At 71.8% G+C, this 53,895-nt stretch carries 46 protein-coding genes and 1 tRNA gene; 22 read left to right on the top strand and 25 right to left on the bottom strand.

Features of this window, described 5'->3' with window-relative positions; all coding sequences use genetic code 11:
* Window positions 1–187: 187 nt before the first annotated feature.
* Entirely contained in the window at window positions 188–445 is a 258-nt protein-coding gene (locus tag BU204_RS19915) for a phosphotransferase (RefSeq protein WP_233160420.1), read from the bottom strand.
* Here BU204_RS19915 and BU204_RS19910 point away from each other — a divergent pair.
* A complete protein-coding gene (locus BU204_RS19910) occupies window positions 432–671 on the top strand; it encodes a hypothetical protein (protein ID WP_143229606.1) in 240 nt (79 codons plus the stop codon). The two genes, BU204_RS19915 and BU204_RS19910, sit on opposite strands and share 14 nt — an antisense overlap.
* 445 nt (window positions 672–1,116) lie before the next feature.
* Here BU204_RS19910 and BU204_RS19905 read toward each other — a convergent pair.
* Window positions 1,117–1,193, bottom strand: a tRNA-Thr gene (locus BU204_RS19905).
* Between the two features lie 96 nt (window positions 1,194–1,289).
* Here BU204_RS19905 and BU204_RS19900 point away from each other — a divergent pair.
* Window positions 1,290–3,308, top strand: a complete 2,019-nt coding sequence (locus tag BU204_RS19900) for an ICP22 family protein (protein WP_233160419.1) — start codon at window positions 1,290–1,292, stop codon at window positions 3,306–3,308.
* A gap of 51 nt (window positions 3,309–3,359) precedes the next feature.
* The gene (locus BU204_RS19895; protein ID WP_233160418.1) at window positions 3,360–4,355 is read left to right on the top strand and encodes a methyltransferase; all 996 of its coding nucleotides are present in this window, start codon (window positions 3,360–3,362) and stop codon (window positions 4,353–4,355) included.
* A 10-nt stretch (window positions 4,356–4,365) separates the two neighbouring features.
* On the opposite strand, the gene BU204_RS19890 is transcribed toward BU204_RS19895, so the two are convergent.
* The 6 genes from BU204_RS19890 to BU204_RS19865 form a co-directional block, all read right to left on the bottom strand.
* Window positions 4,366–5,556, bottom strand: a complete 1,191-nt coding sequence (locus BU204_RS19890) for a DNA polymerase III subunit delta' (protein ID WP_075127213.1) — start codon at window positions 5,554–5,556, stop codon at window positions 4,366–4,368.
* Between the two features lie 4 nt (window positions 5,557–5,560).
* A complete protein-coding gene (locus tag BU204_RS19885; protein ID WP_408608023.1) occupies window positions 5,561–7,672 on the bottom strand; it encodes a bifunctional MFS transporter/dTMP kinase in 2,112 nt (703 codons plus the stop codon).
* Between the two features lie 185 nt (window positions 7,673–7,857).
* Entirely contained in the window at window positions 7,858–8,493 is a 636-nt protein-coding gene (locus tag BU204_RS19880; protein WP_075127212.1) for a hypothetical protein, read from the bottom strand.
* A gap of 149 nt (window positions 8,494–8,642) precedes the next feature.
* Window positions 8,643–11,462 carry a type I DNA topoisomerase gene (gene topA, locus BU204_RS19875; RefSeq protein ID WP_075127211.1) on the bottom strand — a complete coding sequence of 940 codons (2,820 nt, stop codon included), beginning with the start codon at window positions 11,460–11,462 and terminating at the stop codon, window positions 8,643–8,645.
* A gap of 135 nt (window positions 11,463–11,597) precedes the next feature.
* Window positions 11,598–12,197, bottom strand: a complete 600-nt coding sequence (locus BU204_RS19870; RefSeq protein ID WP_075127210.1) for a hypothetical protein — start codon at window positions 12,195–12,197, stop codon at window positions 11,598–11,600.
* 101 nt (window positions 12,198–12,298) lie between these two features.
* Entirely contained in the window at window positions 12,299–14,602 is a 2,304-nt protein-coding gene (locus BU204_RS19865) for a sodium-translocating pyrophosphatase (protein ID WP_075127209.1), read from the bottom strand.
* Between the two features lie 264 nt (window positions 14,603–14,866).
* Between BU204_RS19865 and BU204_RS19860 the strand changes: the two genes are divergently transcribed.
* Window positions 14,867–17,206, top strand: coding sequence for a DEAD/DEAH box helicase (locus tag BU204_RS19860; protein WP_075127208.1), 2,340 nt, complete (start codon window positions 14,867–14,869; stop codon window positions 17,204–17,206).
* Between the two features lie 640 nt (window positions 17,207–17,846).
* On the opposite strand, the gene BU204_RS19855 is transcribed toward BU204_RS19860, so the two are convergent.
* The 8 genes from BU204_RS19855 to ssd all read right to left on the bottom strand — a co-directional run bounded on the left by BU204_RS19855 (window position 17,847) and on the right by ssd (window position 24,443).
* A complete protein-coding gene (locus tag BU204_RS19855; RefSeq protein ID WP_198942927.1) occupies window positions 17,847–18,467 on the bottom strand; it encodes a bifunctional DNA primase/polymerase in 621 nt (206 codons plus the stop codon).
* A 208-nt stretch (window positions 18,468–18,675) separates the two neighbouring features.
* Window positions 18,676–19,074, bottom strand: a complete 399-nt coding sequence (locus BU204_RS19850) for an Rv3654c family TadE-like protein (protein ID WP_075127206.1) — start codon at window positions 19,072–19,074, stop codon at window positions 18,676–18,678.
* Window positions 19,071–19,397 (bottom strand): TadE family type IV pilus minor pilin, encoded by a 327-nt coding sequence (locus BU204_RS19845; RefSeq protein ID WP_233160417.1) that lies wholly within the window; start codon window positions 19,395–19,397, stop codon window positions 19,071–19,073. The genes BU204_RS19850 and BU204_RS19845 overlap by 4 nt, the downstream gene beginning before the upstream one ends.
* Window positions 19,398–19,448: 51 nt before the next feature.
* Entirely contained in the window at window positions 19,449–19,628 is a 180-nt protein-coding gene (locus BU204_RS19840; RefSeq protein ID WP_075127205.1) for a DUF4244 domain-containing protein, read from the bottom strand.
* A gap of 25 nt (window positions 19,629–19,653) precedes the next feature.
* Window positions 19,654–20,364, bottom strand: coding sequence for a type II secretion system F family protein (locus BU204_RS19835; protein WP_075127204.1), 711 nt, complete (start codon window positions 20,362–20,364; stop codon window positions 19,654–19,656).
* A gap of 470 nt (window positions 20,365–20,834) precedes the next feature.
* On the bottom strand, window positions 20,835–21,632 hold the full coding sequence (locus BU204_RS19830; protein ID WP_075127221.1) for a type II secretion system F family protein: 798 nt from the start codon (window positions 21,630–21,632) through the stop codon (window positions 20,835–20,837).
* Window positions 21,633–21,637: 5 nt separating this feature from the next.
* Window positions 21,638–22,789, bottom strand: coding sequence for a TadA family conjugal transfer-associated ATPase (locus BU204_RS19825; protein ID WP_075127203.1), 1,152 nt, complete (start codon window positions 22,787–22,789; stop codon window positions 21,638–21,640).
* A 562-nt stretch (window positions 22,790–23,351) separates the two neighbouring features.
* Entirely contained in the window at window positions 23,352–24,443 is a 1,092-nt protein-coding gene (ssd, locus tag BU204_RS19820) for a septum site-determining protein Ssd (RefSeq protein ID WP_233160416.1), read from the bottom strand.
* A 456-nt stretch (window positions 24,444–24,899) separates the two neighbouring features.
* On the opposite strand from ssd, the gene BU204_RS19815 reads away from it, so the two are divergent.
* The 6 genes from BU204_RS19815 to BU204_RS19790 all read left to right on the top strand — a co-directional run bounded on the left by BU204_RS19815 (window position 24,900) and on the right by BU204_RS19790 (window position 33,296).
* Entirely contained in the window at window positions 24,900–25,730 is an 831-nt protein-coding gene (locus BU204_RS19815; protein ID WP_075127202.1) for an HAD-IB family hydrolase, read from the top strand.
* Window positions 25,731–26,344: 614 nt separating this feature from the next.
* On the top strand, window positions 26,345–28,192 hold the full coding sequence (locus tag BU204_RS19810) for a glycoside hydrolase family 3 protein (protein ID WP_075127220.1): 1,848 nt from the start codon (window positions 26,345–26,347) through the stop codon (window positions 28,190–28,192).
* On the top strand, window positions 28,189–29,463 hold the full coding sequence (locus BU204_RS19805; RefSeq protein WP_075127219.1) for an exo-beta-N-acetylmuramidase NamZ family protein: 1,275 nt from the start codon (window positions 28,189–28,191) through the stop codon (window positions 29,461–29,463). The genes BU204_RS19810 and BU204_RS19805 overlap by 4 nt, the downstream gene beginning before the upstream one ends.
* A gap of 16 nt (window positions 29,464–29,479) precedes the next feature.
* Complete coding sequence (locus tag BU204_RS19800) at window positions 29,480–31,255, top strand: serine hydrolase domain-containing protein (protein ID WP_143229605.1); 1,776 nt, start codon at window positions 29,480–29,482, stop codon at window positions 31,253–31,255.
* A 177-nt stretch (window positions 31,256–31,432) separates the two neighbouring features.
* A complete protein-coding gene (locus tag BU204_RS19795) occupies window positions 31,433–32,350 on the top strand; it encodes a MurR/RpiR family transcriptional regulator (protein WP_075127201.1) in 918 nt (305 codons plus the stop codon).
* Window positions 32,351–32,369: 19 nt separating this feature from the next.
* Window positions 32,370–33,296, top strand: a complete 927-nt coding sequence (locus BU204_RS19790) for an N-acetylmuramic acid 6-phosphate etherase (RefSeq protein ID WP_075127200.1) — start codon at window positions 32,370–32,372, stop codon at window positions 33,294–33,296.
* 142 nt (window positions 33,297–33,438) lie between these two features.
* Here the strand turns inward: BU204_RS19790 and BU204_RS19785 are convergent, their stop codons facing one another.
* Window positions 33,439–34,182, bottom strand: a complete 744-nt coding sequence (locus BU204_RS19785; RefSeq protein ID WP_075127199.1) for an oxidoreductase — start codon at window positions 34,180–34,182, stop codon at window positions 33,439–33,441.
* Between the two features lie 142 nt (window positions 34,183–34,324).
* On the opposite strand from BU204_RS19785, the gene acs reads away from it, so the two are divergent.
* The 6 genes from acs (at window position 34,325) to BU204_RS19755 (ending at window position 41,319) form a co-directional block, all read left to right on the top strand.
* The gene (acs, locus tag BU204_RS19780) at window positions 34,325–36,313 is read left to right on the top strand and encodes an acetate--CoA ligase (RefSeq protein WP_075127198.1); all 1,989 of its coding nucleotides are present in this window, start codon (window positions 34,325–34,327) and stop codon (window positions 36,311–36,313) included.
* A gap of 10 nt (window positions 36,314–36,323) precedes the next feature.
* The gene (locus BU204_RS19775; protein WP_075127197.1) at window positions 36,324–37,031 is read left to right on the top strand and encodes a VIT1/CCC1 transporter family protein; all 708 of its coding nucleotides are present in this window, start codon (window positions 36,324–36,326) and stop codon (window positions 37,029–37,031) included.
* 55 nt (window positions 37,032–37,086) lie between these two features.
* A complete protein-coding gene (gene nhaA / locus BU204_RS19770) occupies window positions 37,087–38,280 on the top strand; it encodes a Na+/H+ antiporter NhaA (protein WP_075127196.1) in 1,194 nt (397 codons plus the stop codon).
* A gap of 41 nt (window positions 38,281–38,321) precedes the next feature.
* Window positions 38,322–38,837 (top strand): phage holin family protein, encoded by a 516-nt coding sequence (locus BU204_RS19765; RefSeq protein ID WP_075127195.1) that lies wholly within the window; start codon window positions 38,322–38,324, stop codon window positions 38,835–38,837.
* A gap of 27 nt (window positions 38,838–38,864) precedes the next feature.
* Window positions 38,865–39,806, top strand: a complete 942-nt coding sequence (locus tag BU204_RS19760; RefSeq protein WP_075127194.1) for an alpha/beta fold hydrolase — start codon at window positions 38,865–38,867, stop codon at window positions 39,804–39,806.
* 103 nt (window positions 39,807–39,909) lie between these two features.
* Window positions 39,910–41,319, top strand: a complete 1,410-nt coding sequence (locus BU204_RS19755) for an alpha/beta hydrolase (protein WP_075127193.1) — start codon at window positions 39,910–39,912, stop codon at window positions 41,317–41,319.
* A gap of 41 nt (window positions 41,320–41,360) precedes the next feature.
* Here BU204_RS19755 and BU204_RS19750 read toward each other — a convergent pair whose 3' ends face one another.
* Genes BU204_RS19750 through nth form a run of 4 tightly spaced genes read right to left on the bottom strand, consistent with a single transcriptional unit; the run spans window position 41,361 to window position 44,581 of the window.
* Window positions 41,361–42,545 carry a MarP family serine protease gene (locus BU204_RS19750; protein ID WP_075127192.1) on the bottom strand — a complete coding sequence of 395 codons (1,185 nt, stop codon included), beginning with the start codon at window positions 42,543–42,545 and terminating at the stop codon, window positions 41,361–41,363.
* A complete protein-coding gene (locus BU204_RS19745) occupies window positions 42,542–43,234 on the bottom strand; it encodes an NUDIX hydrolase (RefSeq protein WP_075127191.1) in 693 nt (230 codons plus the stop codon). The genes BU204_RS19750 and BU204_RS19745 overlap by 4 nt, the downstream gene beginning before the upstream one ends.
* 31 nt (window positions 43,235–43,265) lie before the next feature.
* Entirely contained in the window at window positions 43,266–43,865 is a 600-nt protein-coding gene (locus tag BU204_RS19740; protein ID WP_075127190.1) for a TlpA family protein disulfide reductase, read from the bottom strand.
* Window positions 43,862–44,581 carry an endonuclease III gene (gene nth / locus BU204_RS19735; RefSeq protein WP_083661449.1) on the bottom strand — a complete coding sequence of 240 codons (720 nt, stop codon included), beginning with the start codon at window positions 44,579–44,581 and terminating at the stop codon, window positions 43,862–43,864. The genes BU204_RS19740 and nth overlap by 4 nt, the downstream gene beginning before the upstream one ends.
* A gap of 221 nt (window positions 44,582–44,802) precedes the next feature.
* On the opposite strand from nth, the gene BU204_RS19730 reads away from it, so the two are divergent.
* The 4 genes from BU204_RS19730 (at window position 44,803) to dnaN (ending at window position 48,598) form a co-directional block, all read left to right on the top strand.
* Window positions 44,803–45,078, top strand: a complete 276-nt coding sequence (locus BU204_RS19730; protein ID WP_075127189.1) for a hypothetical protein — start codon at window positions 44,803–44,805, stop codon at window positions 45,076–45,078.
* Window positions 45,079–45,237: 159 nt separating this feature from the next.
* A complete protein-coding gene (locus BU204_RS19725) occupies window positions 45,238–45,912 on the top strand; it encodes a Crp/Fnr family transcriptional regulator (protein WP_075127188.1) in 675 nt (224 codons plus the stop codon).
* A gap of 282 nt (window positions 45,913–46,194) precedes the next feature.
* A complete protein-coding gene (locus BU204_RS19720) occupies window positions 46,195–47,433 on the top strand; it encodes an MFS transporter (RefSeq protein ID WP_083661448.1) in 1,239 nt (412 codons plus the stop codon).
* A 46-nt stretch (window positions 47,434–47,479) separates the two neighbouring features.
* Entirely contained in the window at window positions 47,480–48,598 is a 1,119-nt protein-coding gene (dnaN, locus tag BU204_RS19715; protein ID WP_075127187.1) for a DNA polymerase III subunit beta, read from the top strand.
* A 318-nt stretch (window positions 48,599–48,916) separates the two neighbouring features.
* On the opposite strand, the gene BU204_RS19710 is transcribed toward dnaN, so the two are convergent.
* Entirely contained in the window at window positions 48,917–49,774 is an 858-nt protein-coding gene (locus BU204_RS19710; RefSeq protein WP_075127186.1) for an LLM class flavin-dependent oxidoreductase, read from the bottom strand.
* A 105-nt stretch (window positions 49,775–49,879) separates the two neighbouring features.
* Between BU204_RS19710 and BU204_RS19705 the strand changes: the two genes are divergently transcribed.
* Complete coding sequence (locus BU204_RS19705) at window positions 49,880–50,452, top strand: TetR/AcrR family transcriptional regulator (RefSeq protein WP_075127185.1); 573 nt, start codon at window positions 49,880–49,882, stop codon at window positions 50,450–50,452.
* Here the strand turns inward: BU204_RS19705 and BU204_RS19700 are convergent.
* Entirely contained in the window at window positions 50,432–51,229 is a 798-nt protein-coding gene (locus BU204_RS19700) for an MBL fold metallo-hydrolase (protein ID WP_075127184.1), read from the bottom strand. The genes BU204_RS19705 and BU204_RS19700 overlap by 21 nt on opposite strands.
* Window positions 51,226–52,074 (bottom strand): NUDIX hydrolase, encoded by an 849-nt coding sequence (locus BU204_RS19695; RefSeq protein WP_233160421.1) that lies wholly within the window; start codon window positions 52,072–52,074, stop codon window positions 51,226–51,228. The genes BU204_RS19700 and BU204_RS19695 overlap by 4 nt, the downstream gene beginning before the upstream one ends.
* A gap of 57 nt (window positions 52,075–52,131) precedes the next feature.
* Between BU204_RS19695 and BU204_RS19690 the strand changes: the two genes are divergently transcribed.
* On the top strand, window positions 52,132–53,034 hold the full coding sequence (locus BU204_RS19690; protein ID WP_075127182.1) for a Gfo/Idh/MocA family protein: 903 nt from the start codon (window positions 52,132–52,134) through the stop codon (window positions 53,032–53,034).
* A 14-nt stretch (window positions 53,035–53,048) separates the two neighbouring features.
* Here the strand turns inward: BU204_RS19690 and BU204_RS19685 are convergent, their stop codons facing one another.
* Window positions 53,049–53,600, bottom strand: coding sequence for a hypothetical protein (locus BU204_RS19685; RefSeq protein ID WP_075127181.1), 552 nt, complete (start codon window positions 53,598–53,600; stop codon window positions 53,049–53,051).
* Window positions 53,601–53,895: the final 295 nt, after the last annotated feature.

Here is a 53,895-nt window from a genome sequence, read left to right as displayed (position 1 = left end):
ACCCTCGCCGCATACTGCGAACGAATTAACGACTCACGACACTAGGAGTGGAGCTGTCCAAGGAATCGAACCCTTGAACTGTTGATACGAGAGATAATCGTTACACGAAAGATATTTCCACCAGGCGTTCTCGCCCTCACTACTCGACCCCATATTCGTCATCACGGTTATGGATATGGAGACCGCACTAGGGTTCCTGCATCCGGGATCTGAGCACGTCGAATTCGCACCCCGGCATGTCCGGATCGAAGCCGTGCTGGATCAGCCAGCGTGACGCCACCAGACTGCGCAGTGACCACCAAGCGCGGATCACATCCCGGTCCGCGCCGGCGCCGTAGCCGGCAAGCAGGTCGTCCAGACGTTCCTCGTGCCCGAGCGTCAAGATGGCGAGGTCAAACATGGCATCGCCGGGGGCGGCCTCGGACCAGTCGATGACGCCGGTCACTTCGTTCGCCGACACGCAGCGTCGCGCGCTGGCTGTGGGCGACGACGACCTCAACCTCCTCCATGCGGCCATCCTGGCGGGCTTGGCCGCCGATGTCGCTGGATTTGCCGTGGCGGCCGTCGGTTCTGGTTGGCTTGCGGGTCTCGGACATCGCCGCTTCGCGCCGTTCTGGATTGGGGACACGCTCAGCGTGCTGGCCAGCACACTCGTGGCGGCGGACCGTTGACAGTGCCACTCGACCGCCGGACCGTTGCTGCGGACCGGATGTTCGGACTCTGGTCGTGCCGCGCAGGATCGTCGAGACGCTGCTGGCGGTCGACGGCGCAGTGTCCTCGAGGAGTAAGCCTGCGATCCGGCCGCCTCCAGTAGGTCGTCACGACCTCGACCTGAGAACAGCGGTATCGGTGTTGAAAACTCACCTTCGGTGGTGACGTAAAGGGTCACGCATACGCTTCCACTGGCGAGCGAAATGTGCAGTTTGCCAAGTGACTCGCAATTTTCCTTGGTGTTCTGTTCGACTGCGCATAAGCGCGCAGTACTTGCGGAGGATTCTCACCCCTGAGTGAGCCGCTGGGAAGCTTGGAGGTTGGCCATGGGCCAGCATGAGACGCGACTAGCCCCAGATCCGGCCCCATGAGAGGGGCAGATCTGGGGCTAACAGGCTCCTGACCTGGAGCCGCCTAAGGGAATCGAACCCTTGACCTGCTCATTACGAGTGAGCCGCTCTGGCCGACTGAGCTAAGGCGGCGATGCGGGTTCAGTGTAGCCGGTAGCTGTGGGGCGTCACCTTCGGGCACTGGGCTCGTTAGGTTGGTGGGGCTGGTCGGCGAGGGAGGACCTGGTGATGCGAGGACGCTCACGGGTGGCGGCAGCGCTGCCGGCGGTGGCTGTTGTGCTGCTGCTCTCGGCGGCTCCGGCACTGGCGCAACCGGGCACCACCTCCACACCTACTCCCGACCCCAGCTCGCCGCCCATGTCGGCGCCGGTGGGGGCTGTGCCGCCGGGGCGGGTGGTGGCGGACGCCGCCACGGGGTTGGGGCTTGTTCGGGTGCTGCCCAACAGTGCTCCGACCAGGACGATCACGCCCGGGGCCGAGGACAAGCTGCCGCGGCAGTCGACGCTCGAGTTGGGGTTCGGGATCGCCAGCGCGCAGGTCAACTCGGAGGCCTACCTCTCCTTCGAGCGCTCCGTGGCGCAGGCCGCGCCGGGTGGGCTCGCGGTGCAGGGTGCCTCGCCGCAAGGACCCGGGGCGCTGGCGCAGACCGCCCCGCCGGACAACCCCCAGCCGAAGCGCAACGGGCTGGCGCTGCCGGACAACCCCCTGGTGCGGGGCAGCGCCCTGCAGGGGCAGGTGCACGCGCGGTGGGACGAGAAGCTCGGACCCTGCGTCGGCACGATCTCGGACGCCTCCACCGAGGTCGCCAGCCTGTCGCTGGTCAACGCCATCCCCACGCTCCCGGACGTCGCCGACCTGACCGGGGTGCTCGACTCACCACGGCTCGACGCGCCGACCGACCAGGCGATCATCGACGGGCTCAAGCAGCTCGCGGGGCCGCTCAGCACGCTCGGTGGCGTGCTCTCCGGTGACGCCGCGCCGCGGCCCGACGGCAGTGGTTCGCTGGTGAGCCTGCCGCACACGCTCTCGGCGCGGTCGACGGTGCAGCTCGTGGACATCCCGGGGTCGGAGAACAAGGCGGTCCGGACGACGTCGACCCTGCGGGTGACGGCGCTGACGCTGCTCGCCGGTACTCCGTTCGAGATCCAGGTCCGGGTCGTCAGCCAGCCGACCCTGCAGGTCACCTCCACCGGCGATGCGACGACGTCCTCGATCGAGTACACCGCGCCCGTGCTGGAGGTGTGGCAGGGCGGGCGACCGCTCGGCGGGCTCGACGCGGCGCACCCCACCCTGGACATCCCGATCGGCATCCCGCTCACCGGGGTGCCCGGCGCGGAGAAGCTGCCGATCATCGGCGACGTGCTGGGCAACGGCCAGAAGGTCAGCGACGCCCTCACCGGCGGCCTGCGCAAGCTCGACCTCGGCGTGCTGCGGCTGGGTGTGGCCCAGTTGGACGAGAAGAGCTCGCCGATGACCGACCCGTTCAAGGGCTTCCAGCTCGGCGCCACGGCCCGGATGCTGGACCTGCAGGTGCTGCCCACCGCGGCGCTCGGGCTGCCGAACCTGCCCTCGGCGCTCGTGCAGGTGTCGCTGGGCGAGCAGATCGCGCGGGCGTACGCGCCGGCCGGCGGCGTGGTGTGCCGGGCGTCGGCCCAGCCCGCTCCCCCGCCGCCGCCGTCGCCGGAGCCGCAGGGCCGGGCGCCGCAGGGTCTCGCGTACACGACCCTTGCCTACAAAGCGGTGCCCATGTTCTGGACGGGGACCGCGATGCTGCTGATCGGCGTGGTCATGGTGGCGGCGGTCCCGACGCTGCGCCAGCCGCGGCCGGTAGGCGCCGCGTCGGCCGCGAGTGGTCTCGCCACCCAGGACGACGCCGACGACCAGGTAGAGGCGAACCTCGCCACGGCGCCCGCGCCCGAGGAGACCACCCCCGAGGAGACCACCCCCGAGGAAACAGCCTCCGAGGACACGGCACCAGAGGACACGGCGGAACCCGAGGACACAGAACCCGAGGACACAGAACCCGAGGACACGGCACGCGAGGACACGAGCGTGCACGAGCCGGACAGCGAGCCCGAGGACACGAGCGCGCAGGAGCCGGAGGGCAAGAGCCCGCACGAGCCGAACACCGAGCCCAAGGCCGAGAGCCCGCACGAGCCGGACGCGCAGCCCGAGGGCTACGACGACCAGGGCAAGCCGGACGAGAAGTCGGAGGGCGAGACCGGCGGCGACCCCGGCGAGCGGTAGCCACCCTGTGAATGGTCATCTCGCGAACAGTGCGATTTGTACCCTTGCTGAGTGAACTCGCTCACACCCTCGGTTCGCGAGCTGGCCGATCTGACCACGCCGATGGCCATTCGGGTCGCTGCCACGCTCGGCCTGGTGGAGCGAGCCGGCAGCGCGGGTGCGACGGCCGACCACCTCGCCGCCGAGACAGAGGCCTCGCCACCGGCATTGCGGCGACTCCTCGACCACCTGGTCACGGTCGGGGTCTTCGACCTCGACCCGGGTACGCGGCGTTACCGCGCCACCGAGTTGGGTGCGCAGCTGGGTGAGGACGCCCCGGAGGGAATCAAGCCCCTCCTCGACATGACCTGCGCCGGCGGCCGGGCCGAGCTCGCCTTCGTCGAGCTGCTGGGGACGGTCATGACAGGCACCCCCGCCTACGTGCTCCGGTACGGGCGCGACTTCTACAGCGACCTCGACGACCAACCCGCACTACGGCGCTCGTTCGACAGGCAGATGACCTGGCGGTTCCAGCGGCAGGCGCCGCAGATCGCGCGGCGGTTCGACTGGGGGCGCTTCGCCGACATCCTCGACGTCGGCGGCGGAGACGGAACCTTGCTCGAAGCGATTCTGGACATCCATCCCGACGTGCGTGGGCGGGTGTTGGACCTGGCTCCGACCGTCGCCGCGGCCCGCGCACGGTTCGCGTCTGCCGGGCTCGGCGGTCGGGCGGGTGTCGTGCCGGGCAGCTTCTTCGAGCCGCTGCCGGCGGGAGCTGACCTCTACCTCCTGTCGGACATCCTGCACAACTGGGACGACGACCGTGCCGGCGCGATCCTGGCCGGCAGCCGGCGGGCCGCGGGGCCGAACGGCACGGTCGTGGTGATCGAGGCAATGCTGGGACAGGGTGTCGACAGCGCCATGGACCTGTTCATGCTGATGTGCTTCGGCGGCAGCGAACGGACCGTCGACGAGCTCACCTCGTTGGCCGCCGGCTGCGGGCTGGTGCTCCGGTGGTCGGGACCGGTGGCCGAGGGGCGGACGGCCATGGAGTTCGGGGTCGCCTGACGCCGGTCGGTCAGCCGTGGTGGAGCGTGGTCAGCATCGCCTCGATGGCTATTCGCGGCTTGACGTTCAGCTCCAGCGCCTCGCGACAGGCGAGGACGGCCTCCAGGCGACGCAAGGTCGACTCGGGCGTCCACCTGGCCGCTGCCTCGCGGGCGTCGGCGGCGCGGTCGGGGTGGTTGAGGGCCGCCGGCGAGCCGCCGGCCGTGACCAGCACGTCGCGGTAGAAACCCGCCAGGTCCACCAGGGCGAGGTCGATCGCGTCCCGCTGGGTGCGGGTGGCCCTGGACTTCTGGCGGCGTTCGAGCTCCTTGATCGCCGCCGCGCTGCCCCGGGTGGCCGATGCCGTTCCCTTGCCCGTCCCGCCGTGGCCCATGGCCGTCTTCAGGGCCTCCTTCTCGGCCTCGTCGCGGCTGCCGCTCACCTCGACCGCGTCGGCCTCGGCGGACTTCACCAGGTCGTCGGCGCAGGTGAACACGTCGGAGAGGCGCTGGAGGCTCAGCGGGATGCGCAGCACTGACTCGCGGCGGTGGCGGGCCGCCTCGTCGGTGGCCAGGCGGCGAGCACGGCCGACGTGACCGCCGCAGACGGAGGCGGCCCACTCCGACATGTCGGTCGGGATGCCGTCCCGGGTGCGCAGCACCTCGGCGATGGCGGAGGCCGACGGGGTACGCAGGCCGAGGTGTCGACACCGGGAACGGATGGTCACCGGGACGTCCTCGGGGTGGTCCGAGGGTGCGCAGAGCAGGAACACGGTTCGCTCCGGCGGCTCCTCGACGGCCTTGAGCAGGGCGTTCGCCGCGCCTTCGGTCAGCCGGTCGGCATCGGTGATGATCACGACCTGCCAACGGGCCCCGGTCGGACGACGGGCCGAGATCTGCACCAGGGCACGCATCTCCGCCACCGAGATCGACAGGCCCTCGGGGACGACCACGTGCACGTCGGCGTGGGTGCCGGACATCGCCGTGCGGCAACCCGGGCAGGTGCCGCACCCCTCACCGGTCTCGCACTGCAACGCCGCGGCGAACGCCCGGGCCGCGACCGAACGCCCCGATCCGGGCGGCCCGGTGAACAACCAGGCGTGCGGCACGGCCGAGGCCGAACCGCTGAACGTGCCGTCCACCATCGACGCCGCCACCGCGGCAGACGCGGTCAGCACCTCTACCGCGTCCGGCTGACCGACCACCTGTGACCAGACACTCACAGGGTCAAGTCTCCACCTTCGACCCGGTGGTCGCGGGCACCGGGGCCAGGCTGTCGCTCGGGACCAGGCTTGCCAGCCGACGGCCGGCGAGCGCGGTCTGCACGGCGATCCGCACCCGCACAGCCACCTCTTCGGGTGTGCCGTCCGCGTCGACCACCACGTACCGGTCGGGGTCGGCGGCGGCCATCTCGGTGAGCACCCGCTGCACGTGCCAATGGTGCTCGGTCGAGCGGCTGCGGGTCTCGGAGGACACCGTGCTCGGGTCGCGGTCCAGCAGGATCGTGACGTCGGGCCGCAGGCGCGCCGTCGCCCAGTCGGCCAGCCCTTCGAGCTCGGCCGGGTCCAGGCCGGCCGCGGCGGACAGGTGTGCCAGCGGGCTGTCGACGAACCGTTCCATGACGACCAGCGCGCCCCGGTCCAACGCCGGCCGAATTCGCCGCTCGACGATGTCGGCCCGCACGGCCGCCGCCACCAGGGCATGCGCGCGGGCGCCGGTGAGCTGGGCGTTGGTCAGCACCGACTGCAGGCGCTGATCGTCCAGCGCCGGGTCGGTGGCCAGCAGGACCTCCTTGGTGCCCGGGCGACGCAGCCAGTCGGCCAGCAGGTCCGCCTGGACCGCGGTGTCGTCGACGACGTCGCCCTCGACCGCGACCAGCAGCCCCGTCGAACGGCGCGGCTTGCGGCGGATCGCGGCGAGCAGGTCGGCGAGGATCGGCTCGCTTCGCCGGTCGTCCATCTGCCGGTAGGCCACCACACCGACCAGCGCCGCGAGCAGGCCGCTGGCCAACAGCACCGGCCGGGTGCCGTCGATGGTCATGGTCCGACCCCAGACCAGCACGCTGCGCGGCTGGACCAGGCCGACCAGCAGCGGTGTGACCGCCATCGCACCGGCTAGGATGATCTTCATCAACGACTGGTAGATCGCGTTGATCCGGCCGCGGATGGCGTCCTCGATCTGGGAGCCGATGATCGTCACCCCGGTCAGGAACGCCGACCCGGCGCAGGCGCCGACCATCGTCACGGCGACCAGCGAGACCACCAGGTGCGGGGACAACGCGACCAGGGACAGGACCAGACCGGCGAGGACGATCGCGATGCCGAACAGGCGGTTGTGCGGCAGCCGCGTGGCGAGCTTGGGCGAGCCGGCCATGCCCGTGGCCAGTCCAATGAACATCGCCAGGAACAACAGGCCGAACGCGGACTCGCCGCCGTTGAGGCTGTTCGCGTACAGCTTCGCGGAGCCGATCAGCGCGCCGGCCGCGGCGAAGGCGCCGATCATGCCGATCAGCAGCCCGCGGACCAGCGGGGTGCTGCGGACGAACTGGGCCGCGTCCCGCAGCATCGCCGAGAAGCCGGGCTTCTCTTCGTCCTTGGGCGGGTGGCGGACCAACACGGGCGCGGTGTCGCGGCGGGACAGCTCCGGGATGCGCGTCGCGACCAGGACCGCGCTGGTCAGGTACAGCAGCCCGTTGATCACCAGGATGATCTTCGCCATGCCGAGGCCGGCCGGGTCGGGCTGGACGTTGAGGTTCGTCGTGATGCCGGTGATCGCCGCGTACAGCCCCGCGCCGCTGATCACGGAGATGCCGTACGTCATCACCATGCCCAGCTGGCTGGCCGTCTCCACCTGGTCGGGCCGGCGCAGTAAATTCGGTACCGCCGCGTCCTTGGAGGGGATCCACATCATCGCGCAGCAGCCGATGAGGAAGTTGCCGATGAACAACCACCACGTGGTGCCGACGATCGCGATCGAGAGGAACAGCCCGCATCGCAGCACGTCGCAGATCACCATGATCTTGCGGCGGTCGAAGCGGTCGGCGAGCAGACCACCGAGCGGGGCGAACAGCAGGCCGGGCAGCAGCTGCGTGAGCACCACGCCGGCGAACGCGAAGCTCTGCGCCTGGTAGCCCTCGGTCAGCTTGGTGACCAGGCCGGTCAGCGCGAGCAGCGACAGCCAGTCACCGATGCTGCACAGGTAGGTGACACCCCACAATCGGCGGAACCCGCGGATCGCGAGCACGCTGCGCGCACGGTGGGTGATGGACGCGTTGGACTCAGTCGGCGCCCTGGCGCCAACTTTCGACTCGACTCCCGCTCCCCCGTTGATAGCCGCCACCCCATCTCCACGCAATTCGCCGCACCAGCGTAGCCGGGAGACGAGCGCGTCCGGATGACCGGACGGTAGCGGGTGACGAGGCCCACGCCCCGCCTGGGGTGGACAGTCATGCCATGACCGAGTGATCGCCACGGTGACGACCAGCTCGGTCACGAGGAGTGACAGTATGACCGTGCCCGAAGGGGTCAGCCGAACAGCGACGAGAGCGTGTCGATCAGGCTGGCCAGCAGGACGATCCCGACTACCGCTGTCACGAACAGCAATATCATGATTATTGCGATGTCGGCCGCGGAGGACTTCCGCGCGCGCCCCGCCCCTGGCGCGGGCTTCGGCGAGCGGCGGAAGCGCTGCGGCAGACCCCCGGGAAGCCTCGGCAACCCGCGGAGGCGCCCGAGAGCGAACCGACGCGGCACCCGGCGAACCCTCTCCACCCGCGGCGGCGTGACGAGCGTGCGGGTGGCCGGCGGCTCGGCGGGGGCGGGGTTGTCCGGCGCCGGCGGCCGCGGCGGCGCCGCTTCGGGGGAGGACGACTGCTGGGCGGGGATTCCGATCGGCGGCGTCGTCGGGGACGGAGCGGCTACCTGCGGTGCCGGAGCGCCGTTCGCGGGGGTCCTCGGCACGACGAGATCGAGGTTGAGCTCGGAGTTCTCGTCGAGCATCTCCGCCATGACCTCGCGCACCCGCGCGATGTCGGGCTTGGGCGGCTCAGCGACGCGCACCGTTACCTGCTCGGCGTCGTAGCGGGTACCGGTAACCAGACCGGAGACCGGGTCGGCCAGGACCGGCGGCGGACCGGGGTCCTGAGTGCCGTCGTCGTTCATCGCAGAACTCCCTGTGTGACCTGTCGGCTACTTTCTGCTTAACAGAGTAGAAGGCATCGGCCCGCGAGGCGAGCCCCACCCACCCCAACACGAGGCCGGCTCGAACGTCGGGACAGCGACGAGCCGGGCGTTGCAGGTGAAACCGCGGGTCAGGACTTCGTCTTGGCGGTGGAGCGCTTCGCGGTGGTTTTCCCGGCCGCCGTCTTCTTGGCCGCCGTGCCGCCCGCCGCCTTGCCGGCGGCGGGCTTGCGCGTGGTCTTCTTCGGCGCCGGCCCCTTCGCGCGCTTCTCCGCGAGCAGCTCGGCCGCCCGCTCGTCGGTGAGGGTCTCCACGCTGTCGGACTTGCGCAGCGAGGCGTTGTACTCGCCGTCGGTCACGTAGGGCCCGAACCGGCCGTCCTTGACCACCATCGGCTTGCCCGACACCGGGTCGTTGCCAAGCTCCTTGAGCGGCGGCGCGGAGGCCGCGGCCTGCCGACCCCGACGCTTGGGCTCGGCGTAGATCTTGAGCGCCTCGTCGAGGGTGACCGTGAAGATGTCCTCCTCCTTGGTCAGCGACCGGGAGTCGGTGCCCTTCTTCAGGTAGGGGCCGTAGCGTCCGTTCTGCGCGGTGATCTCCTCGCCGCTGGTCGGGTCGTTGCCGACCACCCTGGGCAGCGACAGCAGCTTGAGCGCGTCGTCCAGGGTGACCGTCTCGATGTCCATCGACTTGAACAGCGACCCCGTGCGCGGCTTGGCCTTCTTCGCCTTGCTCGACCCCTCCTCCGCCTCGGGCAGGAGCTCGGTGACGTAGGGGCCGAAGCGGCCCTCCTTGGCCACGATCTCGTGGCCGGTGACCGGGTCGGTACCCAGGGAGCGGCCCTCGACCGGGGTGGCGAACAGCTTCTCCGCGATCTCGACGGTGAGCTCGTCCGGTGGCAGGTCCTCGGGCAGGTTCGCCCGCTGCGGGTTCTCCGCCCCGGTCGGACCGTCCCCGTCCCGCTCGAGGTAGGGGCCGTAGCGACCCACCCGCACCACCACGTTGCGCCCGGTGGAGTCGGCGAACAGCGGGATGGAGTTGATCTCGCGGGCGTCGATCGTGTCCACGCCGGAGCCGACGAGCTTCTTCAGGCCGCCGGAGCGCCCGACCGAGCCCTCGGCGCCGATGTCCCCGCCGAAGTAGAAGCCGGTCAGCCACTGCGTGCGCTGCTGCTCACCGGCGGCGATGCGGTCGAGCTCGTCCTCCATGGCCGCGGTGAAGTCGTAGTCCACCAGGCGCCCGAAGTGCCGTTCGAGCAGCCCGACGACGGAGAAGGCGATCCAGGACGGGACGAGCGCGGAGCCCTTCTTCCAGACGTAGCCGCGGTCCTGGATGGTGTTGATGATCGAGGCGTAGGTGGACGGGCGGCCGATGCCCAGCTCCTCCAGCGTCTTCACCAGGCTCGCCTCGGTGTAGCGGGGTGGCGGGCTGGTGGTGTGGCCGTCGGGGTTCAGCTCGGTCGCGGTGACGCCCTGCCCCTTGGCCAGATGCGGCAGCCTCCGCTCGGCATCGTCGGCCTCGCCGCCCTCCTCGGAGTCGACGGCCTCGACGTACGCGCGCAGGAAGCCGGGGAAGGTGATCGTGCGGCCGGAGGCGGCGAACGTGCACTCCTCGCCGGAGGCGGCGGTGCCGGTGATCCGCACGCTCATCGTGGTGCCGCGGGCGTCGGCCATCTGCGAGGCCACCGTGCGCTGCCAGATCAGCTCGTAGAGGCGGAACTCGTCGGACTCCAGCTCGCCGGCGACCTGGCCGGGGGTGCGGAACACCTCGCCGGCGGGCCGGATGGCCTCGTGCGCCTCCTGGGCGTTCTTGACCTTGCGGTTGTACTGGCGGGGCTGCGGGGAGACGTAGGCGTCCCCGTAGAGCTCCCGGGCCTGCGCACGGGCCGCCGCGATCGCCGTCTCGGACAGCGTCGTGGAGTCGGTACGCATGTAGGTGATGTAGCCGTTCTCGTAGAGGCGCTGGGCGACGCGCATCGCCCGCTCCGCCGAGAACCGCAGCTTGCGGCCGGCCTCCTGCTGCAGCGTGGAGGTCATGAACGGCGCGTAGGGGCGCCGGGTGTAGGGCTTCTCCTCGACGTTGGAGACGGTCAGCGCGGCGCCGGTGAGGGCGTCGGCGAGCCGCCGGGCCTCGGTCTCGTCCAGCCGCAGCACCTGGGCACCGGCCTTGAGCTGGCCGTCCTGGCCGAAGTCGCGTCCGGTGGCGAGGCGGGTGCCGTCGACCGAGAGCAGCCGCGCGCCGAAGTTGCGCGGTTCGGCCTCCGCGCCGGCGTCGAGCTTGGCGGAGATGTCCCAGTACGAGGCGGAGACGAACTTCATCCGCTCCCGCTCGCGGTCGACCACGATCCGGGTGGCCACCGACTGCACGCGGCCGGCGGACAGCCCGCGAGTGATCTTCTTCCAGAGGACCGGGCTGACCTCGTAGCCGTAGAGGCGGTCGAGGATGCGCCGGGTCTCCTGGGCGTCGACCAGGTCCTGGTCGAGGGCGCGCGTGTTGTCGGCGGCCGCACGGATGGCCGACTCGGTGATCTCGTGGAACACCATCCGGCGAACCGGGATCTTGGGCTTGAGCGCCTCGAGCAGGTGCCAGGCGATGGCCTCGCCCTCCCGGTCACCGTCCGTCGCGAGGTAGAGCTCGTCGACGGTCTTGAGGGCTTCCTTGAGCTCGGTGACCGTGGACTTCTTGTCCGGGGTGACGATGTAGATGGGCTCGAAGCCGTTGTCGACGTTGACGCCGAGGTTGGACCACGACTCGCCCTTGTACCTGGCGGGTACCTCCGCGGCCTTGCGCGGGAGGTCGCGGATGTGGCCGCGGGACGACTCCACCACGAAGTTCCGGCCCAGATACGAGGCGATCTTGCGCGCCTTGGCCGGCGACTCGACGATCACCAGCCGGCGCGGCTCCGCACCGTTGGTCGCGCCGCTCTTCTTCGTCCCCGTAGACCCTGCCACTCGTGTCCCGCTCTCTTGTCAAGCTCACTCTCAGCTCGACAGTGTGCACGTTGCCGTTCGTGATACCTACCCCCAGGTGCCTGCCGGCACCCCTCCCGGGAGCGGTACTCCCCCTATTACCTGACTAGCACACGCTCAGGCCGGCTGGCGCGCGCGGGATACCGCGGGCCAGCTCGCTTCGGCCGCCGCGAGCGGTGGCCGGCCCACCAGTTCGGCGAGCCGACCGAGCCGCCGCCGGCCGGAAATCCGCAGGCCGGGGCCGCTGTCCTGGCCACAGTAGAGGACGGAGGGCAGCCCGCAGCGCGCCACCGCCGTACCGATCGGTTCGTGCGTCCACGGGGCCAGCGGATCGAGGCCGAGCAGGTAGCCGCCATCGGTCCAGGCGCCCGCGGCGAGCGCCCAGAGCCTCAGCGCGGCACCCCCCAGGGTCAACCCGTCCGGAGCAGTCTTGTCGTCCTCACCCTTGCTCCACGCGGCGGCAAGCGGGCTCAGGTCGGCCCGGAACGCCGTGCGGACCAGCAGACCCTCCTCGCACGTGTAGAGGGTGGCGTCGACGCCCCGCTCGCCGAACGCGCGGACCAGAGCTCGACCCCGCCAGGTCTCCCCCACGACGATCGAGAGCCGCGCCGCGACGCCGCCGAACCTGGCCAGCCGACCCGGCCCGCACAGCAGCCCCGCGAGGTCCCCGCGAGTCGGCGGGTTCGCCTCCGCGGAGAAGAACGACAACTGCGCCACCCGAGAAAGGATAGAACACGCGTTCGATCCTTGGGAACTACACAGACGAACGGGCCCGCCACGGATCGTGCCGTGGCGGGCCCGCACGCTCTACTCGGTGGTCAGGCCACCCCGTTGGGCACCGGCGCGTTGTCCGCGTCGGCCGGGTTCTCGGCGATCGCCGTGCCCCGCCGCTTGGACACGAAGATCGCGACGGCGATCAGCAGGGCCGCGATCACGGCGAACGTGATGCGGATGGCAGCGTTGGCGTCCTCGCCGATCGAGAGGGTCACGATCGCCGGGGCGATCAGCAGCGAGACCAGGTTCATCACCTTGATCAGCGGGTTGATGGCCGGGCCGGCGGTGTCCTTGAAGGGGTCGCCGACCGTGTCGCCGATGACCGTGGCGGCGTGCGCCTCGGAGCCCTTGCCGCCGTGGTTGCCGTCCTCGACCAGCTTCTTGGCGTTGTCCCACGCGCCGCCCGAGTTGGCCAAAAAGACCGCCATCAGCGTGCCGGTGGCGATCGCGCCGGCGAGGTAGCCGGCCAGCGGGCCGACGCCGAGGCCGAAGCCGACCGCGATCGGCGCCAGCACCGCCATCAGACCCGGCGTGGCGAGCTCCCGCAGCGAGTCACGGGTGCAGATGTCCACCACGCGGCCGTACTCGGGGCGGACGGTGCCGTCCATGATCCCGGGGTTGGCGTGGAACTGGCGGCGCACCTCGAACACCACCGCGCCCGCGGCACGGGAGACGGCGTTGACCGCGAGGCCGGAGAACATGAACACGACCGAGGCACCGATCGCGATGCCCACGAGGACGTCGGGGCTGAACACGATGAAGTCGGTCAGGTCCAGGTCCGCCGCGGCCTCCGCCAGAGCCTCGGTGATCGCGGTGAGGTACGAGCCGAACAGCGCCGTGGCGGCGAGCACCGCCGTCGCGATCGCGATGCCCTTCGTGATGGCCTTGGTGGTGTTGCCCACCGCGTCCAGCTCGGTCAGGATCGCCGCGCCCTCGCCCTCGACATCGCCGGACATCTCGGCGATGCCCTGCGCGTTGTCCGAGACCGGGCCGAAGGTGTCCATGGCGACGATGACGCCGACCGTGGTCAGCAGGCCGCAGCCGGCCAGCGCGATCGCGAACAGCGCCACGAACAGCGACCCGGACAGCAGGAACGCCCCGTACACGGACGCGCCGATGACGAGCGCGGTGTAGACCGCGGACTCGAAGCCGACCGAGATGCCGGACAGGATGACGGTCGCCGCACCGGTCAGCGAGGACTTGCCGACGTCCTTGACCGGCTTGTAGTCGGTGCCGGTGAAGTAGCCGGTGAGCCAGAGGATGACGCCGGCCAGCACGATGCCGATGATCACCGCGACCGCCGCGATCAGCGCGGGGCTGCCGGCCTCGCCGGTGTTGGCCGCCCCGTCCAGCTCGGAGAACGAGGTGGGCAGGAACACGAACGCGGCGATCGTGCACAGCAGCGCGGAGATCAGCGCCGAGATGTAGAAGGAGCGGTTGATCGCCGTCAGGCCGCTCTCACCGGTCTTGGCCCGGGTGATGTAGACGCCGATCACCGCGGTGATCACGCCGAGTGCCGGCACGATCAGCGGGAACAGCAGGCCCTGCGAGCCGAAGGCGGTGGAGCCGAGGATCAGCGCGGCGACGAGCGTCACGGCGTAGGACTCGAACAGGTCCGCGGCCATGCCCGCGCAGTCACCCACGTTGTCGCCGACGTTGTCGGCGATGGTGGCGGCGTTGCGGGGGTCGTCCTCGGGGATGCCCTGCTCGACCTTGCCGACCAGGTCCGCGCCCACGTCGGCGGCCTTGGTGAAGATGCCGCCGCCGACACGCATGAACATGGCGATCAGGGCGGCGCCGAAGCCGAAGCCCTCAAGGACCTTGGGCGCGTCGCCCGCGTAGACCAGCACGACGACCGCGGCACCGAACAGCCCGAGGCCGACGGTGGACATGCCGACCACGCCACCGGTGCGGAACGCGACCCGCATCGCGATCTCCCGGCCGCCCTGCTCGCGCGAGGCGGCGGCGACCCGCAGGTTCGCCTGGGTGGCGAGCCACATGCCGAGGTAGCCGATGAGGAACGAGAACACCGCGCCGACCACGAAGAACAGCGAGCGCCCTATCCGCTCACCCCAGCCCTCCGCGGGCAGGAAGAAGAGGAGCACGAACACAATCGAGCCGAAGATCAGCAATGTGTTGCGCTGCCGCTTCAGGTACGCGCCGGCGCCCTCCTGCACGGCCTTGGCGATCTCCTGCATCCTGGAGGTGCCCTGGCCCGCGGCCAGCACCTCCTTGAGCAGCACATAGCCAACGGCCAAGGCAGCGAGGGCGATCACGGCGACCACGACCACCACGCCGCGGTCACCGCCGGTCAGCGGCGGGCCCTCCGCTAGGTACTGCCAGGACATCGGTCCTCCAGCTACTTGTGCCTGAATGGGCGCATACGTTCGGGCGGCCTGGCCCGGCCGCGGCAAAGCCCCTGATCGGGACGGGTGCGCCACCAGGTATTGATGGGACGACGGCGGAGTCTATTGGTTGGGTTCTCGCCGGTCGCGAGCCGTCCCGCCATCTGCGATTCCGGTCGCTTTCCGGCGCGGTTACGGGATCGATCAAGGGGATCGATCCAGCATCGCCCGCGCGGGGCTGTCGGTGCCGTGTGCGAAGCTCGTCGCGTGGGTAGGCAGCCAACCGCGGAGCGTGGTGCCCGCTTGCTCGAGCGGGTGCTCGCGGGTGTCCCGTCGGGGGAGAACCCGCTGCGGCACGTGCGCGAGCTACCCCGTCGACCGGCGACGTCGGTGCCCTGGCCCGAGTGGGTGCCGGAGGCGCTGCGGTCCTCGTTCGGCCGATGTGGGGTGAGCGCGCCGTGGGCGCACCAGGTGGAGGCCGCCGAGCACGCCTGGGCCGGGCGGCATGTGGTGCTCGCCACCGGCACCTCGTCCGGGAAGTCGCTCGCCTACCAGGTGCCGGTGCTGTCGCGGCTGGCAGCAGACCCGCGGGCCACCGCCCTGTACCTGTCGCCGACCAAGGCACTCGCGGCCGACCAGCTGCGGGCGCTGAACGCGCTGTGCGACCCCGACGTGCGCCCGGCGACCTTCGACGGTGACACCCCGCTGGCGGAGCGGGACTGGGTGCGGGCGCACTCGCGGTGGGTGTTCACCAATCCGGACATGCTGCATCGCGGGATCCTGCCGGCGCACGCGAAGTGGGCACAGTTCTTCCGGCGGCTCACCCATGTGGTGGTCGACGAGTGTCACGGCTACCGGGGGGTGTTCGGCTCGCACGTGGCGCTGCTGATGCGCCGGCTGCGGCGGGTGGCCAACCGGTACGGCTCGGACCCGGTGTTCGTCCTGGCCTCGGCGACGGTGTCGGATCCGGCGGGGTCGGCGACCCGGCTGTCGGGGGTGCCGTGCGAGGCGGTGACGGAGGACCGGTCGCCCCAGGGCGCGCGGACGGTGGCGTTGTGGGAGCCGCCGCTGCTGCCGGAGCTCGCCGGGGAGAACGGCGCGCCGGTACGCCGGTCGGCGGGTGCGGAGACCGCGCGCATCCTGACCGACCTGGTCGTGGAGGGGGCGCGGACGCTGGCGTTCGTGCGGTCGCGCCGGGGGGCGGAGCTGACCGCGTTGTCGGCCCGGCACGCCCTGTCCCAGGTGGACCCGTCGCTGCCGGCGCGGGTGGCCGCGTACCGGGCCGGGTTCCTGCCGGAGGAACGCCGAGCGCTGGAGAAGGCGCTGGTCGAGGGCACATTGCTCGGGGTGGCGAGCACGAACGCGCTGGAGCTGGGTGTCGATATCGCCGGCCTGGACGCGGTGGTGGTGGCGGGGTACCCGGGCACGCTGGCCTCGTTCTGGCAGCAGGCCGGGCGGGCTGGCCGCGCGGGAGACAGTGCGCTCGTCGTGTTCGTGGCCCGCGACGACCCGCTGGACACCTACCTCGTGCACAACCCGTCGGCGGTGCTGGACAAGCCGGTCGAGGCGACGGTGATCGACCCGTCGAACCCGTACGTGCTGGCGCCCCAGCTGGCGTGCGCCGCGGCGGAGCTGCCGCTGACCGAGGCGTGCCTGCCGGCGTTCGGTCCGCCGGCCGCGGTGCGCCGGGTGGTCGAGGATTTGGTGTCGGACGGTGTGCTGCGCCGTCGCCCGACCGGGTGGTTCTGGACGTCGCGTGACCGCCCGCACCCCGGTGTCGACATCCGCGGCTCCGGCGGGGAGCAGGTCGCGGTGGTGGAGGGCGACTCGGGCCGCATGCTGGGGACCGTCGACGGCGGGTCGTCGTTCACGACGGTCCACCCGGGAGCGGTGTACCTGCACCAGGGCACGTCCTATGTGGTCGACGAGCTGGATCTGGAGTCCGGGCTGGCGCTGGTGCACCGGGAGGATCCGGAGTGGTCGACGCAGCCGCGGGAGGTCGTGGACATCTCGGTGCTGTCGACGGAGTCACGGCGGGAGTTCGCCGGGGAAGTGTCGGTGTGCCTCGGCGAGGTCGCGGTGACGTCCCATGTGGTCGGCTACCTGCGTCGGCTGCCGAGCGGGGAGGTGCTGGACCAGGTTCCGCTGGACCTGCCGGAGCAGACGTTGACCACGCGGGCGGTGTGGTACACGCTGAGCGCGTCGTCGCTGGCCGAGGCGGGGCTGGCGAAGTCGGAGGTGCCCGGCGCGCTGCACGCCGCCGAGCACGCGGCGATCGGTCTGCTGCCGCTGTTCGCGACGTGTGACCGGTGGGACATCGGCGGTGTGTCGACAGCTCTACACGCCGACACCGGGGAGGCGACCGTGTTCGTCCACGATGGCCACCCGGGTGGAGCTGGTTTCGCCGATCGTGGGCATGCCGCGCTGGTGCCGTGGCTGACGGCGACGAGGGACGCGATCGCGGCGTGCGAGTGTCCGGCGGGATGCCCGTCGTGCGTGCAGTCGCCGAAGTGCGGCAACGGGAACGAGCCGTTGAACAAGGCGGGAGCGGTGGCCGTGCTCGACGCGGTCCTGGGAGCAGTGGCGGCCCAGCAGCCGGCTGCTTAACGGTCCTGTGTGGAGGTTGGGTCCGGTGATCGCGGACCTCTGCGACCGGCTGCCTTGATTCGCGTGCCCCAGCACCGCTCGACTGTGGACAGTTCGTTGAACCTGGGCGTATGCGTCCCGTGGGCTCGTGCCTGCTCGTTGGTACGCAACGGTTTCACAGGTCTCGGCCGACAGGGCCGAGGTGTGGTGCGGCAACGCGCCGGGGGCCGGAGCGGGTTCCGGCGGCCCCGGCGCGTTGCGCTACGCCAGGCGCGCGAGGGAGCGGTCTGCTACCGCTTGGGTCGGCGCACTACCAGCGGCCGATCGTCGACGGGGTGTCCATCGCGCACGCAGGTGGCGGGAGGCTGATACCTCCGCGCGCGATGGCCATCCCTGGGGCCAGGTCTCGCCGACGGTCGGATGCTGGACGCGCTGCGGGAGATCAACTCCTCCGGCAAGCGCCCGGCATGCTGCCCGTTCCCGGTTCGGTCGCCTGATTGCGGGAGCGGCGCCGAGATGGGGAACGGGGTGGCGGCGGTGAAGCGGCATGTCTGCTGGTGCACGCCCACCGTCCGCCCGCCGGGAGGGTGCTCCCGACGAGGACTGTGACTCGGGTAAAGCTGAGCGCATCCCACTCATCCCGTCAGTTGCTCTGGGTCAGTCAGTCCGCTACGACCAGCTCGACGGCCGACCGGGCGAAGGTGCCGCGGGCGAGCGCGTCGAGGAGCGCCTCCTGGACGGTCTCGGAGGCCGGCATCTGCCAGCCGCACACCTCGGGGCGGACCCGCCAGTGGACGACGCCGTGCTGGACCGGCGTCGGCGGCAGCGGGACATAGCTGCCCTCGGCGTGCCGGATGACCTCGGGGTGCTCGGCGAGCGAGCGCGCCAGCGGCTGCCCGGCGCCGACCAGGAACGTCCAGCGGTCGTCCGGGGTCGCGATGATCGGCACGGGGAGGCCGACGGAGCGCAGCTCGCGGGCGGTGCCGCGGCCGAGGTCGCCGGGAACCTCGATGGCGTCGAGGCTGACGCCGGTGGCGAGCAGAACGCTGTAGGGGCGGCCGCTCCACCAGGAGGCGACCTGCTCCGGCTTGGTACCGATGCGCTCCTGCCAGTCCTCGTGGACGGGGTGCGGACCGGTGTTCTCGGTGCCCTCGCGGCCCGCCCACTGCGAGCCTGCCGGATAGGTGCCCGGAAGCACCGGCCAGCCGCGCCAGGCGAGGCCGATGGCCTGGGCCCGCAGCTCGACGCGGAAGGCCCCGCGCCAGCTATCCGACCATTCCATGTCCAACATTCGGGTACATGCCTCCTTGTGGATCGAGCAACTTGGTGATCACCAGGTGCTCTGCGTCTCACTTAACGGCAGACCCCCCGTCCGCCGAAACTTTTAGTCGACAACTGGTCGTTGTGACACGGTGAACGAATAACCAAGAGCGGCCGGCTGAAGCGCGATCCGCCGGTCATCGCGGCACTCGCCGTCCGGGCAACGCCGTTTACCGTGTGGGGACGACCGTTCGCCTCGTGTCCGCCGGTCGTTCAACCGGCCCGGCCCTGGCCCTCGCGGCGGCTGGCCCGAACGTCGCGAACAGGCCCGACGGCTCCGCGGTGACCTCGACGAGGGCGTCCCACCCCTTCAGGTGGCAGGACCGCAGCTCGACCCGCATCTGTTCGACCACCCATCGCGCCCTGCCGCACGCCGACCGCTCACCGTGGGGCGCGAGAGCGGCGGCGGCCAACGCCGCGAGGTCGGCCGCGCTCTCGGCCCGGTGGCGGGTGGTGGTCGCCGCGACGACCCAGACGACCGCGGTGGCCACGATGAGCACGGCAAGGATGCCGGCGGCCGCCCATACGCTCGCCGCTCCCCTGTCGCCCTCGGTCGGCTCGTCGGTCACGGCGGCGACCCTGGCGTGGGTTCACCGATGGCGAAGGCCTCGGCCCGCACCCGCAGCCCGGGCACCAGGCCGGCGACGGGCGCGGCGTGGACGATCACGTGGATCTCCTCTCCTTCTGTAGAGATGTCGACAGTGGCACCGCGCGGGGCGATGCGGCGCGCGGCCGCGGCGGCTCCGTCCGAGTCGCCGCGGGCGGTCAGGCGGGCCGCCTCGCGAGCGGCGTCGGTGCAGCGCAGCTGGTCGACGGCGGCCGAGATCGCGCCGAGTGCCAGCGCGAGCACGGTGACGAAGCCCGCCAACGCGACAGCGGTCTCGACGGTCACCGTCCCGCGGTCGCTCGAGGGTGCGCGGCGGCCGCGCCTGATGCCGGGCACTCAGTTCGCCGCGAAGGCGCGCTCGAGGATGCCCTGCAGGCCCTCGAGCACGGTGTCGCTCTGGATGACCGCGAGCAGGGCCACGGCGAAGGCCGCGGCGGCAAGGGCGGCGAGGGCGTACTCGATGGAGACGGTGCCGTCGTCGGTGCTCAGGAACTCGCGGTGGGGTCGGATGAACATGGGTTTCTCCTTGTAGGTCTGGTTTTCACAGGGACAGGTGGTCGGCGAGGCCGGCGATCACGGGGGCGATGCCGAGGCAGACGAACGCGGGTAGGAAGCAGAGTCCGAGCGGGGCGGCGATGACGACCGAGGCGCGTTGGGCTCTCGCCTCGGCCGTGTCTCCTGCCCCGTCCCGGACGGTCGTGGCGAGCGTGGCGACGACGTCGGCCAGGGCGGCGCCGGAGCGGGCGGTGTGCCGGGCGGCGCGGGCGAGCGGTGCTGTGGGCGGGCAGGCCAGTGCGGGGGCCCAGGCGTCGACCGGGTCGGCGCCCATCGCCAGCCGGTCGGCCGTGGCACGTAGGGCCTGGGCGACCTCGGGTGGGAGACCGCCAACGACGGCGGCGACTGCCGTCGCAACGGGGAGCCCGGCGCGGAGGCAGGCGGCGAGGAGGTCCCAGGCGGCGGCGAGCGTCAACGGGTCCGGGGTGGGGTCGCGGGTGCGGGTGAGCCGGTTGGTGAGCCACCAGGCGCCGGCGGCGACGGCGGGGCCGACGAGCGGGGCGAGTGGCCAGCCGGTGGTGACGGCGGCTAGTAGTCCGAGCGAGGCTGCGAGGGCGGCTCGGGTGAGGGTGGGGTTGAGGGAACGGGGGCGGCGGGTGCCGGTGAGCGTGGCGAGGCGGGTGCTGGCGGTGCGGGCGCGGGACCAGAGCAGTGGAGTGGTGGCGAGGAGCAGGAGTGCGGTGCTGGTGGAGTTCATGAGGGCGCTCCGGGTGCTTGTGATTGGGCAGGGCCGGTGGGGAGTGCGGGCTGGAGACGTCGGGGCTTGAGGTGAAGGGCCGGCGCCGTGTGGGGTGGGGACCTCAGGGCTGAAGGCGAAAGGCTGGAGGCGAAAGGCTGGGAGCGTGAGGGCTGTTCGGCATCAGCGCGCTCGTGGGGGCGTGCGCGTTGGCGGAGGTGCCAGGGCCCGGTGGACCTTCAGGGTTCGCGGGGGTGCCAGGGGCCGGGGGCCCATCAGGGCTGAGGCCCATCAGGGGTGCGGCCATCAGGGGTGAGGCCATCAGGGGTGAGGCCATCAGGGGTGAGGCCATCAGGGCTAGAGGCGTGAGGGCTGGCTCGGCATCAGCGCTTTGGGGCGTGCGGGCCGGCGGGGGTGGCGAGCGTGATGGGCTCGTGGGCAGGGTCCGCCTTTCTTCGCGTGCGGTTGGAAGCGGCGAGGTTGGTCGGGTGTCATGGGGAGATGGCTTGGGAGGTGAGGCGGGCGCACCAGGTCGTGCCGGCGCACTGGAGGGCTACGCCTGCCAGGAGCAGGGCTTGACCGACGGCCGTTGTGGTCAGGACGTGGATGGGGTGGGCTCCCACGGCTTCGCCCATTGTGATGCCGAGAAGTGGGAGTAGGGCCAGGACGGTGGCGCTGGCTCGGGGGCCGGCCATTCTGGCCGTGACCTGTCTGGTGAAGCGTTGGCGTTGTTCGAGGTCCCGGACCGTGGCGGCGAGAATGTCGGCCAGGGGGAGGCCGTGGCGCTGGGCCAGTGACCAGGCTTGGGCTATCCGCGCCAGGACCGTGGGGGTAGGTGACTCCGTCATGGACAGGGCTCGATGAATGTCGCCGTCCAAGCGGGCCGTGGCGGAGATGGCCCGCATGGAGGCGGCGGCTGCGGGGTGAGCGTCGGCGGCTGCCGTTTCGGCGGCGTGGGCGGGGTGGGCGCCGGCGCGTAGGGCGGCTACCAGGGAGCGGAGTGCTTCCGTCAGACCGTCTGTGGCTGCGAGGGAGCGGCGGAGGTCGGTTCTGGCCCGCCACCGGCGGTGGAGGGTGGTGGCCAGTAGTGCCGCCGCGGCGGCTCCGGGGAGGTCCGCCGCCAGCCAGCCTGTGGGGACGGCCAGGCAGATCGAGGTGATGAGGCTCAGGCGGGGTGGGCGCCAGGAACGGGTGGGGTGGCGGGCGAAGTGCAGGGCGCGCAGTCGGCGGGCGGGTTGTCCGGGTGGCCAGGTCAGCGCGGCCAGGGCGAGGAGAGCGGCGGTCAGCATGTCCGTCACGCCCTCGGACTGAGCATGGTGTTGAGGGCGGAGCTCGGGTTGTCGTCGCCGTCGTGCCAGGTGGGGGTTACGTGGACTCCTGTTCGCGTGCGGTTGAGGACGCCGATCTGGGCCAGGCGGCGGGTGCCGTCGGGGCGGCGGTGCATGTGCAGGACGACCTGGAACGCGGCGGCGAGCTGGCTGTGCAGTGCGGCGCGGGAGAGTCCGCCGAGGGCGGCCAGTGCCTCCATGCGGGCGGGCAGCTCGGCCGGGGAGTTGGCGTGGACGGTGCCGGCGCCGCCGTCGTGACCGGTGTTGAGGGCGGTGAGGAGATCGCACACCTCGGCACCGCGCACCTCGCCGACCACGAGGCGGTCCGGGCGCATGCGCAGCCCCTGGCGGACGAGGTCGGCGAGGGTCACCTCGCCGGCGCCCTCGATGTTCGGGGGGCGGGCGATGAGGCGGACGAACTGGGGGTGACGCGGCGCGAGCTCGCCGGCGTCCTCGATGGAGACGATGCGCTCCCGAGGGTCGACCGCGGCCAGGAGGGCGCTGAGCAGAGAGGTCTTGCCCGCGCCTGTGCCGCCCGTGACGACGAAGGCGAGGCGTGCGGCGACCAGGGCTTCGAGCACGCGTTGGGTTGGCTGGTCGAAGGTGCCGAGGCGGCGGAGTGCGTCGAGGTCGTGGCCGGCGCGGCGCAGCACGCGTAGGGACAGGCAGGTGCCGTCGGCTGCGACGGGTGGGAGGACGGCGTGGAGTCGCACCCGGCCTTGAGCGGTGACCGGTAGCCAGGCATCGACGAACGGCTGGGCGTCGTCGAGTCTTCGGCCGCAGGCGAGAGCGAGGCGCTGGGCGAGGCGGCGGACGGAGTCCTCGTCGGGAAAGGTGACGTCGGTGCGACGGAGACCGCCGGGGCCGTCCAGCCAGACCTGGTCGGGGGCGGTGACCAGGATGTCGGTGACCTCGTCCGTGCGCAGCAATGGATCCAGGAGACCGGCACCGACGAACTCCTGGCGCATCAGGCGAAGTGCGCTGAGCACGTCGGCGTCACCGACGACGCCGCCGGCCTCCTCGCGGACGGCGCGCGCCACGACGGCGGGGGTGATGACGGTGGCGGTGCTGGCCAGGCGGCCGCGGACGCGGTCGACGAGGTCGGTGGTGTGGTTCATGCCGTTCTCCTGTGGCGGTTGGTTCGAGGTGTGGCCAGTCAGGCGGCGGGGCCGGTGCAGGACGGGCACGGGTGGGCTGGGACGAGGGGGCAGCGCCAGGTGGCCGGGCGGAGCCAGCACAGGGGCGCGAACGGGCATGGTGTGTCCGCGCGGGGGCGGGTGGGCGTGGGGCCGGCGGTCAGGCGGCTTGTTCGGCGGCGCTCGGCCAGGTCGATGACGGCGGCGAGACCTTGGGGCTCGGGGACGACGACGTGTGGGCACGGGGCGTGTGAGAGCGGGCAGGGCGACGCTTTCGGCCGGTGGGCGGCCAGGTCGATGAGGTCGGTCATGGCTGGGCTCTCAGGGATCGGACGGGCTGGGACTGAGGTGGGAGCCGGCGGGGAGCCGGGGACGATCGAGGCATGCGCCGCTCGGAGAGGGCTTTCTGGGATGGGGAGTTCGGTTGGTTGGGGCGCTCATGACGCACCTCGCACGGGCGCGTGGGGCAGGGCGCGTGAGCAGTGGAGCCGCCGCGACCGCAGAAGGCCTCCTGGCTAAGCGGTCAGCGGTCAGAGTTGCCATGTCACGCCTGGTCAGGGCGGTCATGGCGTGGCTCGTTGGGGTCTGATGGGGCGGGGGGTGTGGGCGGCCAGTGCGGTGAGGGCGGTGCGGGCGGCTTTGGAGAGAGGGCTTTTGGGGCGGGGCGAGAAGTGGCCGCGGTCGAGGGTTTGGGGGAGGTTGGGTTCGGGGCGCATGGCGGTGAGGACGGGGAGCCCGGTGGCTCGGGAGACCTCGGTCGGGGTGAGGCCGCCAGGGGCGGGGCCGCGGACGACGAGTTGGGGGGTGACACCCAGCTCGGCCAGGTGATCGGCGAGGAGACGGGCCGAGGCGCACGCCCGTACCTCGCCGGGACGACCACGACCGTCAGGTCGGCTCGGGTCAGGGCGGCCTGGGCGCTGGGGCCGAGGGTGCGCGGGAGGTCGCAGATCACCGTTTCGCCTGCTCTACGGCCGGCTTCCAGTACGGCTGCGACGGCGTCGGGGGCGGGAGACGCGCCTTGCCTGGCGCCGGACAGCAGGGTCAGCCGTGCGTTTCCGCGGGTGCGCGTGGGAAGCGCCTCGTGCAGGGAGGACGCGGCTACCCGGCCGGCTCTCAGCTGCATGTCGGGCCAGCGCAGGCCCTGTTCGAGCTCCGCGCCGAGGACGAGGTCGAGCCCACCGCCCAAGGGGTCGCAGTCGATGAGGAGGGCGTGCTGGCCGGTGCGTATCGCCGTCAGGCCGAGGGCTGCGGCGAAGACCGACGCTCCGGCGCCGCCTCGGCCGCCGAGTACGGCCACGGCTCGGCCGGTGGTGAGGGCCGGGGCGTCGGTGGCGTCGGCGAGGGCGTTGACCAGCCAGGGTTCGGCACCGGGGAGCTCGAGGACGCGTTCGGCGCCGATTTCCACCGCTCGTTCCCAGAGGGTTCGGGGAGCCGGGTCGGTGGAGACCAGGAACACGGCGTCGCGGCGGGGTAAGGCGGCTTGGGCGCACTGGGCGGCTGTGGAGGCGTCGAGGATGACGGCAGTGGCCGTGGCCCAGCTGGAACGGGTAGCGGCGATGTCCGGGACGCATTCGAGGTCGCAGCCGGCGGCGGCGGCGAGTTTGAGTACGTCGTCGAGCAGGTCTTCGTGTTCCACGAAGGCCAATGGGCGGTTCTGATCCACCTGACTCCCCCGATCGCGTGTGGGCCAGGCGGTTGCTGGCCTTGCTGACCACGATCGACCTGTGCGGGGGCCGGCTCAACGGGGGAAGATCAACATGTGGATGGCTGGAGCAGTTGTGGATAAGTGAGCCTGGGGACCAGAGCAAGCTGGGTGCGCCAGCGGGCAGGAACAGGCAGGCGAGCGCGCATGGCGAAGGGCTCCCGAAATGGCTCAGCAGCCGAAGAGGGGGAGATAGTGGACGACCCCCGCCAGGGGGGAGGGACGGGGGTCGTCGAGGTTCAGCCCCGGGGGGTCGGGCTGAACCGCTCAGCAAGGCTGAGCCTCACTACTGTAGCCCCTTGGCTCCGGACTGTGTTCGCAACTTGCTCTCACCGGCGCGTTTGCCCCTGGCGCGACGGCGGTTGCCCGGCCCGGAGCGTCCACGCTCCTATGCTGGCGACCGTGACGAAGCGCGCCGAACCACCAGAACCGCAGCGGGCGGCGGCATTCTTCGACCTGGACAAGACGGTCATCGCCAAGTCGAGCACGTTGGCGTTCAGTCGCCCCTTCCTCCGCAACGGGTTGATCAATCGGCGAGCCGCTCTCAAGGGGGCCTACGCCCAGTTCGTGTTCGCCGCCTCAGGGGCGGACGCGGACCAGGTCGAACGGATGCGGGCGCACCTGACCGCCCTCTGCACCGGCTGGGACGTGCAGCAGGTGCGAGCCGTCGTCGAGGAGACGCTGCACGACATCGTCGACCCGCTCGTCTACGCCGAGGCCGCGGAGCTGATCGCCGACCACACCGCCGAGGGACGCGACGTCGTCGTGGTGTCCGCGTCCGGGGACGAGATCGTCTCGCCCATCTCGGCGATGGTGGGGGCCACCCGGGCCATGGGCACCCGCATGGTCGCGGTGAACGGGCGGTACACGGGCGAGATCGAGTTCTACTGCTACGGCCAGAACAAGGCCACCGCCATCAAGGAGCTCGCCGCGGAGGAGGGGTACGACCTCGCCGCCAGCCACGCCTACTCCGACTCGATCACCGACCTTCCCATGCTGGAGGCGGTGGGGCACCCGACCGTGGTCAACCCGGATCGGGGGTTGCGGGCACTCGCCCTCGAACGCGGGTGGCCGATCCTCGAGTTCACCAAGCCCGTCTCGCTGCGTTCACGCTTCCACGGCAGGCCGGGAACGGCCGTCGCGGTCACCGCGATCGGGATCGGAGCGATCGCGACGGCGGGGGCCACCTGGTATGGCATCCACCGCCGGCGGAAGAGGTGACACTTCACTCGTGTGGCGGTACCCCAACCATTCCGAAACTGCGCTCTGACCTGCGGAAAGAAGCTCCAGCGTACTCTCACTAGATGTACTCGTCGACACCTTCCGGTCTCTGTAACGGTGCACCCTTATGAGGTCTTGAAGTGACCTCCATCACTCGGTACAAAGGAGATGCGGACCCTCACCGGCCAGGGCCGGAGCGGAAGAGAAGTTCTGGTCACCCCGTATGGGGCTCCGTGCACGAGACACCGGGCACCCACGCGCAGCCAGCCGCGGGAGGCATGTCGTCAAGGGACTGCGTACCGGGACGCCGGACGCCGAGGCCAGGTAGGTACGACACTGTTGCACGCTTGGTAACCCGAGCGTCTCGTGCTGGGCGATTGGGCGATCCCGTCCACGTTTTCCGTGGACTGGGATCGCCCAGTTCATGTGCCCAGGTCTCCGCGCGTGCTCCCGTTCTTGGCGAGCCGATACGCGCTCCCAGCGGCTAGGTTGTTTGGGCCGAACGCGTGATTGCCCCGCACTACCTGGTGTGGGTAACTTACCGGTTGCTACGAACAGTCGGTTAAGAGGTTACGTAGTGGTCCTGCTGGCCCGCCAGGGAGGCCGTAGTGCTCATGTCCCGTTCCTCCGCCCGTCGCCTCCTCGCCGTGGCGATCGCCGTGACCGCCGGTACGGCCGTGGTTAGCGGCTTCTCCCCCGCCAACCCGCTCGCCGGCTCACCCCGGGCCAACCCCGCCCAGGCCGACCCCGAGGCGCTCGCGCTCGCCCAGGCCCGCACCCAGCTGCGCGGCATGTCGCTCGAGCAGAAGATCGCCCAGCTGTTCGTCGTGTCCGTCTGGGGCAAGGCGGCCGACGAGGCGCACCCGACCAACCAGGCCGAGTACGGGGTGGACACCCCTGCCCAGGTCATCGAGAAGTTCGGTGTCGGCGGCGTCATCTACTTCAACAACAGCGGTACCGACAACGTGGACAACCCACGTCAGGTGGCGGCCTTCTCCAACGGCCTTCAGCGCGCCGCGATCAGGCACAACACCCACCTCCCGCTGATCGTCGCGATCGACCAGGAGGGCGGCAACGTCACCCGGCTCGAGTCACCCGCCACCGAGTTCCCGGCCAGCATGGCCGTGGGCGCCGGACGCAGCACGGCCGACGCCCGGACCGTCGCCAAGATCAACGGCCGTGAGCTGCGGGCGATGGGCATCAACCAGAACTTCGCCCCGGTCGCGGACGTCAACTCCAACCCGGCCAACCCGGTCATCGGCGCCCGTTCCTTCTCCTCCCGCCCCGAGCTGACCAGCGACATGGTCGCTGCCGAAGTCGAGGGCTACCAGGAGGGCGGCCGCATCCCGGAGACCGTCTCGTCCTCGGCGAAGCACTTCCCGGGCCACGGCGACGCCGCGACCGACAGCCACACCGGTCTGCCGAACATCGGACGCACCGAGGCCGAGTGGCGCGCGATCGACCTGCCGCCGTTCCAGGCCGCGATCGACGCCGGCATCGACTCGATCATGACCGCGCACATCCAGGTGCCCAGCCTCGACCCGACGGGTGTCCCGGCCACCCTCTCCAAGCCGATCATGACCGGCCTGCTGCGTCAGGAGCTCGGCTACCGGGGCGTCATCGTCACCGACTCCCTCGGGATGAGCGGCGCGAACGTGTTCCCGGCCGAGGAGATCCCGGTGATGGCACTGGAGGCCGGGGTGGACCAGCTGCTCATGCCGCCGGACCTGCCGCTGGCGCTCAACGCCGTCCGGCAGGCCGTGGAGAGCGGGCGCCTCACCGAACGGCGCATCGACCAGAGCCTGCTGCGGATCCTGCTGCTCAAGCTCAAGCGCGGCATCCTCACCCACCCCCTCGTCGACGAGCGCAAGGTCGACCAGAAGGTCGGGACGCCCGCCAACGTCGCCGCGATCCAGGCTGTCACCGACCGCACGACGACCGTGGTGCGCAACGACGCCGGCCTGCTGCCGATCAGCGGCAACCCCGGCCGCGTCCTGGTCACCGGAATCGGCGACGCCACGACCGGCCTCACCCACCGCAGCCCCGAGTGGCTGGCCCAGGCCATCGGCAGGCGCGGCGCCACGGCGACCCCGCTGCCCACCGGCACCAGCCCCACCCAGGCCACGATCGACCAGGCCGTCACGGCGGCCCGCGGATCGGACCTGGTGGTCGTGCTGACCAACAACCTGAGCGGCCGGCCCCAGCAACGGGCGCTGGTCAACGCGCTGCTGGCCACCGGCAAGCCGGTCGTGGCGGTGGCCTCCCAGATCCCCTACGACGCCGGTTTCGTCGACGCGCCCACCTGGGTGGCGACCTACGGCTGGCGGGCCAACGCCATGGAGGCCCTGACCAAGGTCCTGCTCGGCGAGCGCTCCCCCACCGGCAAGCTCCCCGTCGACATCCCGGTCGGCGGCGACCCGAACACCGTCCTGTACCCGTACGACACCGGATTGACGTGGTGAGCATGGACCGTCGCCGTTTCCTGACCACCTCCGCGCTGGCCGCGCCGGCGCTCACGGTGGCCTCCTCCGCCACTGCGGGGGCGGACGCCACCAGGACCGGCTGGCACGAGCGCCGGGTGATCCCGGCGTCCGACCAGCTCGCCGCCGACGGCTGGCGGCGGTTCCGCGGCCGCAAGGTGGGAGTGATGACCAACCCCACCGGCGTGCTCCAGAACCAGATCCACATCGTCGACTCGATGGTGGCCGCCGGCGTTCCCCCGACCGCGGTCTTCGGGCCGGAACACGGCTTCCGCGGAACGGCCCAGGCCGGCGGCTCCGAGGGCGACTACCTCGACCCGCGCACCCAGATCCCGGTCTACGACACCTACCTCGCCCCGATCCCCAAGATCGCCGACCAGTTCCGCAAGGCCGGCATCGACATGCTGGTCTTCGACATCGCCGACATCGGGGCGCGCTTCTACACCTACATCTGGAGCCTGTACTACGCGATGCAGGCGGCGGTGGCCACCAACATCGACTTCGTCGTGCTCGACCGGCCCAACCCGATCGGGGGCCGCGCGTACGGCCCGCTGCTGGACCCGGCCTACGCCTCGGGTGTCGGCCGCAAGCCGATCGCCCAGCAGCACGGCATGACCGTGGGCGAGGCGGCCCGGTTCTACGACGCGGAGTTCCTGCCGACCGACGCCGGCGGACGGCTGCGCAGCCTGGAGATCGTCAAGGTCCGCAACTGGCGCCGCGACCAGCTGTTCCTCGACACGGGTCTGCACTGGGTGCTGCCCAGCCCCAACGTGCCGACGCCGGAGACGGCGTTGGCCTACCCGGGCACCTGCCTGTTCGAGGGCACGGTGTTCTCCGAGGGACGGGGCACGACGCGGCCGTTCGAGATCATCGGGGCCCCGGGCGTCGACTGGCGGTGGGCCGAGGCCGTGAACGAGGCCGGGCTGCCCGGGGTGCGGCTGCGCGAGCAGTACTTCGTCCCCACCTTCCACAAGTGGGTCGGCCAGACCTGCGGTGGCGTGCAGGTGCACATCACCGACCCGTACCGCTTCCAGGCGATCCGGACCGCGATCACGATGCTCGTCGCCGCGAAGCGGACCCATCCCGACGTGTTCGCCTGGCGGCCGGACAACTTCATCGACAAGCTGTCCGGCTCGGACCGGCTGCGCAAGATGATCGACGCCGGCGCCGGTGTCGACGAGGTGATCGGCGCCTGGCGGTCGGAGCTCGCGGCCTTCAACGCGAAGCGGGAGCGGTACCTCATCTACCGGTGACTACCCCGAGGTGACCATGTCCAGGCGAAGTGTCCTTTCCGGTCGGGTCCTCGGCGCGTTGGTCGCCGTGCTCGCCACCATCACCACGGCTGCGGGCGCGGCGGCGGGAACGGCGTCGCACGGCCGCGACGCCGAGGGCAGGTTCGACCGCCCACAGCCCGCGTTCGCCTCACCGCGGACCGTGTTACGGGACGCTCCGCCGGGACGGGTCGGGCTCGACCCGGCACCGATCGACGCCGCGCTGACCAAGATCGACGAGTGGACGAGGACGCATCCCGACCCGCTGGTCAAGGACCACCCGCTGTACTCCGGCGCGGTGACCGTGCTCGCCCACGACGGCGCGGTGGTGAGCCGTTCCACCAGCGGCTACGCGGTGCGCTACGCCGACGCTGCCGGCACCGAGCTGCCGGACGCGGAGAAGGTGCCGATGCGCCGCAACACCATCTTCGACATGGCCTCGGTGTCCAAGCTGTTCACCTCGCTCGTGGTGATGCAGCTGGTCGAGGCCGGCCAGGTGGACCTCGAGGCGCCGGTGTCGACCTACCTGCCGGAGTTCGGGGTGAACGGCAAGGAGTCGATCACCGTCGCCCAACTGCTCACCCACACCTCCGGGCTGGTGTCCTGGATCCCGCTCTGGTCGCGCTACCCGGACATCCCGTCGCGTATCCAGGCGGTGATGGACATCGCACCGCGGACCACGCCCGGCACGAACTACGAGTACTCCGACCTCAACCTGATCACGCTCGGCGTCCTGGTCGAGCGGCTGACCGGGGAGCGGCTGGACGAGGTGGTCGCCGACCGGATCACCAGGCCGCTGCGCATGGTCGACACCGGCTACAACCCGCCGGCCTCGAAGCTGGACCGGATCGCGGCCACCGAGTTCCAGACCGCGCCACCGCGCGGGATGGTGCGCGGCTCGGTGCACGACGAGAACGCCTGGTCGCTCGGCGGGGTCGCGGGGCACGCCGGCATCTTCTCCACCGCCGACGACCTGGCCATCCTGGCGCAGACCATCCTCAACGGCGGCAGCTACCGGGGAGCCAGGATTCTGCGTCCCGAGACGTTGGCGCTGATGCTCGAGAACCACAACGAGGCGTTCCCGGCCAACCCCCACGGCTACGGGTTCGAGCTCAACCAGCTCTGGTTCATGGGTGCGCTCGCCGGCCCGCGCACGGCCGGCCACACCGGGTTCACCGGGACGGACCTGGTCATCGACCTCTCCTCCCGGTCCTTCGCGATCCTGCTCACCAACCGGGTGCACCCCAGCCGGGGCTGGGGCTCGATCAACCTCGCGCGCGAGACGCTGGGGACCGGGCTGGCGAAGGCACTGGCCGTCCGACCCCAGCACGGCCGCGACTCGTGGTACTCGGGAATCGGAGACGCGTCTCAGTCCACTCTCACCACTGTCTCACTGCAACCACGCGGCCACGTTGAGGTGAAGTTCAATGCCTTTGTGGACTCTGAGATAACGGACCCGCTTACGCTCGAGGCGAGTGTCGACGGCACCACCTGGACCCCCGTCCCGCTGAGAGTTTCGGGACGTGGCGCCCCCGACGGCGAGGTGGTTTCCCTCTCCGGATCGGGCCACCGAGCGTGGTGGCAGGTGCGTGCACACGTGCCGCACGCTGCGGAGATCACGCTGCGCTGGCACTTCGTCACCAACACCCGGTACACCGGGCGCGGCGTCCATGTCGACGGGATTATAGTTACAGAGCGTGGCCGATTGCTCCTCAACGGTGAGAAAGAACCCCACAAGCTGCAACCAGACGCCTGGCAGCGCAGGTCACGATAGGGACGAAAACTGGTTGAAACGCTAACGACCCAGGGGTCATCGTCGATTCCGATGTTGAGATAGCCCGACGTCCCCTGAAGTTTCAACCCCGGACGGGTAGCGTTGTCGACGGACAACGCCGACCTCCTCGTTGTCCTACATGTCTGTTGGTAAGTTTCCCACGTGATCGCGAGTGTCATGCCCACACAACACACTGAGTCAAGTCCTCTGGTCCGAATCCGGTCATTGCTGCCCGGTTTGGCCCGCGCGGAGCAGCGCGTGGCCAAGGTGGTCCTGGACAGCCCCTCGACCGTCGCCCGCCGGAGCATCACCGAAGTCGCCGAGGCGGCCGGCACCAGCGAGACCACGGTCACCCGGTTCTGCAAGGCCATCGGCGTGGGCGGCTACCCCGAGCTGCGCATCGCGCTCGCCGCCGACACCGCCCGCTCCGAGGCACGCGCCGAGCGCGACCTCGGCGGGGAGATCGGCCCGGACGACGACCTCGCCAGCGTGGTCGGCAAGGTGACCTTCGCCGACGCGCGGGCGGTCGAGGAGACCTCCTCCCAGCTCGACATCGCGGTGCTGGAGAAGGTCGTCGACGCGGTCGCGGGAGCCGGGCGTGTCGACGTCTACGGGGTCGGTGCGAGCGCGTTCGTCGCCGCCGACCTCCAGCAGAAGCTGCACCGGATCGGCAGGGTGAGCTTCGCCTGGAGCGACACCCACATCATGCTGACCTCCGCCGCCGTGCTCGGCAAGGGCGACGTCGCGTTCGCGATCTCGCACACCGGCGCGACCGTGGACACCGTCGAGGCACTACGCGAGGCACGTCGGGCCGGGGCGACCACCGTCGCCCTGACGAACTTCCCGACCGCGCCGATCAGCGAGGTCGCCGACCTCGTGCTCACCACCGCCGCTCGGGAGACCACCTTCCGCTCTGGCGCGATGGCGAGCCGTATCGCCCAGCTCACGGTCATCGACTGCCTGTTCATCGGCGTGGCGCAGCGCCACCTGACGGAGTCGATGAAGGCGCTGGACGAGACCCGGGACGCGGTGGGCAGCCACCGGCTGGAGACCCGCCACGACGGTCGCCGCAAGGCGCGGGAGACCGGTAAATGATCCTGGGGGAGGCAGCAACATGACCGTTCCACGGCAGGCTGTGCACGTGGACTCGCCGACCGAGCGGCGGAACCCGCGCACCACCGACCTGGACCAGCTGTCCACCCTGGACGTACTGCGGGCGATCAACGCCGAGGACCGGCTGGTGCCGGACGCGGTGGCGGCGACGCTGCCGGCGCTGGCCACCGCGGTCGACTGGGCCGCGGAGGCGCTGCGGACCGGGCACCGCGTCCACTACGTCGGTGCCGGGACCTCCGGCCGGATGGCGACGCTGGACGCGGCCGAGCTCGCGCCGACCTACAACGCGCCGCCCGAGTGGTTCGTCGTGCACCACGCCGGCGGCATGCGGGCGTTCGAGAGCGCGGTCGAGGACGCCGAGGACGACGAGGAGGCCGGCGCCGCCGAGTTGCGGGCCACGGCCGCCCCCGGCGACTTCGTGCTCGGCCTGACCGCCTCCGGCCGGACGCCGTTCGTACTCGGCGCGCTGCGGGCCGCCGGCGCGCTCGGCGCCCGTACCGGGCTCGTGTTCAGCAACCCGCACGCCACCCGGCTGATGGACATCGACGTGCTGATCGAGGTCGACACCGGCCCCGAGGTCGTCGCCGGATCCACCAGGATGAAGGCCGGGACGGCGCAGAAGATCGTGCTGACCTCCTTCTCGACGGCGGTCATGGTCAAGCTCGGCCGGACCTACTCGAACCTCATGGTGAGCATGCGGGCGACCAACGCGAAGCTGCGTGGCCGGACGCTGCGCATCCTGCGTGAGGCGACCGGCCTGGACCTGCACGAGTGCTCGCTGGCGCTGGACGAGGCCCAGGGGGACCTCAAGGTCGCCCTGGTCCACCTGCTGTCGGGCGTGGACGCCAAGCAGGCGGCGGCGGCCCTGGCCGGGACGGGTGGGCACGTACGGGAGGCCCTGCACACGCTCGGCGCGGCGGCGGTCTGACGGGTGGGGGGACGCGGGCCGAGACGCTAGGGAATCTCGGCCCGCCCCTGTGGGATCCCACCACACAGCGAGGAAGGGGACTCGCACCACCAGCATGTGCCAACAAGCACGAGGTGGCCTGGACCCCCGCTGAAGGCGCAGGTCAGCGCGAGTCCGACAGGGCGGAGTCGGCGATCCCGATGGCTTCGGCGGCGCCGGCCTCCACCGCCTCGCAGCACAGCAGGATCCACTCGGAGAGGCCCTCGTCGCTGCCGGTGCGGAACGCGGCCGCGGCCGCGGCGTAGCGCTGCGCCCGGCGGAAGAAGAACACCTCGGGAACGATCAGGCCCTTCGGGTCGAGGCCGGTGCCGATCGTGGTCAGCCGGGCAGCGGCGCGGGCGACCACGCCGTCCGCGGTGCCGAACGGGGACAGCGCGAGCAGCTCACCGTGCACCACGGCCACGAGCACCGCCCCCGGGACCGAAGTACCGCCCGCCACGAGGTCGCCGAGCAGCTCCAACCGGCGGGCGACGGCGCGGGCGGGGCGGGGCCGGCCGAGCGCGTCGTCGTCGTCGACCAGGTCGGCGGCGGCCAGCACGTGCAGCTTGGCGAGCGCCTGCATGGGCGCGCGCTGCCAGGTCGGCAGCATCGGCCCGATCGACTCGGCGATGCGCAGGGCACCGGCCAGGCGCGGCTCGGTCACCTCCCCGGTCATCGGAATGTCCGCGTCGGCGCCGTCGAGGGCGGCTGAGGCCCTGGCCGCCCGCACCGAGGCCTCCGCGGCCGTGGCGGGCCAGCCCCGGCGGTTGGCCTGGTGGCCGTGCACCTGGTCCACCGCCTCTCGGGCGGCGGCCACCGCGTCCAGCACACCGGGCAGTTCCAGCAGCGGCGCCAGTGGGTCCCTCACGAGGCGCGACCCTACCGGGTACCACGCCTTCGTGGGGAAGCTCCTCGTATGGTCTGGACCTCTTTCGACGCTGTTCCCGGCGGCGATCTCGCACTACGGTCGGGGGCAACAAGCCCCACATGGGTCGAGGAGGATCCGCATCATGACCGAGCAGCCCGGCCAGGGCCAGACGCTGGACAACCTGCTCACCGAGAGCAGGACGTTCCCGCCGAGCGCGGAGTTCGCCGAGCAGGCGAACGCCACCGCCGAGATGTACGACCAGGCGGCCGCCGACCGGGAGGCGTTCTGGGCCGAGCAGGCCGGTTCCCTGCACTGGGAGACCCAGTGGGACCAGATCCTCGACTGGTCGAACGCGCCGTTCGCGAAGTGGTTCGTCGGCGGCCGGCTCAACGTCGCCTACAACTGCGTCGACCGGCACGTCGAGGCCGGCAACGGCGACCGGGTGGCGATCCACTGGGAGGGTGAGCCGGGTGACGGCCGCACGATCACCTACGCCGAGCTGCGGCGCGAGGTGGCGAAGACGGCCAACGCGCTGTCCTCGCTCGGGCTGCGGGCGGGCGATCGGGTCGCGATCTACCTGCCGATGCTCCCCGAGGCGATCTTCTCGATGCTCGCCTGCGCTCGGCTCGGGCTGACCCACAGCGTGGTGTTCGGCGGCTTCTCCGCCGAGGCGCTGCGCTCCCGGATCGACGACGCGCAGGCCAAGCTCGTGATCACCGCCGACGGCCAGTACCGGCGCGGCAAGCCCGCACCGCTCAAGGCCGCGGTCGACGAGGCGGTGGCACGCACCCCCACGATCGAGAAGGTCCTGGTCGTGCGCCGCACCGGGATCGACGTCGAGTGGACCGAGGGGCGCGACCTGTGGTGGCACGATCTCGTGGACGGCCAGTCCGAGACCCACGAGCCGGAGGCGTTCGACTCCGAGCACCCGCTGTTCATCCTCTACACCTCGGGCACGACCGGGCGCCCCAAGGGGATCCTGCACACCACGGGCGGCTACCTGACCCAGACCGCCTACACCCACCGCAACGTCTTCGACCTCAAGCCGGAGTCGGACGTGTACTGGTGCACGGCCGACATCGGCTGGGTGACCGGGCACAGCTACATCGTCTACGGGCCGCTGGCCAACGGGGCGACCCAGGTGGTCTACGAGGGCACGCCGAACACGCCGCACGAGGGCCGGCACTGGGAGATCGTGCAGAAGTACGGCGTCACGATCTACTACACCGCGCCGACGCTGATCCGCACGTTCATGAAGTGGGGCAAGGAGATCCCGGCGAAGTACGACCTGTCCTCGCTGCGCGTGCTCGGGTCGGTCGGCGAGCCGATCAACCCCGAGGCCTGGATCTGGTACCGGGAGAACATCGGCGCGAACCGGACCCCGGTCGTGGACACCTGGTGGCAGACCGAGACCGGGGCGATCATGATCTCGCCGCTGCCCGGCGTGACCGCGGCCAAGCCCGGCTCGGCCCAGAAGGCGTTGCCCGGCATCTCCGCCAAGGTGGTGGACGACCAGGGCAGCGAGGTCGGCAAGGGCGGCGGCGGGTACCTCGTGCTCGACCGGCCGTGGCCGTCGATGCTGCGCGGCATCTGGGGCGACGACGAGCGGTTCCGCGACACCTACTGGTCGCGCTTCGCCGACAAGGGCTACTACTTCGCCGGCGACGGCGCGAAGTACGACGCCGACGGCGACATCTGGCTGCTCGGCCGGGTCGACGACGTGATGAACGTGTCCGGCCACCGGATCTCCACGACCGAGGTGGAGTCGGCGCTCGTCTCGCACCCGACGGTCGCCGAGGCCGCCGTGGTGGGCGCTACCGACCCGACGACCGGCCAGGGCATCGTCGCGTTCGTGATCCTGCGCGGCGGGGTCGCGCAGGACGAGGCCAAGGGCGAGGCCGCGATCAAGGCCCTGCGGGACCACGTGGCCAAGGAGATCGGACCGATCGCGAAGCCCAGGCAGATCATGGTGGTGCCGGAGCTGCCCAAGACGCGCTCGGGCAAGATCATGCGCCGGCTGCTGCGCGACGTCGCGGAGAACCGGCAGATCGGCGACGTGACCACGCTCGCCGACTCCTCGGTGATGGACCTCATCTCCTCTGGGATGAAGGGTTCCGGCTCCGACGAGTAACGGCGGGCGGATGAGCGAGCACCCCGGCGAGCACCATCACGGCGGCCTCGGCCAGCGGATGAACTGGTTGCGCGCCGGGGTTCTCGGCGCCAACGACGGGATCATCTCGGTGGCCGGGCTCGTCGTCGGTGTCGCCGGCGCCACCCCGGAGCGGGCCGCGATCCTGATCGCCGGCGTGGCCAGCCTCGTCGCCGGCGCGCTGTCGATGGCGGGTGGGGAGTACGTCTCGGTCAGCACCCAGCGCGACACCGAGCGCGCTGCGCTCCGCCTGGAACGCTACGAGCTCGAGACCATGCCGGAGGCCGAGGAGCGCGAGCTGGCCGGCATCTACGAGGACAAGGGCCTGTCCCCCGGCCTCGCCACCAAGGTCGCCCGCGAACTCACCCAACACGACGCGCTCGAGGCGCACGCCGAGGCCGAGCTGGGGATCGACCCCGATCAGCTCGTCAGCCCGTGGCACGCCGCCTGGGCCTCGTTGGTCGCGTTCACCTGCGGCGGGCTGCTGCCGCTGGTCGCCATCGCTTTTCCGCCGCCCGCCTGGCGGGTGCCGGCCTGCGCGCTCGCGGTGATCGCCGGGCTGGTGCTGACCGGCGCGGTCAGCGCCCGCCTCGGGGGTGCGCCGGCGGGCCGGGCCGTGGTGCGCAACGTCGGCGTCGGCGCGCTGACGATGCTGGTCACCTACCTCGTCGGCGTGCTGTTCGGAGTGAGCACGGGATAGGATTTGCGCGGAGCGCCGGGAAGTCTGGTCGGCACAGTACGACGAAAGGACTTCCGTGTTTCGGCGCCTACCCGCTGTCGGGGACTTCGCCCGCTACCTGCGCACCGAGACCGTGGGCGGGGTGATCCTGCTCGTCGCGGCGGCGCTGGCCCTGCTCGCCGCGAACGGGCCCTGGTCCTCGATCTACGAGGGCCTGCGGGACGCCAGGCTCGGGCCGGCCGCGCTCCACCTCGACCTGACCGTCGGCGAGTGGGCCAAGGACGGGCTGCTCGCGCTGTTCTTCTTCGTCGCCGGACTGGAGCTCAAGCGCGAACTCGTGATCGGCGAGCTGTCCCGGTTCCGCGACGCGGTGCTGCCGGTGATCGCGGCGGTCGGGGGCATGCTGGTACCGGCCGCGCTGGCGCTCGCCGTCGGCTGGGGCGACCCCCGCATCGGCTCGGCCTGGTCCATCCCCGTCGCCACCGACATCGCGTTCGCGCTCGGAGTGCTCGCGCTCACCGGGTCCGGGCTGCCCAGCAGCGCCCGGGTGTTCCTGCTGAGCCTGGCCGTCGTCGACGACCTCGGGGCGATCCTGCTGATCGCGACCGTGTTCACCACCGGTTTCGACCTGCTCGCCGCCGCCGCAGCGGTCGCGCTGCTGGCGCTCTACTGGTTCCTCCAACGCCGGCGCCTGCGCACGGCGTGGCTGTACGTGCCGATCGCCGTCGGCACCTGGGCCGCCGTCCACGCCACCGGGGCGCACGCGACGATCGCCGGGGTCGCGCTCGCACTGCTGACCCGGGTTCGCAGTGACCCAGGCGAGGACGAGTCGCCCTGCCTGCGGCTCGAGCACCGGCTCCAGCCGTGGTCGGCCGGGGTCGCGGTGCCCGTGTTCGCGTTCTTCGCCTCCGGCGTCCCGATCGGCGCGGACACCTTCGGCCGCCTCACCACCGACCGGATGGCGCTCGCCGTGATCGTCGGGCTGGTGGTGGGCAAGCTCGTCGGCATCCTGGGGTTCTCCCTGTTGGCCGTGCGGCTGGGCGTGGCACGGATGCCGGCCGGGTTGGGCAAACGGGACCTGACGGCGGTGGCCGTGCTCGGCGGTGTCGGGTTCACCGTGAGCCTGCTGATCGCCGACCTCGCGCTGGACGGCGAGGACGTGGAGCTGGCCACGAGCGCGGTCCTGGTCGCCTCGACGCTGGCCGCGCTGCTGGCCGCGGTCCTGCTGGTCCGCCGCAGCCGTGCCCACGAGGCGGCCGATGACACGTGAACGGCCCGCCCGGCCAGCCTCTTTGATCCGCACATGGCACGATGGCGCACGTGACCAGTGCGCACGAGAACACCAATGGCCTGCCGCGGGTCCCGTCGATCCCGCTTGCGGACGAGACGGCCGGCGCGGGCGAGCAGTCGATCGGGAACTTGGTCAAGGACGCGACGACCCACCTCTCGACCTTGGTCAGAGCCGAGGTCGAGCTGGCCAAGTCGGAGGTCGGCCGTGAGATCAAGAAAGGTCTCAAGGGCAGCGTCTGGTTCATCCTCGCGCTCGTCGTGCTGGCCTACAGCTCGTTCTTCTTTTTCTTCTTCGCCGCGGAGCTGCTGGACAACTGGCTGCCGCGCTGGGCGGCCTTCCTGGTCGTGTTCGGCGTGATGCTGCTGGCCGCCGGACTCGCCGCGTTCATGGGCTACCGCAAGGTCAGGGCGATCCGCGCACCGCGGCGCACGATCGACACGGTCAAGGACACCGCGGCCGTGCTGCGCAACCGGGGCGAGAACGGCCACGACAGCGTGGCGGTCCCGGTCGCGGGCGAGCCGGTTCGCCGCGCCTGATCGGCCGACCCGCTGAGCATCACGACCGTGCGTCCCACCCCGGAGCCGTCCACGGTGCGCATCGACGGACCGTGGCAGCACCGGGACGTGCACGCGAACGGCATCCGGCTGCACGTCGCCGAGGCCGGTGAGGGGCCGCTGGTCCTGCTGCTGCACGGGTTCGGCGAGTTCTGGTGGACCTGGCGACACCAGCTGACCGCGCTCGCCGGCGCGGGTTTCCGGGCCGTCGCGGTCGACCTGCGCGGGTACGGCGACTCGGACAAGCCCCCGCGCGGCTACGACGCCTGGACGTTGGCCGGCGACGTCGGTGGGCTGGTGAAGGCACTGGGGGAGCCACGGGCCCACCTCGTCGGACACGGCTGGGGCGGGATGCTCGCCTGGACGGTGGCCGCCATCCACCCCCGGCTGGTCTCCTCGGTCGGCTCCGTGTCGGCAGCGCACCCGCTCGCACTGCGCCGGGAAATCCGCCGGACCGCGTTGCGCCGCAAGGCCAACAACCAGGCCAGGGCGCTCGGGCACGTGTTCCGGGCCCAGCTGCCGCTGGCTCCCGAGCGTTGGCTGACCCGCGACGGCGCGGCCACCGTCGAGGCGCTGCTCCGCAGCTGGTCGGCTCCTGAATGGACTGTCCAACCGGGATTCGACGACGTCGTCGCCCGCTACCGGTCGGCGATGCTGGTACGCGGAGTGGCGCACAGCGCGCTGGAGTACTACCGCTGGGCGTTGCGCGCGCAGCTGCGCGGCGAGGGCAGGCGGTTCGCCGAGGCCATGCAGCGGAAGATCACCGTGCCGGTGCTGCAGCTCGCCGGTGCCGCGGATCCGTGCATCCTGCCCGGCACGGTGCGTGCCTCCGCCGCCTGGGCGCACGGCGAGGTGCTGACGCGAATGCTGGACGGAGTCGGGCACTTCCCGCACCAGGAGGCACCGGCTGCCGCCAACCGGGCACTCGCGAGCTTTCTTTCGTCGTTCTGATCTCCGGGGCGGGGTCAGGGTCTTCCCGGAACCGGGAGCCGATCTGCGCGCCAATACTCAACTTCCGGGAGATCCATGAGGGGGACGACCGGGAGGACGAGGAATGAGACTACTGCGCACGACAGCCCTGCTCACCGCGGCGGCGGTGGGGGCGACGCTGGCCGCCGCCACGACCGCCGCCGCCGCACCGGGCGTGAGCTGGGGACCCTGCCCGGACGACCCCGAGGACACCGAGGTGCGGTGTGCCTCGCTCACGGTGCCGCTGGACTGGGCGAACCCGTCCGGGGACACGATCGAGATCGCCCTGGCCCGTCGGGCCGGAACCAACCCGATCGGCACGCTGTTCTTCCTGCCCGGCGGCCCGGGCGACTCCGGTGTCAACCGGCTGCTGCGTGGCGACCCGGTGCCGTCCGAGATCGCCGACAGGTTCGACGTGGTGAGCTTCGACCCGCGCGGGACCAACCGGAGCAACCCGGTTGTCTGCGACGCCGACCTCGTGCGCACCATGCCGGACGCGAACCCCGAGGCCGGAGCCACGCTGGCCGACGTGCGTGACTACGCCCGAGCACTCGGCGCCAGCTGCCGGGAGCACACGGGCGCTCTGGTCGACCATGTCGACAGCGCCAGCGTCGCCCGGGACGTCGACGCCGTCCGCACGGCACTCGGCGAGCGCAGGCTGAGCCTCTACGGGCGCTCCTACGGCACCCTCGCCGGCCAGATGTACGCCGAGCTGTTCCCGAACCGGGTTCGCGCGCTGGCCCTGGACAGCGTGTTCGACCACAGCCTGACGCCCACCCGGTTCCTGGAGACCGAGGCGGCGACCGGCGAGGACTCCTTCCGGGAGTTCGCCGAGTGGTGCGCGGAGACCGCGGAGTGCGCGCTGCACGGGGAGGATGTCGCGGCGGTCTACGACGGTCTCTACGGCAAGGCCGTCGCCGGCGTGCTGACCGACCCCACGAACCCGGCGCGGCTGGTCGGCCCGATGGAGCTGGTCCAGCAGACGGTCAACTACTTCTACGGCCCCCGCTGGCCGGAGGCCGCTGCCTACCTCGACTCGCTCGCCAGGGGCTCGGCGCGATCGGCTCCGAAAGCGGCCGAGGAGGTCGCGCCGTTCCCGGTGGCGGCGTTCTGCGCGGACCATCGGGTGTCGATCCGCTCTGAGCGGGAATGGCTCGCCCTGTGGCAGAAGCAGAAGCGGATGGCGCCGACCCTGCGCACGCACTTCGCCTGGCTTCCGGTCTCGATGTGCTCCGCCTGGCCGGCGGCCACGCCGAACCCGCAGCACCGCCCGAACATCGACGTCCCGGTGCTGGTGCTGAACTCGCTGCACGACCCGGCCACCGGGTACGAGTGGGCGCGCAACGTCACCCGGCAGATCGACCGGGCCCGGCTGCTGACCTACGAGGGCTGGGGCCACGGGGTGATCGACCGAACCGAGTGCACCAGGGCGGTCGGGGCGGCCTACCTGGTCGACCTTCGCCTGCCGGCCCGCGGCGCGCGCTGCCCGGCCTGACCGTTGTCCCTGACGGCGTCTGCCCATCCGGGCGGGCGCCGTCAGGCCGCGCAGGATCCGGTGGCGACCGCCCGGGAGAGCCCGGGCGCCGCGGACAGCTCGTCCTCGACCTCACGGGCGGTGAGGGCGAAGCCGGTCTCGGACTCGTCGACCGCCGCCCCGAAGATCACACCGATCACCTGGCCGCGGGTGTCCACCAGCGGTCCGCCCGAGTTGCCGCTGCGGACCAGCGCACGCAGCGTGAACACCTCGCGGTTGACCGTGCTGGAGTCGTAGATGTCCGGGCCGGTCAGGTTGATCAGGTCGCGCACCCTGGCCGGGGAGGCCGTGTACGGGCCGTCGAGCGGGTAGCCGAGGACGATCCCGTCCTGCCCGGACTGCGCGGCCTCCGCGGCGAACGGCAGCGGCGCCGCCGTCAGGCCCGGTACCGCGAGAACCGCGACGTCGGTACTCGGGTCGTAGTGCACGACCCTGGCGTCCAGCGGGCCATCGTCGGTCTCCACGCTCACCTGGTTCGTACCGGCGACCACGTGGGCGTTGGTCATCATCCGCTCCGGCGAGATCACGAAGCCGGTGCCCTCGAGGGCACGCGAGCAGGACGGCGCCTTCGCGTGGATCTTGAGGACGCTCGACCGCACCCGCTGCACGACCTCGCTGCCCTGCAGCGCGGGGTCCGGCGGGGCGACCTCCTTGCTCGGCGTGCGGTCGAACGGGTCGACCGCGGCCGGGAAGCCGGAGACGTCGAGCAGCTTGCGCAGCTCGTTGGGGAGGTCCTGGGCGGCGGAGGGCATCACGTTGTTCACGCCGCCGAGCACGGTCGAGCCGCGGATGGCGGCGGCCAAGCCGGGCAGACCCCCCACGGTGACCAGCGGCAACGCGATCAGCCAGGCCACGACGAAGACCACGGCGCCCTGCACGATCGCGCCCAGCGCGTTGTCCACACCGGCGAGCTTCGGCGACTTGATCTTCTGGCGGATGCTGCGGCCGAGCCACACGCCCAGCGTCTCGCCGAGCGCGACCAGCAGCACGAACACCGCGACGGCGAACGCGACCCTGGTCGGCGTCGACTCGATGTACTGCACGACCAGCGGCGCGATCTTGATGCCGGCGATGGCCCCGAGCAACACCCCGATGAACGCCGGCAGCGCGGTGATCACGCCCTGCCGCGCCCCGGACACCGCGGCCACCACCGCGAGCCCGATCACGAGCACGTCGACCCAGTTCACCCGTCAACCTCCCCGCCCACCGAGCCAACTGAACGCCACGCGGTGTCAAGATCCCGTATGTCCGTAGCGTCCCACGGGCGAGCGAACCCCCCGAGGTCGAGCACGAGGTTGAGCACGCCTGCGGTGAACCCCCACACCAACATGCCCGGCAACGCGAACGCGGGGCCGAGGAACCCCGAGGGGTGTCGCAGGTTGAACCGGTTGGCCGGGTCGGCGAGCTCGGCGAGCGGAGCCCTCGCCACGGCCGCCGACTCGGCCGGGTCGACCGCCCACACCTTGCTCGGCCGCTCCCAGTGCGCAACGACCGGCGTCACGTGGAAACCGGAGACCGGGATGTGCAGCCGGGGCAGCAACGCGACCGGACGTACGCCGGCCGGGTCGAGCCCAGTCTCCTCCACCGCCTCCCGTAACGCGGTGTCCACGGGGCCGACGTCGCCCGGCTCGGCCGAGCCGCCGGGGAAGGCGACCTGCCCGGAGTGGGCGCCGTTGCCGCTGGCCCGGAGCTGGAGCAGCACGTCCGGGCCGCGAGTGGCGTGTTCGCCCAGCAGCACCAGCACGGCCGCGTCCCGGCCGTTCTCACCGGGCGCGGACAGACGCCGGAACGTGGCGGGGTCGAGGTCGGCCGTCGCCGCGACCAGCGGGCGCAGCCACTCCGGGAGCTCGAGGGGGTCGACCAGCGGCCCGGACACTAGTCGGTCTCCCCGAAGTCGAACCTGGGTTTCATCGCTGCTCGACCGCCTGCCTGATCTCCGCCACCGAGCGGAACAGGCGCGGGTTCTCCACCAGCCGCACCTCGCCGTCCTCGTCGACGACGTAGCTCGCCGGTAGGCCCGGGGGCAGTCGCAGGGCCTTGGCGGCGGCACCGCGCTCGTCGAGCACGGCCGGCAGCCGCACGTCCAGGGCGTCGAGAAGCTCCAGCGCGTCGACCGCCTTGCTCTGCACGGCGAGCCCCACCACGGGGACGGCGCCGGGCTCGGCGGCGTACTCGGCCAGCAGCGGCAGCTCCTCCCTGCACGGCGCACACCAGGTGGCCCACACGTTCACCAGCAGCGGCCGGGCGGCGAGGGCAGCGGCGAGATCCACCGGGGAGCCATCGGCCAGGCACTGCACCTCGACCTCGGACATCGAGCCCAGCGCCGGCGGCGGGTCAGCGGCGGGACACGGCTCGAGTGCCGCAGCGGCCCGGGCGGCGTCCAGGTCGGCGCTCACCTCCCCCGGCACCGGGTCGGCCGGCGGGTCCTCGTCCCGCGGCCAGATCGCGACGATGGCGGCGATCACCAGGACCAGCCCGGCGAGCGACCACCGCGCCGCGCTGGTCACGTCGCGCCGCCCCGACCGGGCTTGTAGCCACCCCGGACCCGCTCGGCGAGGTCCAGCAGGTGCTCGGCCTCCTCGCCCTTGACCAGCTTCGCGGCCGTCTCGAACTCCGTGGGCCCGGTGCCGAAGGACGGGCAGTCCGCGGCGAGCACGCAGGCCCCGCAGGCCGGCTTGCGGGCGTGGCAGACGCGGCGGCCGTGGAAGATCACCCAGTGGGAGAGCATGGTCCAGTCCTTGCGCGGGATCAGCGCGCCGACCGCGTGCTCGACCTTGACCGGGTCTTCCTCGGCCGTCCACTCGAAGCGGCGGACCAGGCGCCCGAAGTGGGTGTCGACCGTGATTCCGGGGATGCCGAAGGCGTTGCCGAGCACGACGTTGGCCGTCTTGCGCCCGATGCCCGGCAGCGTCACGAGATCCTCGAGCCGGTTGGGTACCTCGCCGCCGAACCGCTCGACCAGGGCCGTGCCCAGGCCGATCAGCGAGGTGGTCTTGTTGCGGTAGAAGCCGGTCGGGCGGATCAGCTCCTCCAGCTCGGTCCGGTCCGCACCGGCGTAGTCGGCGGCGGTGCGGTAGCGGCGGAACAGCGCGGGCGTGGTCAGGTTGACCCGGACGTCGGTGCTCTGCGCGGACAGGATGGTCGCGACCGTCAGCTCGAGCGGGTTGGTGAAGTCCAGTTCGCAGTGCGCGCCGGGGAACGCCTCGGCCAGCGTCCGGGTCATCCGCCGGGCGCGGCGGACCAGCGCGGTGCTCGGCGCGGGCGCGGTTTCGGCCGAGCCGCCTCGGGGTAGTTGTCGGGTGGCTGGTGGCACCCCGCTAGCCTACGGGCCTTCGAACAACCTCAACCGTGCCCTGGACGTCCACCCAGCAGACCCCGCACGACACGCCGGCCGGACCAGATCGTCCACGCCGACTGTCCCGATGTGAGCGAGGATCCGAGACCATGGCTGTCTGGTTCGTGTTCGCGGTGCCCATCGTGGTGATGTTCTTCGCGCTGTTCATGGAGCGCGTGGAGAGCCGGCTGCGGCACGTCGCCGTCCAGGAGGACGAGGTCGAGGAGCTGCTGGAGAACGCGCGGCCGGACGAGGTCCGCGCGCTGTACGGGCACGGGATCGGGCGGGCGCTCGAACTGTTCCGGCTGCGCCGGGGGCGGGGCAAGGCCCGCGCTCGCAAGGTGATGCGCCAGCCCACCGTCCGCATCCAGCGGCCAGGCTCCTGACCCGGCGGGCGGTCCGACACACCGCCTCGCCATACCGCTAGTACGCCCTACGAGGTGATCCACCGCACACGCCCTACACTTCCCCTAGTGATCAGGGGCGCCGTAGCCCTGGATCGAGGGCCGGCCGCGCCGACCCGTGTCTGATTGGGAGGGACGAAGGTGGACGAGACCCTGGCTAGGGCCGGCATCTTCCAGGGCGTCGAGCCGGCGGCCGCCGAGGCACTCGCCCAGACGCTGGAGACCGTCGAGTTTCCGCGGGGGCACGTGATCTTCGCCGAGGGCGAGCCCGGCGACCGCCTCTACATCATCCAGTCGGGCAAGGTGAAACTCGGTCGCAAGTCGCCGGACGGCCGGGAGAACCTGCTGGGCATCATGGGACCGGCGGACATGTTCGGCGAGCTGTCGATCTTCGACCCGGGCCCCCGCACGTCGACGGCGACCACGGTCACCGAGGTCGTCGCGCGCACGATGGACCGCCCGGCGCTGCGCCAGTGGATCGCCACCCGCCCGGAGATCGCCGAGCAGTTGCTGAGGGTCGTGGCCCGTAGGCTGCGCCGGACCAACGGGATGCTGGCGGACCTGATCTTCACCGACGTGCCCGGCCGCGTCGCCAAGGCGCTGCTGCAGTTCGCGCAGCGCTTCGGCAGCCAGGAGGCCGGCCTGCTGCGGGTCATGCACGACCTGACCCAGGAGGAGATCGCCCAGTACGTCGGCGCCTCCCGGGAGACGGTGAACAAGGCGCTGGCCGACTTCGCCCACCGCGGCTGGCTGCGGCTCGAGGGCAAGAGCGTGCTGATCCTCGACCCGGAGCGGCTGGCCCGCCGGGCCCGCTAGGACACGTCCGCACACAGGAAGAGCCGGACGCCGCCCCCGACGCGGCGCACCGGCTCTTCGCTGCGCGTGAGCCATCCCCCGACGGCTCACGCTTCCCCACCCTCCGGTTGTCAGGCCCCGACCCATGCATCCGGAGGGAGTGCGGTTGGTCTTGTCGCTAGGAAGACTCGTGGATTACCCATCCGTTGTGCGACTTTCCCGATTTTCCCGGTTACGTTACCGAAACGAGACAATTTCTCAAACAACTGGTACGCGCGTACCAATGCCTGCATACTGGTACGCGTGTCCCACTCCGCGCGCCTCTCGGACTACCGTGCCGCGCTGACCGCGCCCGGCGCCGGTTGGCCGGTGATCGCGTCACTGCTGGCCAGGATGCCGATCGCGATGATCGGTCTCTCCCTGCTGCTCTACGTCCAGCGGGAGACCGGCTCGTTCGCCGTCGCCGGCGCGATGTCCGCGGGCACGCTCGTCGGCGTCGCGGTGGGCGCGGTGATCCAGGGCCGGGTGATGGACCGGCTGGGCCCCACCCGTCCGCTGCTGGTCACCGTGGCGTTGTTCGTGGTCACGGTGACGGTCGCGGTGCTCGCGGTCGAGCACCGGCAGCCGGCCGTGGTGCTCGTCGTGCTCGGCGCGGCGGTGGGCCTGACCGAACCGATGGTGGGCGCCGCCTCCCGGGCGTTGTGGGTGCACCTCGTACCGGCCGGCCCCATCCGGCATGCGGCCTACGCCTACGAGGCGATCAGCCTGGAGGTCTTCTTCATCCTGGGGCCGGCGCTGGCCGGCGTCCTCGTCGCCGCGCCGTGGGCCGGCACGGGTGTCGTGCTCGCCGCGGTGTGCATGGTGCTCGGCAGCACCGGCTTCGCGCTCACCCGAGCGGTGCGCGCCGTGGGGCCGACCAGGGCGGCGACCGACGCACTCCTCGGCGCACTCGCCTACCCCGGAATGCGCACCGTCGCGCTCGCCGCGCTGGGCTTCGGCGTCACGGTCGGATTCGTCGAGGTCGCGGTGCCCGCGGCCGCCACCAATGCGGGTCACGCCCCGCTCGGCGGGCTGATGCTGGCGCTGTGGTCGCTGACCTCGGTCGCGTTCGGCCTGTTCTACGCCACCCGCCCGTGGCCTCGGCCGATGCACCTGCGGCTGCCCGCGTTGCTCGCGATGTTCGCGTTGCTGGTCGCGCCGCTGGCGATCCCCACCAGCCTGCTCGGGCTCTCGCTCGCGCTGCTGGTGGCCGGTATCTGGATCACGCCGCAGTCCACCATGCACTCGACCGCGATCGAGCTGGTGACCCCGAGCGGAGCGGCGACCGAGGCGTTCGGCTGGGTGGTGACCGCCGTCACGCTCGGACTCGCCATCGGCCACTCCACCAGCGGTTACCTGGTGGACCACGTGGGGGTCCCGGCCTCGTTCCTCGTCGGGAGCGGCGCGGGCCTGCTGATCGCGTTCGTGGTGTGGCTGCGCCGGGGCACGGTGGCCGAACAGCCGGTCGACGAGGCCGCTCGGTTACCGGTTCCCGCCCGCTGATCTGGCCTCGGCGGTCTTTGTCGGTGCCCCGGTCTAGCGTGACGCCATGGACCTCGACCTGACCGTCACGACGGCCGACCTCGCCGCCGCCGCGTCGGCGCTCGTCCGGCTCGTGCCGGGCAAGCTGATCGACCCGGTGCTGTCCGGAGTGCTGCTCACCGCCGACGGGGACGGGGTGACGCTCGCCGCCACCGACCGGGAGCGGGCCGGACGGGTGGAGCGGGCGGCGGTCGTGCACACCGAGGGGCGCGTGCTGGTGCCGGCCAAGCCGCTGGCCGACACCCTGCGGGCACTCGAGCTCGAGCAGGTGCGGATGGTGGTGGAGGGGTCGAAGCTCGCCATCCGGGCCCCGGGCGCGCGGTTCGCGCTGCCACTGCTCGATGTCGACGCGCATCCCGGTGTCGCGCCGCCGCCCCCGGCGGTCGGCACCGTGGACGGCGCGGCGTTCGCCACGGCGCTCACGACCGTCGCGTCGGCGGCCTCCCGGGACGACGCGCTGCCGATGTTCACCGGGGTTCGGATCCGGGCCGAGGGCGACCGGCTGGTGCTGGTGGCGACCGACCGGTACCAGATGGCGGTGGCCAGGCTGCCCTGGCAACCGACCGGGCTGCCGGTCGACGCGCTGGTGCCGGCAGCACTGCTCGCGGAGATCGCGAAACAGGTCGACCCGACCGGCCCGGTGGCGCTGCATGCCGACCGCGACCGGTTCGCGCTGGTCTGGCGGCGCGGCGGGGGCACCAGCCACGCGGCCACCTCCGTGTTGGACGGCAGCTTCCTGCACGAGTCGAAGGTGGCCCTGTCGGACGTGGACACCCGGGTCGAGGTGGACGCCGACGCAATGGCCGGCGCGGTGCGGCGGGTCGGCCTCTACACCGACGCTCGCGGGGTCCTGCTGCTCGAGGTGGGCGACGGCGAGATCCGCCTGCGCGGGGCCGACCAGCGGGCCGGGGAGGCGGAGGAGTCGGTCAAGGCGGACGTGAGCGGTGGCCGTACTCCCCAGGCCTACCAGTCCCGTTTCCTGACCGACGCCCTCCGCCCGTTCCTGGGCGGCCGGGTCCGGCTCGAGATCCAGCCCGGCATGCGGGCGACGACCTTCCGCGCCGCCGAGCCCGGCGAGACCGACCTCCGTTACGTGGTGATGCCTATGCTGCCGCCGAAACACTGACAGTCGAGCCGGCCGGCACAGGCCTACCGGCCGGCTCGACTGAGAACGGACCTCCGGCTGCCCTCAGATGACGCGAGCCGATCGACTGGGGGTTGATCGACTGTCACGCCTCGCCGGAAGCCGTCCTCGACCGGTGCGTCGCGGTCGGGTTCACGGTATGGACTGGGGGACCACGTTGTCTTCGTGAGAATGCGTGAAACGTGAGCGCGAGTTCGCCTCGAGTTGCGCGTCCGCACGAGGCGGTCGGGTCGCCGGCCTGCGAGGCGCTGGCACCTGCGCGCCGCACCCGCCGCTACCTGGTCCGGCCACCGCGAGGGCTCAGGCGGTGACCAGCTCGTCGGCGACCCACCGGGCGACGCCCTCGGGGAAGGGCGCCGGCAGCCCGAGGACGATGTGTCCGAAGCCCGCGTCGACCGCCTCGCCGATCGCCTTCCGGGTGGTGCCGGGCTGGTCGTAGGCGACCGGCAGGTGGATCGAGCGAGTGATCGTGGCGGGGTCGCGACCGATCTCGGCGCAGTAGCGGTCCAGCAGCGCGCTGCGGCGGACGAGGTCGTCGATATCGCCACCGCCGGGGATGTTCCACAGGTCGGCGTGCTCGGCGACCACGCACAGCGTCGGGGACGAACGCCCACCGATCATGATCGGCGGGTGCGGCCGCTGGACGGGCTTGGGGTTGCCGAACGCTCCGGTGAGCTGGACGTAGCTGCCGTCGAAGTCGAACGGTTCGTCCTCGGTCCACAGCCGCCGGATCACCGTGCACGCCTCGGCGAGGCTCCCCACCGCGTGGGCCGGGTCGTGGAAGGGCAGGCCGTGCGCGTCGTACTCGCGACGGGCCAGGGGGTGGCTCGGGCGCGAGCCGACGCCGATGCCGAAGTCGAGCCGCCCGCCGGACACGACGTCGACAGTGGCCGCGATCTTGGCGAGCACGGCCGGCGGCCGGAAGCGGTTGCTGGTCACCAGCACGCCGAGGCGCAGCCGTCGGGTCTGGGCGGCGAGCGCCGAGAGCAGCGTCCAGCCCTCGTAGGCCGGTCCGGTGGGGTCGCCGCCGATCGGCAGGAGGTGGTCGAACAACCAGGCGTGCTCGATCTCCGGGATGGCGTCGGCCTCGCGCCAGACCCGGAGGATGTCCTGGTAGTCGACCTGCATGGGAGCGGTCATGATCCCGAAACGTGGCATCGGCGATCGGTCCTTTCGAGCCTGGCATCATGCGTATACGGAACCTCGTTCCGCAAACTCTACCGGAACATTGTTCCGCTTTGGGTCTCGAGTAGGAGCGACTGCATGGCAGAGGACGCCCCGCGCAGGCGGGCCGACGCCCAGCGCAACGAGAAGGCGCTGCTCGACGCGGCGGCCGCGGCGTTCGTCGCGGCGGGCGTCGAGGCGCCCGTACGGGAGATCGCGGCCAGGGCCGGTGTCGGCGTGGGCACGGTCTACCGCCACTTCCCCACCCGAGCGGACCTGGTCGTCGCCGTCTACCGGCACCAGGTCGAGGCGTGCGTCGAGGCAGGGCCGAGGTGCCTGGCCGAGGCGCCGACGCCCTACGGCGCGCTCACGCGGTGGATCGACCTGTTCGTCGACCTCCTGGTGACAAAGCACGGGCTCGCCGCCGCGCTCCGTTCGGACAGCACGCAGTTCGACGCCCTGCACTCGTACTTCCTCGACCGGCTCCTGCCGGTGGCCGCGCGGCTGCTCGAGGCCGCGGCCGACTCCGGGGAGGTCCGCTCGGACCTGGAGGCCTACGAGGTCATGCGGGGTGTCGGGAACCTCTGCATCGGCGCCGACAACGACCCCCGCTACGACGCCCGCAGGGTGGTCGGGGTGCTCGTCGCGGGGCTACGAGCCGGCGCGTCCTGAGCCGTCGGCCGAGCGGAGGTACTCGAGCTGGGCGTTGACCGACCACTCCGCCGCCCCCCACAGCGCACGATCGACGTCCGCGTAGACGATCTCCACCACCTGCCGCGCGGTGGCGTTCGGGCCCAGCCGGTCCAGTGCGCCACGCACCTGGTCCAGCCGTTGCTCCCGGTGGGCGAGGTACTCCCCCGCCACCGCGGCCACGTCCGGCAGCTCCTGGCCGTGTCCGGGCAGCACGGGTGTCCCCGGTGGCAGGGCGGCCAGGCGGCGGAGCGTGCCCAGGTACGGGCCGAGCGCGGAGATGACCGTCGTGCCGCGGCCCAGGATCGAGTCGCCGGTGAGCACGGCGGGGGTGTCCGGGTCGAGCACCAGGCAGACCGAGTCGTCGGTGTGGCCGGGGGTGTGCAGGACCCGCAGCGCCAGGCCCGCCGCCTCGACCAGCTCGTCGTCGGTCAGCGGTGGCGCCTCGACGCAGAGACTCGGGTCGAACGCGCGCACCGGGGCGCCGACGCGCTCGGCCAACCACGGCGCGCCCTGCGCGTGGTCGGGGTGGTGGTGGGTGATCAGGATCAGCTCGACAGGGCCCGCGTCGGCGATGCGGCGCAGGTGGTCGAGGTCCTCGTACCCGGGGTCGACGACGACCGCCGCCGACGCGGTCGGACCGCGCAGCAGCCAGGTGTTCGTGCCGTCGAGGGTCATGGAGCCCGGGTTGTCCTCGAGGAGCACCGACGCCACCGGGGTGACCTGCCGGACCTCGCCGTAGGCGGGATGCCCCGTCACGACCGCTCCTCCGGGTCGAGGTGGGCCGCTGCCTCGTCGTAGGACGGGTCGCCGGGGAGGACGATCCGCAGCACGTTCCCGTCGCGCACGACGCGGGGCATCAGCTTCGCGATCCGGCGCTCGCGGGACATGGCGTCGGCCACCGAGGCGCACTCGGCCAGCTCGGTGAGCGTCGTCCAGGTCGGTGGGAGCAGGCCGACCCGCCCGGCCCGCCACTCCTCCAGGGCCTCGGCCGGTCGCTGCCAGCGCGCCTCGGCCGCCTCGGTCGTCGCGCCGTCCGCCCGCTGGCCGGTCGGCAACGCGGCGAGGAAGAACCGCGCGTCGAACCGCCGGCGCTCCTCCACCGGCGTCACCCAGTCCGCCCACGGCCGCAGCAGGTCGGCCCGCAACACGAGTCCGGCCTCGGCGAGGAAGCCGGCCAGGGAGAGCTCGCGGTCCACCAGCCGGGTACGCGCCTGCGCGTAGGGCCGTGCGTCGGAGACGACAGTGTCCTGCGAGGGCCCGGCGAGCAGCACCCCGGACTCCTCGAACGTCTCGCGCACGGCCGCGCACACCAGTGCCCGTGCGAGCCCGACATCGCAGGAGAAGCGGGACGCCCACCACTCCGGCGGGGGTCCGTGCCAGGCGAGCGAGGTGTCCGCGTCGCGCGGGTCGACCCCGCCGCCGGGGAACACGGTCATGCCGCCGGCGAACGCCATGCCGAGCACCCGGCGCATGAGGAAGACCTCGAGCCCGGAGTCGGTGTCGCGGACGAGCATGACCGTCGCGGCGTCCTTGGGCGTCACGGGCGGGTCCGGAACCTCCGGAGGAACGAACCCCTCCGGCAGGACCAGCTCCCTCGGCAACTCGCGCACACGGCAGAGCCTACGCAGCCCTCGGGGTCGGCCGGGCAGGATGAGGTCATGAACGACACACCGCTGCGGGTGGGACTGGTCGGCGCCGGCCCGTGGGCACACCGGGTGCACGGCCCGGGCACCGCCGCACATCCGGGCACCGAACTGGCCGCCGTCTGGGCCCGCCGCCCCGAGGCCGCGGCGTCCGTCGCGGCCGCCAGCGGCGGCCGCGCGACGCCCGTAGCCTCCTTCGACGACCTGCTGGCGACCGTGGACGCGGTGACCTTCGCGGTGCCGCCCGCGGTGCAGGCGCCGCTCGCGCTGCGTGCCGTCGAGGCCGGCAAGCACGTGATCCTGGAGAAGCCGCTCGCCTCCTCGGTCGCGGAGGCCGAGCAGCTGGTCGCGGCCGCCGAGCGGGCGCGGGTGGCCACGCTGATGGTCCTGACGTTCCGCTACGGCGCGGACGTGACGGACTGGCTGGCGCGGGTGCACCGGACCGGCGGCTGGCACGGCGGCTCCGCGCGCTGGCTCGCCGCGACGCTGCTGGAGACCGGGTACGAGGCGTCGCCGTGGCGGCACGACGGCGGGGCGCTGGCGGACATCGGCCCGCACACGTTCGACCTGCTCGACGCCGCGCTGGGCACGATCACCGACGTGCTGCACGCGCACTTCGCGGAGCAGGGGCAGGTGTGGCACGTCCTGCTCGGACACGAGAGCGGCGCGACGAGCACCGCGACAATGACCATGCACACACCGGCGGACCCGCAGATCACGGACTTCGCCGTGTTCGGCGCCCAGGGCTACCTGCACCTGGACGCGGGCGGCGACGCCGGGCCCCGGTACGCCGCGCTGCTCGACGAGTTCGTCGGGATGGTGCGCACGGGCCGGACCGAACACCCGACCGACATCCGGCGCGGGCTGCACCTGCAGCGCCTGCTGCACGCGGTCACCGCCCGGATCGCCGAGCGGTGACCGCGTGAGAGGTGTCAGGCGGACCCGGCGGAGTCCCGGCGCGGCGGGACGCCGTTCACCGCCATCGGACCCGACTGGTCGAACGGCGTGCCCGGCTTGCCGTGCCGGCCCGAGCGCCAGGGCCCGGCCTTCTCCTGCTTCTCCCGGCGGGCCAGCTCGTCCTGCAGCTCGCGGAGGAGGTTGCGCTCCTGGGTGTTGAGCATCTCGTCGACGAACCGCTGGGCGTGCGAGTCCCGGCTCTCCCGACCCGTGTCCTCCGGCTGGTCGGCCGGGGGCGGCGGGGTCGCGGGCACCAGCCGGGGACGACCCGGGCGGCGGCGCGGCGAGGGTGCCGTGTTCGTCGGGTTCTCGACGCTGAGCGCGGACGGGGGCTGGGCTGGCCGCTCCTCGGCGTCCTCGACCTCGCGCTCCTGCTCGAAGACCGACCTGATCGACTCGACCGGCCGGATCCTCGAGGAGGACCGACGAAGCTCGGTCGGCCCGGGCCGCTCGGACGGCGGCGGCGGAACGGGCGGCACGGCGTCGAGCCGCGGCACGTCGGCCGCGGCCGGCGCCGGCCGGGGCATGGGCGAAGGCCGAGGAGCCGGGCTGGGCGCGACAACCGGTTCGGCCGGCGCCACGGCGGCCGGTGCCTCAGGCTGAGCGGACTCGACGGGGTCGGTGGCCGACGCCGTATCAGCGGGTACCGGGCGGGCAGCCGCGACCGGCTCGATGAGCGATGTGGACTCACCCACCGAGACGCCATCCCGAGCCGAACCGATGTTCGCGACCGGCTCAGCCACCGACGCCGGCTCGTCCGCCGACGTACCGGCCCGAACCGAACCAACAGCCGCAGCCGGCTCACTCACGGACGCGGGCTCA

This window comes from Actinophytocola xanthii (assembly GCF_001921205.1).
GTDB classification, from domain to species: Bacteria; Actinomycetota; Actinomycetes; order Mycobacteriales; family Pseudonocardiaceae; genus Actinophytocola; species Actinophytocola xanthii.
Note: the sequence above shows the minus strand (reverse complement) of the source record. Positions and strands in the feature narration are given on the sequence as shown.

Excerpts from the sequence above, each read along its gene's own strand:
- BU204_RS19690 (WP_075127182.1), top strand. The coding sequence starts at position 52,132 with ATGAACGACACACCGCTGCGGGTGGGACTGGTCGGCGCCGGCCCGTGG.
- BU204_RS19795 (WP_075127201.1), top strand. The coding sequence starts at position 31,433 with ATGCCCACACAACACACTGAGTCAAGTCCTCTGGTCCGAATCCGGTCA.
- BU204_RS19855 (WP_198942927.1), bottom strand. The coding sequence starts at position 18,467 with ATGGAATGGTCGGATAGCTGGCGCGGGGCCTTCCGCGTCGAGCTGCGG.
- BU204_RS19840 (WP_075127205.1), bottom strand. The coding sequence starts at position 19,628 with ATGTTCATCCGACCCCACCGCGAGTTCCTGAGCACCGACGACGGCACC.
- BU204_RS19865 (WP_075127209.1), bottom strand. The coding sequence starts at position 14,602 with ATGTCCTGGCAGTACCTAGCGGAGGGCCCGCCGCTGACCGGCGGTGAC.
- BU204_RS19880 (WP_075127212.1), bottom strand. The coding sequence starts at position 8,493 with ATGAACGACGACGGCACTCAGGACCCCGGTCCGCCGCCGGTCCTGGCC.
- BU204_RS19685 (WP_075127181.1), bottom strand. The coding sequence starts at position 53,600 with ATGCCCCGGCCGGCGCCGGCCGCGGCCGACGTGCCGCGGCTCGACGCC.
- dnaN (WP_075127187.1), top strand. The coding sequence starts at position 47,480 with ATGGACCTCGACCTGACCGTCACGACGGCCGACCTCGCCGCCGCCGCG.
- BU204_RS19830 (WP_075127221.1), bottom strand. The coding sequence starts at position 21,632 with ATGCTGACCGCCGCTCTCCTCGCCCTGGCCGCGCTGACCTGGCCACCC.
- nth (WP_083661449.1), bottom strand. The coding sequence starts at position 44,581 with ATGACCCGGACGCTGGCCGAGGCGTTCCCCGGCGCGCACTGCGAACTG.
- acs (WP_075127198.1), top strand. The coding sequence starts at position 34,325 with ATGACCGAGCAGCCCGGCCAGGGCCAGACGCTGGACAACCTGCTCACC.
- BU204_RS19810 (WP_075127220.1), top strand. The coding sequence starts at position 26,345 with ATGTCCCGTTCCTCCGCCCGTCGCCTCCTCGCCGTGGCGATCGCCGTG.
- BU204_RS19775 (WP_075127197.1), top strand. The coding sequence starts at position 36,324 with ATGAGCGAGCACCCCGGCGAGCACCATCACGGCGGCCTCGGCCAGCGG.
- BU204_RS19765 (WP_075127195.1), top strand. The coding sequence starts at position 38,322 with ATGGCGCACGTGACCAGTGCGCACGAGAACACCAATGGCCTGCCGCGG.
- BU204_RS19705 (WP_075127185.1), top strand. The coding sequence starts at position 49,880 with ATGGCAGAGGACGCCCCGCGCAGGCGGGCCGACGCCCAGCGCAACGAG.
- BU204_RS19835 (WP_075127204.1), bottom strand. The coding sequence starts at position 20,364 with ATGAACTCCACCAGCACCGCACTCCTGCTCCTCGCCACCACTCCACTG.
- BU204_RS19790 (WP_075127200.1), top strand. The coding sequence starts at position 32,370 with ATGACCGTTCCACGGCAGGCTGTGCACGTGGACTCGCCGACCGAGCGG.
- BU204_RS19710 (WP_075127186.1), bottom strand. The coding sequence starts at position 49,774 with ATGCCACGTTTCGGGATCATGACCGCTCCCATGCAGGTCGACTACCAG.
- BU204_RS19900 (WP_233160419.1), top strand. The coding sequence starts at position 1,290 with ATGCGAGGACGCTCACGGGTGGCGGCAGCGCTGCCGGCGGTGGCTGTT.
- BU204_RS19800 (WP_143229605.1), top strand. The coding sequence starts at position 29,480 with ATGTCCAGGCGAAGTGTCCTTTCCGGTCGGGTCCTCGGCGCGTTGGTC.
- BU204_RS19910 (WP_143229606.1), top strand. The coding sequence starts at position 432 with ATGACGCCGGTCACTTCGTTCGCCGACACGCAGCGTCGCGCGCTGGCT.
- BU204_RS19825 (WP_075127203.1), bottom strand. The coding sequence starts at position 22,789 with ATGAACCACACCACCGACCTCGTCGACCGCGTCCGCGGCCGCCTGGCC.
- BU204_RS19815 (WP_075127202.1), top strand. The coding sequence starts at position 24,900 with ATGCTGGCGACCGTGACGAAGCGCGCCGAACCACCAGAACCGCAGCGG.
- BU204_RS19730 (WP_075127189.1), top strand. The coding sequence starts at position 44,803 with ATGGCTGTCTGGTTCGTGTTCGCGGTGCCCATCGTGGTGATGTTCTTC.
- BU204_RS19755 (WP_075127193.1), top strand. The coding sequence starts at position 39,910 with ATGAGACTACTGCGCACGACAGCCCTGCTCACCGCGGCGGCGGTGGGG.